The following is a 53,129-nucleotide window of genomic DNA, read 5'->3' on the forward strand; positions in this document are numbered from 1 at the left end:
CATTGTCGGCGATGTGCCAGCGCTGGATGATCGCGAACGGCTTTGCGCCCACGGCGCGCCATTCGATCGTGGTCTCCGACGAATTGAACGGCGCGAACCAGACCTTGGCCGCCGGTTCCTCGGCCGCTTGCTTGCGATTGCGGCCGATCGAGACGATTTCGCGAAGATCGTCCTCGGCAATCAGCACCAGGAGGCCGTCCTTGCCCGAACATGCCCGCGTGGTGCTGCCGTCGAGCTCGCTGGGCTTGCCGATCTGGCGGCAATCCTTTGGCCCGGTCGACGTGTATGTGCTGCCCACGGTTTGGGCGGCGGCGCTGTTCAGGCCGATGCAGATCATCAAGACAGCCAGGCCTATGCAGGTGATGCGGTTCATCATGAGGCTTCGATCGCAGGGAACTCCGCACCATCAGACGTCTTCATTGTGGGCAAGGTTCAAACAGGGGTGGGATAGACCTGACAGCGGCGCGGAATCGTTCTAGAAGAGCGGCTTCGCTTGGGCTCTTCCAGCCTCGTTCGCGTCCTCCTTTACTTGATCATGCCAGCCATCTCCTCGCAAAAAACCTATCGCGTCGGCCGCTCCAAGACCGGGCTCGGCCTCTTCGCCACCAAGCCGATCAAGAAGGGCACCCGGATCATCCGCTATTTCGGACCGATCCTGGATTCGCGGATCCCCGAGCAGGACGACATCGAGAACAAGTACCTGTTCGAGCTCAACGGCCGCTGGACCATCGACGGCTCGGTGCGCAAGAACCTGGCCCGCTACATCAATCATTCCTGCCGGCCCAATGCCGAGTCCGACGTGCGGCCGCGCGAGCGCAAGGTCTTCATCCGCGCCATCAGGAACATCGAGCCGGGTGACGAGATCAATTACGATTACGGCACCGACTATTTCAAAGCCTATCTGAAGCCGATCGGTTGCAAGTGCGAGTCTTGCGAGAAGAAGCGCAAGAAGCTGCGCGCCGAGGCGCGGGCCGAGCGCGCCAAGGTGAAGGCGCGCACGGAAGCAAAGGCCAAGAAGGCGGGCACCAAAAGCACGGCGAAAAAGAAGAAGCTGAACGGCAAGCACTTCGCCGGCAAGGTCGGCCGGGCGAGGGCGTAGCCGAGGGGCGATGGCCGCGAAGGGTGCGCGGCCAAGCCCGGGCCTCAAGCCGCCACCGCACTCCCGCTTCTCCGCAATCCCACATATTGCAGCTCGGCGAACACGCCGGTGGCGATCGCCTGCGCGACGACCATGAGCGCGCCGGCAAGGTTCGGCGACACCGCGCCCGACAACAGCAGCGCAATGCTGCCGACCGTCCAGGCCGCATTGCCGATCACGACCAGCAGCACGAGTGCCTTCGCCACCGAGGCGCGTGACGCCAGCCAGCCGACCAGCGCGGCGTAGGCGATCAGGAACAGGCCGGTCTCGCGCAGCAGCGCTTCCGGCAGGTTGAACAGCGCAGCGAACGCGCTCGCGCCGAAAGTGAAGCCGAGGGCGGCGACGCCGCTGAAGATGCTATCTGCAAGCAGCGCGCGGCGCAGGAAGGTGGAAGCGTCGATCATCAGAGGTCTCCATGGTTGGGGTGGGCTCGGGGTGAAACTCAGTGCCATCCGCGCCACCAGGCGCGAAGCAGGCGGGCGAGGCGGAACGGACAAAGGCTCCTGCCGACGCCGTGCTCGAAGGCTGTGACCTGCGCGAGCACATAGTCGCCGGTCGAATGCACCAGCGGCTCCGGCATGTTGAGGCTGCGCGCCAGCATCCGCGTTGCGAAGGCCATGGCCCAGGGAACAAGGTGGTCTGCGACGGTCCGATAGAGCAGCAGCGCGATCATGGTCATCTCCTGTCGCCACTGAAGATGCGCCGACCCGAGGACCAATTCGATTACCTCGCGGGTAATGGAAGGGCCGAAATCCGCATGATAGGTTTCTGGTCATGAACGCACATGCATCCACGGCACAGGCCGACCGCAGCCAGCCGGTTCACATCGGCGACCATTTGCGCGAATGGCGGCAGCGCCGCCGCATGAGCCAGCTCGATCTCGCGGGCGAAGCCGAAATCTCGGCGCGTCACCTGAGCTTCGTCGAGACCGGCCGCGCCGCGCCCTCGCGCGACATGGTGCTGCGGCTCGCCGAGCGTCTCGACGTGCCCTTGCGCGAACGCAACGTGCTGCTGGTCGCCGCCGGCTATGCGCCGGCATTCCAGCAGCGCCCGCTGGAGGATCCCGCCTTGAAATCAGCCCGCCAGGCGATCGACCTCGTGCTGAGGGCGCACGAGCCCAATCCCGCGCTCGCGGTGGACCGGCACTGGAACCTGGTGTCGGCCAACCGCATGGTGGCGCCGCTGCTCGACGGCATTCCGCAGCGGCTGCTTGGCCAGCCCTTCAACGTGCTGCGGCTCGCCTTTCATCCCGAGGCGCTGGCGCCGCGCACGGTCAATCTCGCGGAGTGGTGTGGCCATCTTCTGGAGCGTCTACACCGGCAATGCGAGGTGACGGCCGATCCTGAGCTGATCAAGCTCTACAACGACCTCAAGAGCTATCCGATCCCGGCGCGGGCGGGGCCGCTGTCGAGCGACAACGTCGCCATCCCCTTCAAGCTGCGCCATGGCGGAGAAATCCTGAGCTTCTTCTCCACCACGATGGTGTTCGGCACGCCCGTGGACATCACGTTGTCCGAGTTGGCGCTGGAGACCTTCTTCCCGGCGGACGAGCGCACCGCCGAGCGGCTGAGGCAGATGGCGGCCGGGCTGCCATAGCGGCGTTTACAGGCAGCAGCGGTCCCCGCATAATCCGCCGATGGACACACGCTCGTTTCGGCGATTGCGGCCGGCCAACCCCGTCGGCGATCTCCTGCGCGCCTGGCGCATGCGCCGAGCGTTGAGCCAGGCGGAGCTGGCGTTCGAGGCCGGCATTTCGGTCAAGCATCTGAGCTATGTCGAGACCGGCAAGGCGGCCGCGAGCCGGGAGATCCTGCTGCAGCTCGCATCCGCCCTCGATCTGTCGCTGCGCGATCGCAACGCGCTGCTCGAGGCCGGCGGCTTCGCCCGGCAATATGGCGAGCGCGACCTCGCCGCGCCCGAGCTTGCCGATGCGCGCCGCGCCATCGATCTGCTACTGCGGCGGCACGAGCCGTTTCCCGCGATCGTTACCGACCGGCGCTGGAACGTGATGCAGGCCAACCGTGCCGCCTCGCGCCTGATGACGATGCTGCTCGGCCCTGAGCGCATGCAGCGGCCGCTCAATCACATGCGCATGTTCCTGGCGCCGAACGAGCTCAAGCCGTTCGTCGAGAACTGGCCCGCGGTGGCCGCGGCTCTGCTGTCTCGTGCGCGCCAAGAGGCAATGGCCGCGCCGCTCGACGAAGCCCTGCAATCGACATGGCGCGAATTGATGCGGCTGCCGGAGCTGCCCACGCTTGGGATCGAGGACGACGCCGTGCCGGGGCCGCTCTGCGAGGTGCGCCTGCGCAAGGGCGATGTCGGCGTCTCACTGATCGGCGCGGTTCTGACTTTGGGCACGCCGCAGGATGTGACGCTGCAGGAGCTTCGCGTCGAGATGTTCATGCCTGTTGATGCCGCCTCCGAGGCGACCCTGGCCGCGCTTGCGGCTCAGGACGCCTGAGCTTGCGCGGCCTCACGCCGCTCGAAGCTCATGGCCTGCATCACCTCCGCAAACGGACCCTTGAGATCGCTGAGTGTCGCCGTGGTGAGGCCGGCGCCATTGGCGCCGACGCGCGTGGCGGCGCGGATCAGGATCCATTCGCCCTCCGGCGGACGGAAGAAGTAGAGGCTGATCTCGGGATTGATGAAGGTCCAGTCGCGCATGTCGACGATCTGCGCGACGCCGCTGGCGAAATCCGCGGCCTGCACCGCCTGGAGCAGCGGCGTGTTCGGCTCGCCCTCGACCAGCGGCGCATCGAGCCGCATCCAGGCCGCCGCCGGGCCCGGCTTCTCCAATGCGCCCTCGATCAGCCGCACCGACACGTTCTGGAAATAGCGGCTCCATTTCTGCGCGAAGGCCGGCGGCGGGCTGCCCGCCTCGGGCGCCTTGTCGACCACCATGGGCCTCGCAAAGGGATCGGCGGGAGATTCCCCGCTCGACGCGGTCAGCAGCGCCGTGCAGCGGCCGATTTCGGCCTCGCCGTCCATCAGCCGCACCTGCATGGTCTTGGCCTTGCGGCCGTCGCGCAGCAATTCGGCAACGGTCCTGAAGGCGCGCAGGCCCGCCGGTCGCCACAGATCAAAGGTCAGGCGTCGCACCGCGAAGCCGGATTTGGTGGCGAGATGCTCGACCTCGCGGGTCATCAGGGCGGTGGTGGCGCTTCCCTGCAGCATGTCCGGAGACCACGGACCGCCGGCGTGCTCCGTGGCTCGGAACTGTTGGCCTTCCGGCCTGAAAATGGCGCTCATCGCGGTCTCCCCTCGGACTTGATTGTGGCCGCAAGTATCGGGGCGGGGTGCAGCGGTCACAATAACCGCAGAGGTGAAGTCGTGAGCCATGCAGGGCCAATGTCTTGCGCCGCTCCCGGTTCGGCTTATGTTCCGGCGAACCCGTGACCCGCCCGAAGGAGGCGCCTGACATGAGCACGCTGAAACCGCTCCAGATCGATGTCGTCTCCGACGTGGTGTGCCCCTGGTGCTATATCGGCAAGCACCGGATCGAAAGTGCGCTGGCGCTCGTGCCGGACGTTCCGGTCAAGCTCAATTTCCGCCCGTTCTTCCTCAATCCCTGGGTACCGCGCGAGGGTATCAGCCGCGAGGCCTATCTCACCCAGAAGTTCGGCTCGGTCGAAGCCTATAAAGGGATCGCGGGGCGCGTCGTTACGGCCGCAAGCGAGGAGGGCCTCGTCTACAAGCCCGAGCTGGTCGCGCGTCAGCCTAACACGACCGACTGCCATCGCCTCATCCTGTGGGCGGAAGCGATCGGCAAGGCGCCCGAGATGAAGCAGCGCCTGATGGAGCTGTATTTCCGCGACGGCGGCGATCTCACCGATGTGAACGTGCTAGTGCAGGCGGCCGCCGATGTCGGCCTCGATGCCGAGGACGTGCGCCGACGCCTTGCCACCGACGAGGACGTCGCGCGCGTCTCGGCCGACGCGCAGGAGGCCGCCGAGAAGGGAATCTCCGGCGTGCCGACCTACGTGTTCGCGCAGAAATACGCCGTCTCCGGTGCGCAGGACCCGAACCTGCTCGCGCGCGCCATCCGCCAGGTCTCGGAGGAGATCAACGCGCAGGCGGCGGAATAGGCTTTCGCTTATTTGCGTAGCCGGCGGACCACGTGTCGCGCGCCCTCGTGCGCGGCATTGAGTCCGGCCAGTGCTGCGTGAATCAGGGCGACGACCGGATCGTGCCGCCGCAGCGGGATCAGCACGTCGCCGACCGCAAAACGCCCGCGCCAGATCGGGTTGATCATGGGGTGATCGGCGCTCGCGGTGGAATCCGCGCTGGCGATGCTGGAATCGGCGCAGAGATGGCGGGTGAGCTCGAGGGTTAGCTGCACGCCCGGCGAATATTTCGCAAAGTGTTCGTCGATGCCCAGCTTGAAGAAGAAGGCGCGATCCTGATGGCGGAGCACGATGCCGGCAGCGACCGGCGTCGTCCCGGCGCGAAGCGTGATGATTTCGCACTGCGCGGTCTCCGCCAGCGCCGGCACCGCGCGGCGAATGAAGGTCGCATCGCCTGCTTGCTGAACCAGCGCGGTGCCGCGCTTGCCTTTCCAGCCGCTGGCTTCGAGTTGCAGGAATGTTTCGAGTGCGGGCCCGATCTCGTCAGGCCGGCGTGCGACGTCGAATGTAACAGGGCCGTGCTCTTCGAGCCGATGGCGTTGTCGGCGCAGCTCCTTGAGCTTTTTGGTGCCGAGTGCGTCGCGCAGTAACGTTTCGTCATCCTGCGTCGCATCGAGGCTGGCGCGGATGTAGGAGGAAAGCACGCGCGGCTTCAGGCCGTCGCGGGTCAGGACCTGCCTGAGCACAGTCATCGCAGCGCCGTCGAGCGCGACGTCGTTGAGCACGAGCGCATGCGCGCCGGCCCCGCGCGCCCGCTGCAACAGTTGCGTGGCCGCCTCGATCGGGGCGTCGCGGTCGATCAGCGGGCTGCACAGGGTGCCGTAGGGATGCGCGCTCACCAGCGCGGGTAGGGGAATCTTCAGGGCGCGCCACAGCGGGATCACCGGCATCAGCCCGATCAGCCGCGACGACGTGCCATCGAACGCGGGCAACGCCGAAGCTTCGGTGCGGCCGCGCGCGGTGGCGCTGACGGCGAGCTCCCAGGCGGGCAGGTAATATCCGTTCGGCTCGATCGCCCGCTGCGCGAGTGCGCGCCATTGGCCGGGATCGATCGCAATGAGCGGGACGCGCGCGGCCATGGCATCCCCGGATGCCGGATGGATCGCTGCCTGCTGCGCGATATCGACCACGTCCCCTCGTCCCATTCACGCGGGCAAATGCCGCGTCATCTGGCCATGCTTAGCGCAAAGATTGGAAAATACCGTTGGGACGCGGCTCCAATTCGAACGGTAATGTTAACGTCTCGTTGAGCATCCGGCGCCGGATGTCCAACGCAGACCCTTACTTGTCTCCGGGCAGGAAGTGATCACGGGCGCTTGCCCGTCCCTCGCTTGCGACGACGGATCGCCGCCTGCGCTTCTCGTAGAGAGGCCCCTCAATGAAGGTGTCGTCGGTCATGCCGCGCTCCCGCGTTAGCGCCAGCGACGTCCTAGGGTGCGCAGAAGAGGCGGTACAGCGTCTCCAGCACAACGCGGACTTCCCGGCTCGCGATGCTGTAGTATATCGTCTGGCCGTCCCGCCTGGGTTTGACCAGGCTCAATGCGCGCATCTTGCGGAGGGTCGAATGATTGCGACGTCTTTCACGCCAATGGCTTCGCTCGTGGGCGGCGCGCTGATCGGCCTGTCCGCCGTTCTGCTGATGTGGGCGAAGGGACGGGTCGCCGGCGTCAGCGGCATCGCGGCCCGGTTGTTTCCGCCCTATGAGGACGGCGAATTCGCCGGACGGCTGGCCTTTGTCGCGGGTCTTGTCGCCGCGCCCGTGCTGGTACGGCTCACCACGGGAAGCCTGCCGCCACAGACGATCGAGGCGGGCACGGCAATCCTGATTGTCGGCGGCCTGCTCACCGGCTTTGGCTCGGTTTGGGGCAGCGGCTGCACATCGGGCCACGGCGTCTGCGGCCTGTCGCGGCTCTCTACGCGTTCGCTGGTCGCGACCGTGACCTTCATGGCAGCCGGCATGGCGACCGTCTTCGTGATGCGGCACTGGAGCTGACGCCGATGGCCATTCTCGTTCAATTCGTGATCGGCCTGATCTTCGGTCTCGGCCTCATCGTCTCCGGCATGTCCGACCCGGCGAAGGTTCTGAACTTCCTCGACGTCGGCGGCATTCCGGCCGGGACATGGGATGCGAGCCTTGCCTTCGTGATGGCCGGCGCGGTGGCGGTGACCTTCATCGGCTTCAAGCGCGTCCTGCGGCGCGCGCGTCCGTTCTTTGCCGAACGATTTTTTCTCCCCACGCGAAGCGATATCGATCTCAGAATCGTCGCAGGTCCGGCGATCTTCGGTATCGGCTGGGGATTGGCCGGTTTCTGTCCGGGGCCGGCGCTGACCGCGCTCGGGTTCGGGTCTTCTTCCGCCTTCATCTTCGTCGCGGCGATGTGTGCCGGCATGGTGCTCGCACGCTTTGTCACCCACCTGCCGTCGCTGACGCGCGTCGTTGCGCCGGCCGATCCGCTCGAAACCTGAAGTCACTGCAGCGAGTAAAATTCATGGACAAGCTGGGGAGCCGCATTCCCGATACCATGAAGGGGTTTTCCGCACTCGCCCAGGCCGCCACGCCGCCGATGCAATCGCAGCCTACGAGCAGTTTCAGCAGCAATCCCGTCGCCGCCTGACGTGGTGATCTGAGTCAAGCACGCGACGGGACCGGGCGAGTTGTCTCGCCCGGTCCCGCCCATGCTGGATCTATCAACTACCAGCGGTCGCCGACACCGACGCCCACGCTGACACCGGGTGTCCGGATGCCGACGCCGGCACGCGGACCATCGTCCCAGTCGCGATAGGTGCGTCGCTCATAATAGCGATCGCGCGGCATGGTCGCGTAGGAGTCGCGCACGATCACGCGCGAGCCGCCGCGGGTACGATAGCAATTGCCGGCGTCGTCGCAGACAAGCCGGACTTCCTGAATGAGATCGGAGTTCGTGTATTCGCTGGTCGAATAGATGTCCGCCGCCTTGGCACCGGTTGCCGCGGCCAGCGCGCCGACACCCGCCAACAGCGCAATCGTAAATGTCTTCATCGTGTCCTCCACCGAAACTGCCCTCGGCGGTAACAAGAAGGGGAGGCGGCGATCGTTCCCGGTGGCGATGCTGGTTTTTCCCGGAACCGGAGCTTTGTTACGCGGATTCGCTGCTAGATCGGCTCGTAGGTTTCCGTTCCACAGATGTCGTCGGCTTCCGCCCGGCGGCGATCGACCACCTTTCCGCCCGATATCGTCACGATGTAGGTCTGGGCGCCGAGCGAGGTGCCGGTCGCGGAGGTGAGCTGGGCGCGGACGCAGGCGGTCCAGCCTGGCCCGCGCACCTCGCGATGGGGCGAAGCGACGTGCACCTCGCGCGGATAGGAGGTGGTGAGGAAGACGGCATCGATCTGCTCGCGCACCACGCGCTTGACGTCGGGGGCGGGTTCAGGCGGCGGCTGCTCGGTTTCCTTCATGCGCATGAATTCCGGCACTGGCGCGCGGCTGTCGGCAACGCCGCAGGCGCCGAGCGCGAGCGCGCCGGCGAGCAGCGCCGCTTGAGCAATGATCCGCAACATCCGTGAAGGTCCCCTGCGGGCCAACAGATAGGCAGGAATGCGATCCGGCGAAGTCCCCGGCGATCAAGTTTTGCTGAAGTCTTTATGGAAGCCTGATGGAAACCTTGGAACTCGCGGATTTCATATTCCGGAATTGCAGGCTAAGTTTGTACCCAGACGAGGGGGATTGCACCAATGAGGATTTTGGTCATAGCGGCTGCGGTCATGGCGCTGACGGTTGCCTCGGCGCAGGCGCAGGGCCGGCGGCCACCCAATGACGGAGCTAAACCGGCGGACAACAAGCCCAAGGTCGACGAGAAAGCCTACAAGGCCGCGCTCGAGCGCATTCCCGAGCCCAAGGACAAGTACGACCCGTGGGGCGGGGCCCGTCCGAGCGAACCCGCCAAGAAGCCGAAATAGGGCGAGGCGAGCGTTGCGGACCGGCCGGCGATTTCCGATCGGGCTCGTTGCGCTGCTGCTGTTTCTCGCGCGGCCAAGCGCGGCCTGGGAGAGTTGGGGCGGCGATGCCGGCGGCTCGCGCTTTTCGCCGCTGCAACTGATCACGCCCGACAATGTCGGCAATCTGGTTCGGGCCTTCGAATTCCGCACCGGCGATCTCGCGGCGCGCCCGCCGGAGGTGATGCGGCGAACCAAATTCCAGGCAACGCCGCTGTTCGTCGAGGACAGCCTGATCTTCTGCTCGCCCTTCAACGAGGTGATTGCCCTCGATCCCGGCACGGGCGCGCAGAAATGGCGCTACGATCCGAAGATCGCGACCAATCAGCGTCCCGCCAATCGTTACGTCTGCCGCGGCGTCACCCACTGGACCGACGATGAGGCGCCCGCGAATGCCGCCTGTCGATCGCGCATCTTCATGGGCACGAACGACGTCCGCCTGATCGCGCTGGACGCGAAGACGGGAATTCCCTGTGCCGGTTTCGGCAATGCCGGCGAGGTGAAGCTCGATATCGGTATTGCCCTGGAATGGCCCGGCGAATTCCAGATCACCTCGCCGCCGGCCGTTGGCCGGGATGTCGTCGTGGTCGGCTCCTCGATCTCCGACAACCGACGCGTCGATGCGCCGAGCGGCGTCGTACGTGCGTTCGACGCGCGCACCGGCCGGGCGCGCTGGAGCTTCGAGCCGCTCAAGCGTGACGGCATCGAAGCCGGGCACGCCAATGTCTGGGCGCCGATGTCGGTCGACGCGGCGCGCGGCCTGGTGTTCCTGCCGACGTCCTCGCCGTCGCCGGATTTCTGGGGCGGCAAGCGGCCGGGCAACAACGAGCATGCCAATTCGGTGGTCGCATTGCGCATCGAGACCGGCGAGCTCGCATGGGCATTCCAGACCGTGCATCACGACGTCTGGGATTACGATCTGGCGGCGCAGCCGACGCTTGCGCGCCTCGATGCCGGTGATGGCCAGCGCGACGTCGTGATCCAGCCGACCAAGCAAGGTTTTATCTTCGTGCTCGACCGCGACAGCGGCAAGCCGGTCTGGCCGGTGGAAGAACGCGCGGTGCCGCAGGGCGGCGCGGAAGGGGAGATGTTGTCGCCGACGCAGCCGTTTCCGACGCATGTGCCGGCGCTGACATCACAGACGATCTCGGCCGACGACGCGCTCTCGCTGTTGCCGGAACTGCGCCCCTCGTCCTGCGAGCGCCTGTTCACGGAGGCGCGCAACGAGGGTCTGTTCACGCCGCCTTCCGTGCAGGGCACGCTGGAGTTTCCTTTCACCGGCGGCGGCGTGAACTGGGGCAGCGCGGCCTTCGATCCGGTCCGGCAGATTCTCTACGCCAACACCGGGCGCGCCGTTCATCTCATCAGGCTGATCCCGCGCACGGAGGCTGCCGGATTCAATCCGCCGCCGGGGCATGATTTCGGCCAGCAGCGCGGCGCGCCGTTTGCGATGTCGCGCGCGGTGGCGATGTCGCCGCTCGGTCTGCTCTGCAACAAGCCGCCCTGGGGCGAGATGGTTGCGGTCGATCTGAAGGCCGGCAAGATCCTCTGGCGTTCGACGGTCGGGACCACCGAAGACTTGGCACCACTCGGCGCGCCGCTGCCCTGGGGCGCGCCTCTCGTCAACGGACTGGCGGTCACGGCGGGCGGTCTCGTCCTCAGCGGCGCGATGGATGCTTATCTGCGCGCCTTCGATGCGCGAAGCGGCAAGGAGCTGTGGCAGGGACGGCTGCCGGTGCCCGGGGTCGCCAATCCCATGACCTATCTGTGGAAGGGCGAGCAATATGTCGCGATCGGCGCCGGCGGCCACTCCGAAGTCGGCACCTCGATCGGCGATAGCGTGGTCGCGTTCCGCCTGGCGCGGCCGGGCGAGGCGCCGACATTGTGGTCGCGCACCATCGATCGTCCCGGTGGACGATTTTTCGGGGCATCCGCGGCGATCGGAATCGCGATCGCCGCGCTCGTGATCGCAAGCCTGCGCTGGCGTCGCCGTCGTCGTATCACGCAATCATAATCGTGTTGTGGATGCGATGCGAACGTTCGTTCACATCGCGCGCGCTATTGCACGAAGGCGAGGCCGACGCGCTTGTCACTGCGCCAAACTGTGCGACAATTCCGCACGAAATCGTCGCGCGCGATCGATAGCGTGAACGATTGCGGCAATGTGACGGGGGTATCGAGGTCGATCGCCGCGCCGCCCGCTGACATGTTTCGCACGGTGCAGGGAATGCCGCTGCTTTCAAAGGTGATCGTTCCACCCTTGAAAACACGGTACCGCTGCGCTGCACGCTTCTCGATCATCCGCGTTGGTCCATCATGATGATTGTGAAGTAGTGCATAGAAATTACGTTGAACTAAACTCAATACTGGCGCTACTTGCACAGCGCTTCAGACTTCGTTTACGACGTTGACGCGGAGAATCTCTCCGCTGACTTTCCCCACACGCTCTTCTTTTTATGGCGCTACGCGCCGATGGAGATACTGATGAAGACCACGCTTTCGATTTTGCTCGCCGCCGCGTTCTCGCTGTCGTCGATGCCCGCCCACGCCGTCAAGTGGGACCTCTCGACCATGAGCTGCAAGCAGTTCCTCGAGAGCGGCGAAGACAATATCCAGGTCGTGCTGACCTGGATGGACGGCTGGTACAAGGGCGACGAGGACAACGCGATCATCGACACCGACGTGTTCATCGAGAACGCCAAGAAGTTCGGTGCCTACTGCGGAAAGAATCCGACCGCCAGCATCGTCACCGCGGCCGACGAAGTGCTCGGAAAATAATCCCGGCAAGTCATGAATCGTGCGACCGAAGCGAGGATGCAATCGCGCTTCGGTCTCTTGCTTCGACACGATCGTGATGGAGAGCCGCGGTGCGCTTTGCGCCCACGCGGCTCTCTTCTTTTGAGATGCTGCTCAGCCCGGCAGCATCGCGAACGCGCTCGATACCATCGCGATCGGTTTGTTGTCGGTCGCCGAGAGCAGCGTGACGCGGCCAAAGCTCATGGTGCGCCCGAGCCGCACCACGCGCGCGTCCGCCAGCACGTCCGACGAGGAAACCGCGCGCATGAAATGCGTGGTCTGGTCGACCGTGGTCATGGGGCGGTAGCCGCGATTGGCCGCGAGGTTCGCGATCACCATCGCGGTGTCGGCGAGCGCCATCAGGGCTTGGCCGCAGACCATGCCGCCGTTCCGGCACAAGCGCTCCGAAAACGGCATGCGCAGGAGTGCGCCGGGCTGCCAGTCCGGCGCATCCGCCGGCTGCACGTGCTCGAGGCGCTCGACCGCGAGATTGAGATCCTGGACCCAGGGCGCAATAATCTCGCCGAGGATGCGTCTGGCGTCGGAGAGGCCGAATTCGGTGTCTGGCTGCATTTGCATTGCTGGCGCGCTCTCCTGTATTGCCGGATGTTTCGACCCATTGTGCGCGCATCGGCGCGGCAAAGTCACCCGGTCTGGCGCCGGTCCCGTCGGCTTGAAAATGCCTGACTTGGCCCGATATGATGGCTTGCTCGGGGTATGGGTGGATGATGTTGCGTCGGTGTGTCCTCGTCTTTTGTATGGCCGCGCTCGGCCTCGCGCTGAGCGGGTGCACCAAATGCGGTCCGATCTGGGACGACTGGCTGCATGCGCCGAAATCGTGCAGATCGGATCGGCTCTAGCGGGCCTCGGCGGTCGCGACCGGCCGCGACAAGGATGACCAGGCACGGGCGAACCGTGCCTCCATGGATGATCAAGGAGTAGACGATGAAGCTTTTCCGTTTGGCCGCGGTGCTGGCCGTGCTGGCGGGACCTGCCTATGCGCAAATGCCCAATCTGAATTTGCTGCAGGACGCCCCGAGCAAGACCCCCGAGGAAAAGGCCGCGGAAGCCGAGCGTGACAAGGCCTACAAGGAAACGCTGAAGAAGATCCCGGATTCCAAGACCTCCAACGATCCCTGGGGCGGCATGCGCGCCGATCCGCCGAAGCAGCCGGCGGCGCCGAAGGCCTCGGCCGCAACGAGCGCGCCGAAGAAGTCCAAGAGTGGCACGGCCGCCAACTGACCGCAGCTCCGTCCGGGGGCAGCACAACGCCTTTCGGACGGGACTCCTCTTCACCCGGCTTGCGCCCTACATTGGGCTGGAGCGTAGCGCGTAGAGGAGGAGGACATGGCCGACCGTCCGCGGGATCTCGCCGAGCGGATGGCGGGCCGGCGCAAGATCGCCGGCAAGCCGGGCCAAACGGTCGGCGACGGCTATCTGCGCGAGACCTTCACGCTGCCGCGCGCGGCGGCGCGGGAAAGGGCGCAGGCCTTCTTCGCCCGCTACCCCAAGGCCGGCTATATGAGCGTTGTCGAGAGCTGGCGCGAGCTGCCCGGCGGCGATATCGAATTCACCATGCGGCGGCTGCCCAGCGCGGATTGAAGCTGCTTGCTAGTCGAGGGTTTCGGCAACGATGCGGATCCGGAACACGGGCTCCTTGGTCTCGTCCAGCAGCTCCATGTGCCATTCGGAATTTTCCTGGAGCTTGCGGGCAATGCCGGCGGTCATGTCGGCGCAAACATTGGTCATCTCTTTCCAGGCCGAATTGCGATCGGCAAATTCCGTCGCCTGATCGGCGCAGCCGGAGTAACTTCCATTCCGGATTCGAAAGAAATACAACGGCATAGCTGGCACCGATCGCGCGCGTGATGGCCTCGTCCCCAGGGCCATGGGCGCGCGCAGTCCAATCCCAAACCACCGCCAGATCAATTCCGGGCGGCTACGGATGATGTTCCGCCGGGACCGCCAGCCCGGCGCAGAAGGCGCCATCCGATGCCGACCTTCATCCGGCCGGTTCAGGCCGCCTCGCCGATCGCTTCAGCTCCCGGTCGATACGCAGCTGCACGCGCCGAATCGCCAACAGATCGATTTTCGTCTCGGTCTTGCCGGTCTTGACCTGCTCGCCAACGCGGAACTGCCACTGCCAGATTCCGGGAATCGCCGTCTTGGCGACGGTGAACTCGACGCCCCTGTGATTCATGGCGACCTCCCACGATTCACTCTCCATGACTGCAAACATGTTGGGCGTCCCAATATTCCAGGACAAGCAAATTTTGTCGGTAAGCCCCGGATAGTTCGGGGATATCTCGAAAGCGCGCCTGCCCCGAAACAGGCGAAGCCAGCTCTCGAAAGACGCCGGTCCGTGAGACAGTGAGGCTGTCGCATACCCGTGGTTCTCCGACCATGAACAAAGTTCCTGGGCTGCACCCGGCTGCGTTGGTACGCCGATCGGCGCGCCGCGGGGGAGCCCGCCGGCTTCCCTGCAAGCGGCGGCATATGCCTTGCTTGGTCTGGCGACGGCAAAAACAGCAAGGGCCCGTCATGCTCGGCATTCCCCGCCGCTACAGTCATTTCGTCTTCGGCATCATCCAGTCCGGACTGACCTCACTGATCGCGGCGGGGATCGCCAGCTTGCCCGCGGGCAGCGCGATGAGCTTCGTCGGGCACTGGATGGTGTCGTGGCTGATCGCATGGGCCGCGATGTTGCCGATCGTGCTGCTGGCTGCGCCCGCGATCCGCGCCTTCTCGCTGCTCCTGACGCAGGAGGAGAGGGATCCGCGAACCGCCCGGCAGGCATGAAAAAGCCCCGTCTGGGGAGAGCCAGACGGGGCAAAAAGTCTATTGGAGGCTGAGGTGCTGGGCTGCAACACCATAGCCGCATCATCCTAGCCGGCTCCGCTTACGGCAGCCTGACAGGCGGCAGATTTCCGGGCCGACCGCCGAGGCCGCAGACTGGCCCCGCACCGGTCCCAATTTCGACATCCGTTCGCACAACTGCGGACACACCCGTCGGCAAGATTCCACAGCGTTCGGCGCAGCCATGGGGGAAACGTGGCACGCCGACCACGGGGTGGCATCATGGATAACGTAGAGCGGTCATTCGCCGCCGCGACAGCGGCTGGCTTCGTGGTGCTGGTGATCGGCCTCGTGCTGCTGGCGCTGCTTTAGGGCAGGCGTGCGGGCGACGGCCGTCCCCTGCGCTGGTGGGACGGGGGCATGCCGCATTCTCAAAACTGGAAAACAACCCCATGCACAGTAGGCGGCATGGAAATTCCGTTGTCCTCTCAGTAACTTAAATTTGGTGTTTAGATGCCGTCATCGCGCGCGATGCGCTCTGTGGGCCGTTCAAATCGACTCGACTGGGGCTGCCGACATCTTGTGGTGATGGGGCGACCGCTTCCGGCCAGCCGTATCGCCGGCGCGCTCTTGTCAGCTTCGGAAGCCGGCCCCGGCCGGGTCTAGTGGATCTTGATTTCGTTCAGGGGAAGGTGGAGCTCGGCGGCGCGCTCCTGGCGGTCCTTCTTGCGGAACTCGTTTTCCGCGCGCTCGAACTTCATCAGCTCCTCATGCGCCGCCTCCAGCAGGGGATTGCGCCTGATCGTATCGCGGTCCGTGTTGTCCGTCATGACTGAGGTCCCCAGAGTTGCGGTCCCATCCTGGAGAAGGCCCGAGACCGCGAAAAGGTTCGGTGCCGCAGGATTGCGGAATTCTGACGGCGGCCGGGCCATGCGTCTTTGATGCGCGTCAGCTTCGGCCGGGGAAGGACGTTAGGGCAGCCCTGTTATTTCGGCGGTTGCAGCCCGGGGGATATGACCCAGTCGTGCAGATGATTTGCGACGTCGGCCTGGCGGGCCTTCTTGAGCAGGGCGTCCCGCTCGGGCCCGGGTGGAAGCCTGGAGGCCTGTTCCTCGATCTGCTTCACCCATGCGGAGAGTCGGTCTTGAAGCGTCAGCTGCTGCTTGAAACGTCGCCGCCTGGACATGGCGCGCTCCTTTCCGTGCGAGGAAGGCGGGAGCGCAATCGGCGTTCTCATCACCGATAGTGGCCACGCTTCGTGCGGTGATGGCCCATTGAGGACCATTAACGGGAGCCGCGTCTGTCCAGTTGTGTGCACAACGCGAATGGGGAGGGGGACGTGGAGATGCTCACGGACAACCCCCAAATCTGCAAAAGAACATATTGCGAACCTAGAACAAATGGGGTACGTTGCTTTTATCGCCGAGCCGCCTCGCCAATCGTTTGTCCCTCACGCGAATCCTCGCCATAAGGAGCACGACCCAATGTCCGCCACTGCCCTGCGTATCGTCGAAGGATCTTCCATGGACAAGAGTAAAGCTCTGGCCGCCGCGCTCTCCCAGATCGAGCGCCAGTTCGGCAAGGGCTCGGTGATGAAGCTCGGCAAGAACGACCGGTCCATGGACATCGAGGCGGTGTCGTCAGGCTCGCTCGGGCTCGATATCGCGCTCGGCATCGGCGGCCTGCCCAAGGGACGCATCGTCGAGATCTACGGGCCGGAATCGTCGGGCAAGACCACGCTGGCGCTGCACACGGTGGCGGAAGCGCAGAAGAAGGGCGGCATCTGCGCCTTCATCGACGCCGAGCACGCGCTCGACCCGGTCTATGCCCGCAAGCTCGGCGTCAACATCGACGAGCTTCTGATCTCGCAGCCCGACACCGGCGAGCAGGCGCTGGAAATCTGCGACACGCTGGTGCGCTCGGGTGCGGTCGACGTCATGGTGATCGATTCGGTCGCCGCGCTGGTGCCGAAGGCCGAGCTCGAGGGCGAGATGGGTGATGCGCTGCCGGGTCTGCAGGCGCGTCTGATGAGCCAGGCGCTGCGCAAGCTGACCGCCTCCATCAACAAGTCCAACACCATGGTGATCTTCATCAACCAGATCCGCATGAAGATCGGCGTGATGTACGGCTCGCCGGAAACCACCACCGGCGGCAACGCGCTGAAGTTCTACGCCTCCGTCCGCCTCGACATCCGCCGCATCGGTGCGATCAAGGAGCGCGACGAAGTGGTCGGCAACACCACCCGCGTCAAGGTGGTGAAGAACAAGCTGGCGCCGCCCTTCAAGCAGGTCGAGTTCGACATCATGTACGGCGAGGGCGTCTCCAAGATGGGTGAGATCCTCGATCTCGGCGTCAAGGCCGGCATCGTCGAGAAGTCTGGCGCCTGGTTCTCCTATGACAGCCAGCGCCTCGGCCAGGGCCGCGAGAACTCGAAAGCGTTCCTGAAGGCCAACCCCGACATCACCGCCAAGATCGAGACCTCGATCCGCCAGAACTCCGGCCTGATCTCCGAGCAGATTTTGGCCGGCACGCCGGAGAGCGACGCCGACGGCGAGGAGCCGGCGGAGGAGTAAAATCTAACGCGAAGAGTTTTCGCGAGGAGCGGGCGCTGAAGACGTTGAGTTGCCGACGTCGTCAGTGCCCGTTTCGTTTTGCGTGAGGGTGGGGGGCGCGCCGACGATGAAACGGATGATTCTGACCAGTTCGTCCGGCGCTGGCCTCACCTATGCCGATCGCGCTGACATGGTCGTCCCGTTGATCTTTCGATTCGTATCTGGGCCCCTGCCTACGTCGCACCACCTCGAAGCGTACCTCAAGGGAGGCCGTCACATCGGCGAAGTGCGGTGGTCCGATCTTGTTGCCCGATCTCCCGAGATGGGCCTCGCGCACAAACAGCTCCCGCTAGATTGGTTCTGCAAGGCCTACGGCTTCGATCTCATCGAACTGTGGTTTGATCCGCGTCCGAACGATCAACTGCAGCTGGTCTGGATTCTCGATTACCTGCGCTCACAATCCTACATGGCCGAGCGACTTAAATTGCGGCTCGTCGATTTCGATCTGCTCGAATCAGACGCTGCGAGGCTGCGCGATCGTGCCGTGCGGGTGTTCGACGTGACGGAGCCCGACTTCGAGGCCGCTCGCATGGCCTGGGAAGCTTATCGGGCCCCCACGCCGGAGCTCTGTTTTGGACTGCTGGGGCGTGAGTTTCCCACGCTGCCCTTCCTGAAGCCGGCGATGGAGCAATTGCTGGCAGAACTACCGTCAACGACGACTGGACTGGGCGCGACGGAATCGCGGCTTCTCGATCTGATTGCGGCGGGCTACAGCCGCACAAAGGAGCTGTTTCAGCCGGGCGGGCTGCTCGAAACGCGCGTGTTTGACCAGTGGGAGCTTGGGCCGTTGCTCGAAGGGCTTGCGTCCGGCCCGATGCCGGCGATCGCAGGTCTCGATCCGAAACTCGATACGCTCCCCCCGCACGATGCGCGAGGTCGAAACGCCGCCTTTCGCCGGAGCCGGCTGTCGCTGACGGAGTTTGGCAAAGCGGTTCTGGAAGGTCGGGAGGATTTCCGCCGGTACAATCCGATTCGGCGCTGGTGGGGCGGTACGTTGCTGACCAACGATCGACTGTGGCGGTGGCAGGAGGAGAGTCGCTCGTTGATCGCGCCTTAGGTCAGGAGCCGTAGGGTGGGCAAAGCCGCGTAAGCGCCGTGCCCACGATCTTTCACGTCATGCAAAGGCGGTGGGCACGCTTCGCTTTGCCCACCCTACGAGACTCCGTCGCGCCTTATTCCGCAGCTTCCGCGTAATCGCTCACCGGCGGGCAGGAGCACACGAGGTTGCGGTCGCCGTAGACGTTGTCGACGCGGCCCACGGGGCACCAATATTTGTCGGTGCGCGAAGTGCCGGCGGGGAAGCAGCCCTCAGCGCGGGTGTAGGCGCGCTTCCAATCATCGTCGGCGATGTCGTGAACGGTGTGCGGAGCGTGGCGCAGCGGTGAGGCCTCGATCTTGAAGCGGCCGGCTTCGACCTCGGCGATTTCTTTCCGGATCGCGATCATGGCATCACAAAAACGATCCAGCTCGGCCTTGGATTCCGATTCGGTCGGCTCGATCATCAGCGTGCCCGGCACCGGGAAGCTCATGGTCGGCGCGTGGAAGCCGTAGTCGATCAGGCGCTTGGCGATGTCGTCGACGGTGACGCCGCTCGTCGTCTTAAGTGGACGGGGATCGACGATGCACTCATGGGCGACGCGGCCCTTGGCGTTCTTGTAGAGCACCGGGAAATGCGGATCGAGGCGCGCGGCGATGTAGTTGGCGTTGAGGATCGCGATCTCGGTGGCGCGCTTCAGGCCTTCACCGCCCATCATGAGGATGTAGATGTAGGAGATGGTGAGGATCGAGGCCGAACCGAACGGCGCGGCCGAGACCGGGCCGACCGGTGCGTCGCCTTGGGTCGCCGGATGACCCGGCAGGAACGGCGCCAGATGCGCCTTCACGCCGATCGGGCCCATGCCGGGGCCGCCGCCGCCATGCGGGATGCAGAAGGTCTTGTGAAGATTGAGATGGCTGACATCGGCGCCGTAATCGCCGGGCCTGGAGAGACCGACCTGCGCATTGAGGTTGGCGCCGTCGAGATACACCTGGCCGCCATGGCCGTGCACGATGTCGCAGATCTCGCGAATGTGCTCCTCGAACACGCCGTGTGTCGAGGGATAGGTGATCATGACCGCAGCGAGATCGTTCGCATGCTTCTCGGCTTTGGCGCGGAGATCATTGACGTCGACGTCGCCGTTCTTCTCGCAGGCGACCACCACCACGTCCATGCCGACCATCGCGGCCGAAGCCGGGTTGGTGCCGTGGGCGGAGGAGGGGATCAGGCAGATCTTGCGATGCGTCTCGCCACGCGCGGCATGGTAGCCCCGGATGGCAAGAAGTCCGGCATATTCGCCCTGCGCGCCCGAATTCGGCTGCAGCGAGATCGCGTCATAGCCGGTGATGTCGCACAGCCATTTTTCCAGCCGCGCGAACAGCGCATGATAGCCGGCCGCCTGCTCGCGCGGGACGAACGGATGCAGCGAGCCGAACTCCGGCCAGGTCAGCGGCATCATCTCGGTGGTCGCGTTCAGCTTCATGGTGCAGGATCCCAGCGGGATCATCGCACGGTCGAGCGCGAGGTCGCGGTCACTGAGCTTGCGCATGTAGCGCAGCATCTCGGTCTCCGAGCGATGCGCGTGGAAGACGGGATGGGTGAGGAAGGAGGTCGCGCGCTTCAGCGCCTCCGGCAGCGCCTCGCGCGTGGTCGCCTCTAACTCGGCATAGGCGAGCTTGCCGCCGAAGGCGCGCCAGACCGCTTCGACCGTCGCGGGCGTCGTGGTCTCGTCGAGCGCGATGCGCAAGCTGGTGGCGCCGACGCCGAGATTGATCTTCTCGGCTGCCGCGCGTGCGACGATTTCGGCGCGCTTGGCGCCGGCATCGACGCTGATCGTGTCGAAGAAGTCTTCGCTATCAGGCGCGAAGCCGAGCTTGCGCAGGCCGCTCGCGAGCACGGCGGCGCGGCGATGCACATTGCGTGCGATCTGGGTCAGGCCTTCGGGGCCGTGATAGACCGCGTACATCGAGGCGATCACGGCCAGCAGCACCTGCGCGGTGCAGATGTTCGAGGTCGCCTTCTCGCGGCGGATGTGCTGCTCGCGGGTCTGCAACGCGAGGCGATAGGCAGGCATCCCGCGGGAATCCACGGAGAGGCCGACGATGCGGCCGGGCAGCGAACGCTTCAGCGCATCGCGCACCGCCATATAGGCCGCGTGCGGTCCGCCATAGCCCATCGGCACGCCAAAACGCTGCGCGGAGCCGATCGCGATGTCGGCGCCGAGCTCGCCGGGCGAGGCGAGCAGCGTCAGGGCCAGCAGATCGGCGGCAACGATCGCGAGCGCGCCCTTGGCCTTCAATGTTGCGATCGCGGGCCTGAGGTCGCGCACTGCGCCCGAAGAGCCCGGATATTGCAGCAGCGCGCCGAGCACGTCACTCCCAGCGAGATCGGTGAGGGGATCGCCGACGATCAGGGTCCAGCCCAGCGGCTCTGCGCGGGTGCGCATCACAGCCAGCGTCTGCGGATGTACATCCTTGTCGACGAAGAAGGCCTGCGCCTTGACCTGCGAGTGCCGCTCCGCGAGCGCCATCGCTTCCGCCGCGGCGGTGGCCTCGTCGAGCAGCGAGGCGTTGGCGACGTCGAGCCCGGTGAGGTCGCAGATCATGGTCTGGAAGTTGAGCAGCGCCTCCAGCCGGCCCTGGCTGATCTCGGGCTGGTAGGGCGTGTAGGCCGTGTACCAGGCCGGGTTCTCCAGGATGTTGCGCTGGATCACCGCGGGCAAAATCGTTCCGGAATAGCCTTGGCCGATCAGCGAGGTGAAGACCTGGTTCTGGGCTGCGAGCTCGCCCATATGCGCGATTGCCTCGGTCTCGCTGAGCGGCTTGCCAAGATCGAGCGGGGCGGCCTGCCGGATCGAGGCCGGCAGCGTCTCCGCCATCAGGGCGTCGACGCTCTTGGCGCTGACGGTTTCGAGCATGGCGGTGACATCGCGCGCCGACGGGCCGATATGGCGGCGAACGAAACTGGCGGCGGCGTCGCCGTTGGTTTTGCGGTGCGCGGTCATCGCTTGCTCCATCGTCCTTAAGCCGTATGTGCCTTGTACGCGGCTTCATCCATCAGGCCGCCGAGTTCGCCCTTGTCGGCCATCTTGATCTTGAAGAACCACGCCTTGCCTTGCGCGTCCGAGTTCACCAGCGCCGGCTCGGCCGCGAGCTCGGCGTTGGTCTCGAGCACTTCGCCGGTCACGGGCGCGTACACGTCCGAGGCCGCCTTGACGGACTCAACCACGGCGGCGGCTTCCGCCTTCTTCAGGGTGCGGCCGACCTTGGGCAGTTCGACGAACACGACGTCGCCGAGCTGCTGCTGGGCGTAGTCGGTGATGCCGACGGTGGCGACGTCGCCCTTGATGGCGAGCCATTCATGGTCGGAGGTGTACAGCGTCGTGGTCATTGTCGAATCCTCAGCGTTTGTAGGTGTTCTTGACGAAGGGCATGGCCGCGACAGCGACCGGCAGACGCTGGCCGCGCACCTCGGCGAAGAGTTGTGTGCCGAGCGCGCTCGATGCGGTGGGCACATAGCCCATCGCGACCGGCGCATTCAGGCTTGGGCCGAAACCACCCGATGTGACTTGTCCGATCGGCTCGCCGCCGGCGCTGTCAGCAAACAGTCGCGCGCCCTCGCGGACCGGCGCGCGTCCCTGGGCAAGCAGGCCGACGCGGCGGCGGGCCGCGCCGTTGTCGAAATGCGCGAGGATTTTTTCGGCGCCGGGAAAGCCGCCGGCACGCGCGCCGCCGCTGCGGCGCGACTTCTGCACCGACCATTCCAGCGCGGCCTCGACCGGCGTGGTCGTGGTGTCGATGTCGTGGCCGTAGAGGCAGAGCCCGGCTTCCAGCCGCAGGCTGTCGCGGGCGCCGAGGCCGATCGGCAGCACGTCGGTGTTTTCGAGCAGCGTTTTGGCGAGACGTTCGGCGTCGGCTGCGGGAACCGAAATTTCAAAACCATCCTCGCCGGTGTAGCCGGAGCGCGAGACGAAACAGTCGAGGCCGGCCACCTTGCGGGGGTCGGAATCCATGAACTTCATGGCGGGCGCCTCTACACACAATTTCGCCAGCGCCGCCTCGGCCTTCGGCCCCTGCAGCGCGATCAGCGCACGGTCTGTGAGGGAATCGATGACGCAGTCGCCAGAGAGATTCGCGCGCAGATGCGCTTCGTCGGCGTCCTTGCAGGCGGCGTTGACGACTAGGAAGAGGTGATCGCCGAAATTGGCGACCATCAGGTCGTCCAGAATTCCGCCATCGGCGTTGGTGAACTGGGCGTAGCGTTGCCGTCCCGGCGCGATCGCCACGATATCCTGCGGCACCAGCCGTTCCAGCGCGCGGGCGGCGTCCTCGACCCTGCCGGATTTCGGCCTGAGCGCGATCTGGCCCATATGGGAGACGTCGAACAGGCCGGCGGACGCTCGGGTATGGAGGTGCTCCTTCAGCACGCCCGCGGGGTATTGCACGGGCATGTCATAGCCCGCGAACGGCACCATCTTGCCGCCCAGGGAGACATGAAGCCCATGAAGGGGCGTACGTTTCAGGGAATCTTGGTCGTCGTGCGCTAGCATCACAGGGGCCCTCGGCGGTTCCCCCGGGACGATTCCCTGAGGACACCGGTCGAAGCCCCATCTGTCGCTGTGCCTGAGAGTATTATCCCGTCGGCGGGTGCCATCCGGGTCTAAACCCGTCGGCGCCTCTTTCCAGATGCTGTCAAAGCCACGCGGTCCTTTTGCCTGAGAGTTTCCGGGGCGGTTGCTCCTTCGGCGCCGGCTGCCTAAAGCCGGTCTCTCCCGACGTGGCCGTACGATACAGATGGGTACAGACCACAGGGCGGCCAAGCCTGTCAACGCGGGCTTTGCGGCTTTCAACGGGATTGCGCGCCTGCGGCAACGCTTTGATCTCTCTGCACAGTTTCTGGACAGCGAAGCTGGCCTTGTCTAAAAGCGCTTTGGCCCGCAGATATCAGCCTTAACGCTCCGGTTTGGATGGCGAGAAGCGGGTCCAAGCACACCCGATTGGATGAACATGAGCGGCGTCAACGAGATCAGGTCGACCTTTCTGAACTTCTTTGCCGAGAACGGCCACGAGATCGTGTCCTCCTCGCCATTGGTGCCGCGCAACGACCCCACGTTGATGTTCACCAATGCCGGCATGGTGCAGTTCAAGAACGTCTTCACCGGCGTCGAGAAGCGGCCCTACCAGCGCGCCACCACCTCGCAGAAATGCGTACGCGCCGGCGGCAAGCACAACGACCTCGACAATGTCGGCTACACCGCGCGCCATCTCACCTTCTTCGAGATGCTCGGCAATTTCTCGTTCGGCGACTATTTCAAGGAGCGCGCGATCGAGCTCGCCTGGACGCTGATCACGAAGGAATTCGGGCTCAAGAAAGACAAGCTGCTCGTCACCGTCTATCACACCGACGACGAGGCGCACGGACTCTGGAAGAAGATCGCCGGCTTCTCCGACGACCGCATCATCCGCATCCCGACCTCGGACAATTTCTGGGCGATGGGCGACACCGGCCCGTGCGGCCCGTGCTCGGAGATCTTCATCGACCGCGGCGATCACATCTGGGGCGGACCTCCGGGCTCGCCGGAAGAGGACGGCGACCGCTTCCTCGAATTCTGGAATCTCGTGTTCATGCAATATGAGCAGGTGACGAAGGAGGAGCGCGTGGATCTGCCGCGTCCCTCGATCGACACCGGCATGGGCCTCGAGCGCATGGCCTGCATCATGCAGGGCGTCGACAGCGTGTTCGAGACCGATCTGTTCCGCCATTTGATCGATGCGACATCGTCCGCGCTCGGCAGCGGGCCGAACGAGCAGACCGTCGCCTCGTTCCGCGTCATCGCCGATCATCTGCGCTCCTCGGCTTTCCTGGTCGCGGACGGCGTGCTGCCCTCGAACGAGGGCCGCGGCTACGTGCTGCGCCGGATCATGCGCCGCGCGATGCGCCATGCGCAGTTGCTAGGTGCGAAAGAGCCGCTGATGCATCGGCTGGTTTGGGCGCTGGTGCGCGAGATGGGCCAGGCCTATCCCGACCTGATGCGCGCGGAGAATCTGATCGAGGAAACGCTGCGGCTGGAAGAGACCCGCTTCCGCAAGACGCTGACCCGCGGCCTTGCCATCCTCGACGAGAAGAGCGCGTCGTTGAAAAAGGGCGACATGTTCGATGGCGACGTCGCCTTCACGCTGTACGACACCTACGGCTTCCCGCTCGACCTGACGCAGGACGCGCTGAAGTCGCGCGGCATCAGCGTCGACCAGGCTTCCTTCTCCGATGCGATGGAGCGGCAGAAGGCCAAGGCGCGCGAGTCCTGGAAAGGGTCCGGGGAAGCTGCGTCCGAGGCGATCTGGTTCCCGCTGCGCGAAAAGCTCGGGGCCACCGAATTCCTGGGCTACGAGACCGAGAGCGCTGAAGGCGTGGTGTCGGCGCTGGTGAAGGACGGTGCAGAGGTCGCCAGCCTGAAGGCCGGCGACACCGGTGCGATCGTGCTGAACCAGACGCCGTTCTACGCGGAATCAGGCGGCCAAGTCGGCGACACCGGCGTGCTCACGGGCGAGGGCGGCATCAAGTTCCGCGTCACCGACACGCAGAAGAAGCTCGGCGATTTCTTCGTGCATGTCGGCACGGTGGAGAGCGGCGAGCTGAAGCTCGGCACCGCGCTGCAGCTCGAGGTCGATCATTCCAGGCGCTCCTCGATCCGCGCGCATCATTCGGCGACGCATCTCATCCACGAGGCGCTGCGCCAGGTGCTGGGCGACCACATCGCCCAGCGCGGCTCGATGGTTGCGCCAGATCGCCTGCGCTTCGACTTCGTGCATCCGAAGCCGATCACGGCGGAGGAGCTGGCCCGCGTCGAGGACATCGCCAACGACGTGGTGCTGGAGAATGACGAGGTCACCACCCGCGTGATGGGCGTGGATGAAGCCCGCGAAGCCGGAGCGCGTGCGCTGTTCGGCGAGAAATACGGTGACGAGGTCCGCGTCGTCTCGATGGGCAGGACCGCGCGCGAGCGCGGCGCCAACGCGCTCGGCTGGTCGGTCGAGCTTTGCGGCGGCACCCATGTGCGGCGCACCGGCGATATCGGGCTGATCACGCTCACCGGCGAGAGCGCGGTTGCTTCGGGCGTGCGCCGCATCGAGGCGCTGACTGGCAATTATGCGCGCCGGCACGCCAACGAGACCATGGCGCTGGCCAAGACTGCGGCGAACGAGCTGCGCACCTCGCTCGACGACGTCCCCGCGCGCATCACCGCGCTGATGGAGGAGCGCAAGAAGCTCGAGCGCGAGCTCTCCGACGCCCGCAAGAAGCTGGCGATGGGCGGTGGCGCTTCGGCCGCCAGCAATGGCGCAGCCAGCGGCGTGCGCGAGGTCGGCAACGTCAAGCTGATGGCGCGCGCGGTCGAGGGCATCGAGATGAAGGATCTCAAGAGCCTCGCCGACGACGGCAAGAAGCAGATCGGCTCCGGCGTCGTCGCCATCGTCGGCGTCACCGAGGACGGCAAGGCCGGCATCGTGGTCGGCGTCACCGCGGACCTCACCTCGCGCTTCAACGCGGTCAACCTCGTGCGTGTCGCCTCCGAGGCGCTCGGCGGTAAGGGCGGCGGTGGCCGGCCGGACATGGCGCAGGCCGGCGGCCCTGATGGCGCAAAGGCGACCGAGGCGCTGAGCGCGATCGAAAAAGCGATGGCGGGCGCGTGAGGCCGTGCGCCCCGTTCCGCGAGGACGTGGCTCAGCCGATCCGAACTTGAGGGATCGCCTCTACGAATTGCTGGAGCACGATCCGCTGGCTTATTCAGCCGGGTCGCGCTTCATCCAGATCATCATCGGCGTCATCGTGCTCAATGTGGCTGCGATGATCCTCGCCTCGGTGCCGGAGCTGGACGCGCAGTTTGGCACGGTGTTCTCGGCCATCACCATCCTGTCCGTGATCGTGTTCGCGCTGGAATATGCCGCACGTCTCTGGACCGTGGCGGGCCACACCCAGCGCAAGGGCTCCGCGCTGTCGGACCGGCTCGGCTACGCCGTCTCGGCGCTCGGCATCATCGACCTCATGGCGTTCCTGCCCGCGGCAATCGTGCTCGTCAACGGCCGGCACGCGACGCTGGCGGCGCTCGGCGTGCTGCCGTTCTTCAAGCTGATACGGTACTCGCCGGCGATGCGCTCGCTGCTCGCCGCCGTGCATGCCGAGCGTCGCGCGCTGATCGGCTGCGTCGTCATCCTGATCGGCGCGGTCTTGACGTTCGCCTCGCTGCTCTACGCCATCGAGCGCGACGTGCAGCCGGACAAGCTCGGCACTATCCCGCAGGCGATGTGGTGGGCGATCGTGACGCTCGGCACCGTCGGCTACGGCGACGTCGTGCCGGTGACGCCGCTCGGCAAGCTGGTCTCCACCTTCGCTATCATCAGCGGCTTCGCCATGATCGCGCTGCCGGTTGCGATCATCTCCACCGCCTTTGCCGAAGAGGTGAAGCGGCGCGACTTCGTCGTCACCTGGGGCATGCTGGCGCGGGTGCCGCTGTTCTCGCATCTGTCGGCCGCGGAGATCGCCGACATCATGCGGCTCTTGCGCGCGCGCACCATCGAGCAGGGCGAGATCCTGGTCCGCCGCGGCGATACGGCCTCGTCGATGTATTTCATCACCGCCGGCGAGGTCGAGATCGCGCTGCCTAGCCAGCATGTGCACCTCACGGACGGCACCTTCTTCGGCGAGATCGCGCTGCTGCATAAAACAAAACGCAGCGGCACGGTGACGGCGACGCGCAAGACGCGCCTCTTGGTGCTCGACGCCCAGGATTTTCACGCCTTGATCGAACGCATGCCGACGCTCGCCGACCACGTCCACACCACCGCCAAGGCGAGACTCGCCGATACCGGCGACCTCGCGCTGGCCGAGCTCGCTCAGGCGGAGAAGGAAAATACCGGCCGCTGAGCGGTCAGGCCTTCTTCAGGAAGACATACTCGGCCGAGTAGGGTGCGCTCCTGAACTCGCCGGCCTTGTCGCACGCGCCGTCGAGCTTGCCGCCATGGGTGTTGATGCGCTGCACGGTGGTAACGGGCGTCAGCACGCCGCTGCCGCGGCGGGCGGTCACTTCCAGCTTCAGCCAGGGGATATCGGCCGCGGTGGTGCCCGGCGCGTTTCCGATCGCCTTACCGACGACGGCGCTGCCGTCGGCGTGCTCCCAGTTCGGTCCGGCATAGTGTCGTCCAACGGTCTTCCCATCGGAGAGCAGCGTTGCGATTGGCTCGCGAAAGGTCCAGGCGAGCTTGCCCTCAGCGCCGGCCTTGCACTCATAGACCTGCGCACCCTCGGCGTGGACGCTGAGCACGACGCTCTCGCCTGATACGGCGATGGCCTCGGGAAGCGGCTCGGCAGCTCCGGCCGGTCCGATCAGGGCTGCGAGCAGCATGGTGGGGCCGGCAAGCTTGATGAACATGGTGGCATCTCCGCGCAAGGTCTCTAAAAGAAACGGGCCGCGCTGTTGCGCGGCCCGTGATGATGTCTGGCCCAGTCGGGCGAAATTGCGGTCGGCTCAGGCCGCCAGCTCCTTGGTGAGGTTTTCCGCGACCTTGTCGAGGAAGCCGGTGGTCGAGAGCCAGCGCTGGTCGGCGCCGACCAGCAGCGCGAGGTCCTTGGTCATGTAGCCGGCCTCGACGGTGTCGACGCAGACCTTCTCCAGCGTGTTGGCAAACTTGGCGAGCTCGGCATTGTTGTCGAGCTTGGCGCGGTGCGACAGGCCGCGGGTCCAGGCGAAGATCGACGCGATCGAGTTGGTCGAGGTCTCCTTGCCCTTCTGATGCTCGCGGTAGTGGCGGGTCACCGTGCCGTGGGCGGCTTCCGCTTCCACGGTCTTGCCGTCGGGGGTGAGGAGGACCGAGGTCATCAGGCCGAGCGAGCCGTAGCCCTGCGCGACCGTGTCGGACTGCACGTCGCCGTCGTAGTTTTTGCAGGCCCAGACATAGCCGCCGGACCATTTCAGCGCCGAGGCCACCATGTCGTCGATCAGGCGGTGCTCGTAGGTCAGGCCCTTGGCCTCGAATTCCTTCTTGAACTCGCGGTCGTAGATGTCCTGGAAGATGTCCTTGAAGCGGCCGTCATAGACCTTCAGAATCGTATTCTTGGTCGAGAGATAGACCGGATAGTTGCGCAGCAGGCCGTAATTGAGCGAGGCGCGGGCGAAGTCGATGATGGAGTCGTCGAGGTTGTACATTCCCATCGCGACGCCGGCGTCGGGAGACTTGAACACTTCCTTCTCGATGACGGTGCCGTCCTCGCCGACGAACTTCATCGACAGGGTGCCCTTGCCGGGGAACTTGAAGTCGGTGGCGCGGTACTGGTCGCCATAGGCATGGCGGCCGATGATGATCGGCTTGGTCCAGCCGGGAACCAGGCGGGGCACGTTCTTGCAGATGATCGGCTCACGGAAGATCACGCCGCCGAGGATGTTGCGGATGGTGCCGTTCGGCGACTTCCACATCTGCTTGAGGTTGAACTCCTTCACCCGGGCCTCGTCAGGGGTGATGGTGGCGCACTTGACACCGACGCCGACCTTCTTGATCGCCTCGGCGGCGTCGATGGTGACCTGATCGTTGGTATGGTCGCGGTACTCCATGCCCAGGTCGAAATACATCAGCTCGACATCCAGGAACGGGGTGATCAGCTTGTCCTTGATGTACTGCCAGATGATCCGGGTCATCTCGTCGCCATCGAGCTCGACGACGGGATTGGATACCTTGATTTTTGCCATGATCGGGGAAGCCTCTTGGGAACGGCGCTTTTGGCGCGCCACGGGAATATCCGCCGCCTCTTAGCACCGCCGCGCGGCGGGCGAAAGCCAAGGGATTATGCACTTTTAGCTCATCCAGCTTCCCCAGACGTGGGGGCAGGGCCGCCCTGCCGCAGGGCCGGATCCGAGGATCCGGAGGAGATTCAAAAGTCGATTCCAACCCGTTATTTCCCTTGAGAATTTCGTCAGGACAGGCAAACGAGGCGGACAGCGCCGGCCGGCCCAAGGACGACTTGGGAAAGGCCGGCTTGAATCAATTCCTGAGAGTGCCCTGGCAAGGCCTTGAGACGAAGAGTGAAAGCGAAACGAGATGTCGGGGACTGACAAGAGCAAGGCGGGTTTGTCCCTCGACGGTCCCATCGTCATCCTGGTCGAGCCGCAGCTGGGCGAAAACATCGGCATGGCCGCGCGCGCCATGGGCAATTTTGCCCTCGGCGCCTTGCGCATCGTCAACCCCAGGGACGGCTGGCCCAACATCGCGGCACAGCGCGCCGCCGCCGGCGCCGACCACATTCTGGAAAAGGTCGAATTGTTCGGCACGGTGGAAGACGCCGTCGCCGATCTCGATCTGCTGTTCGCCACCACCGCGCGCCCCCACGACCAGGCCAAGCCGGTGGTCGGGCCGGAGGAAGCTGCCAGCGAGATCGCGGGTCACGTCGCGACCGGCGGCAAGGCCGGTATTCTGTTCGGCCGCGAGCGCTGGGGCCTGACCAACGAAGAGGTCGGGCTCTCCAACCGCATCATCACCTTCCCGGTCAACCCGGGCTTCGCCTCGCTCAACCTCGCCCAGGCCGTGCTGCTGGTCGGCTATGAATGGTTCAAGCGAGCGACCTCGGGCGAGTTGCCCCACGCCATGCCGGAGCGCTCCGAGCGCGCCTCGCAGCACCAGATGCAGGCGTTCTTCGACAACCTCATCCGCGAGCTCGACAAGGTGGAATTTTTGCGCCCCGCCGAGAAGCGCGACACCATGCTGGTGAACCTGCGCAACATCTTCAGCCGGATGGAGCCGACCAAGCAGGACATGCACACCCTGCACGGGGTGATCATGGCGATCGCGGAAGGGCGCAAGGGCCCGGCCAAGGGCGGCGTGCTCGATGGCGAGCAGGCGACGCGCCTGCGCGCGCTTTTGGCCGAGCACGGGCAGGGCGGCGGCGTGCCCGACAGCGGTTCGACCGTGCGCGGCCTCGCCCGCCTGCTTCGCCGCAACCCGACCGACGCCGAGCGCCTGCTCTGGCAGGCGCTGACACGTGATCGCCGCTTCGCAGGCCAGTTCAAGCGCCAGACCCCGGTTGGCCGCCACATCCCGGACTTCGTCTCGTTCCCGCATCGGATCGCGATCGAGCTGGTCAACCCGGGCGAGGGCGAGGCGATCGCGGCAGACCGTGCGTCGCGGCGGGCCTGGCTGGAGGCGCGGGACTATCGCGTGCTGGAGATTCGCGCGGCGGATGTGGAGCGGGATCTGGAGGCCGAGCTGGCGCGGCTGCAGGAGATGATGGAGCAGAGCGCGTAGATTGCGGCGCGTGACGGTCTCGTAGGGTGGGCAAAGCTTTCGACGTAGCTCGAAGAGCGAAGGCGAAAGCGTGCCCACCATCTCGACCGACGAGGCCGGGACCAGAGTCGTGGGCACGGCGCTGCGCGCCTTTGCCCACCCTCCGAAACTCATGCCGAATTTGAGCCAACCGCACCCCGGCCAATCAGCGCCGGTTCAGCGCTGAAAGACAACCTTGCCGCCGACCAGGGTCAGGTCCACCTTGATGTCCTTGATCTGCTCCTCCGGCACGGCCGTGTAGTCAGCGGAGAGCACCACGATGTCCGCAAGCTTTCCGGGCTCAATGGTCCCTTTACGTGCTTCATCGAACGTGTAGCGCGAGGCCGCGCTGCTGTAGAGCCGCAGGGCCTGCTCGCGCGTAATGGCTTCTGCCGCGCCGTAGATGTTTCCGTTGGGGTCCTTCCTGGTCACCATGATGTACATGTTGAGGAAGGGGTTGATCGGGTTGACGGGAAAGTCCGTCCCGGCACCAAGACTATTGAGCCCCATTTTTTCGATCAACGTCCTGGTCGGTACGGCGCGGTCAGCGGTCGCTTTTCCGAGAAATCGTTCGACGGTCGCTGCCTTATCCCACATGAAAGCGTTCTGGAAATCGACACGGGCTCCCAGCTTCTGCGCACGCTCCATCTGTTCTGGCCGGATCAGGCTGGCGTGAATGAGGACGAAGCGACGGTCTCGGATCGATTTCTCCTTATCCGCGGCCTCGAACGCATCGAGCACCTGGTCAACACCAAGGTCACCCACCACGTGGACACCGACCCGCCAGTCGTAACGGTTGCAGATGGAGATGAGTTGTTTCAATCGCTCAGGTGTCTGCTGCGCAACGCCATGATAGTTGTCATGTGAATCGGGATACACTTCGCGCATGAGCGCTGTCTTCAGCGTCATGCCGCCGTCGTAGAAGATCTTGATTCCCGCGAACTTCAGCCAATCGTCGCCAAAGCCTGAAGAGGCCCCGTTGCCTGCCATGATCGCTTCCCACGCGGTCAGATCGGCCGGGGGCTCCGGTCGAAACATCACGCCGGTGCGCAATGTGGCTTTCCCGGAGGCGACATGCTTCTGCAGCATGCGGATATCGCGTGCCTCTGTCGCGCCTTCGACCGCGCTCGTGATACCGAAGCTGTTCAGCACACCTTCGGCAATCGTGAATTGCCGCATCTCATCGTCTTCTGTCCAGGGCGGCACCGCCTTCTCGACCCGATCGATCGCCGTCTCCACCAGCACGCCGGTCAATTCACCGGCCGCGTCGCGCTCAAACTTTCCCCCGCTCCGAGCCGCGGTGGTCTTGTCGATTCCGATCCGTTGTAGAGCCATGCTGTTCGCCATTGAGAAATGCCCGACGGTGCGAAGATAGACCGGATTGTCTGGAGCAACGCTATCGATCTCCTGCCTGGTCAGATATCGCTTCTCGGCCAGTTGTGAAGGCGGATGCCACGCGCCACCTACAATCCACTCGCCCGGCTTCTTCTTCGCAGCGAATGCCTTGATGGCCTCGAGCGCTTCCGCGACCGTCTTGGCTCGGCCCATGATGACGACATAGTCGCCAAGACCAGCGGCCTTGAAGTGAGCGTGCGTATCGATCAATCCGGGGATGACGGTCTTGCCAGCCACATCGAGCACTCGGGTCCGAGCGCCGGCGAGCGCCCTCATCGAAGCACTGGTTCCGGTTGCGATGATCTTTCCATCCGCGACGGCGACTGCCTCCGTGATCGTCGATCGCTCATCCAGCGTCAGAACCTTTCCGTTGATGAGGACGAGGTCAGGCGCGTTGAGCTCCGGCTGCTGCGCCTCAACATTTGCGACGCCAGCGAACCACATGCCCGCGGCAACGATTGCAAATGCCATTAACTTGCGAACCATCACGTCCCCCTGGATCTTGTTTTTTCTGGACGAAGATTTTCAAGGGTATCTTTGATCAAACACAGGTTCAACGCTTCTCAAGGTTTGGCAGCGTCCACATGGTGGGCAAAGTGGATCGCGCCCCGGGCCAGCCGAGCGGCTGGCAGGCCCGGGCTGGTGCCAGGCGCTCGTGTCGCCCCTACGAAAGACGCCCGAGCTGCACGTCGCGCTCCACCGCAATCCATGTCGTCCGCGCCAACGCCAGCAATCTCCCGGCTTCATCATGAAGCGCGGCGTCGGCCATGCGCTTGCGGCCGTCGCGGCCGGTGGACCAGGCGGTGATGATGCAGCGCTCGCCGGGGCGGGGGCGGACTTCAATGCGGGCTGACATCCGTCCGAGCAGCAGCGGGGTCTTCTCGAAGCTGCCGCGTTGTGGATCGTGGTTGCAGGCAAAGCCGGTCGGGCAGTCGAGCGCGGACCAGAGGAATTCGGGCGCGATGAGGCCATCCTCGGCGGCGAGATTCGGATCGGGTGCCCAGCTCGCGGCGAGAACGGCGTTCCGCGCATGACGGCGGAGCGGGCCGGCGAAGATGCGCAGGCCGTCGCCTTTCGCCCTTGCGGGACCGCAGACGAAACAGTTTGGCAGCGGATGCTCGTGCGGATTGAACAGTGCGAGCAATTCGGCCGCGCGGGCTTCCGGCAAGTTAGCTGTCTCGATCTGCGCAAGCTCGACGCTCACGGCGCGCCCTGTCGCGACCACCTTGTCGCCGTCGCGGAGCTCCCATGTGTCGCCGTCTGTCGCGACCGCAGCGAGTGGCGTGTCCAGAGGAGGCGGTGCGCGTAGCGTCACTTCCGCTGGCCCGGGAATGTGACGGGCAAGCCGGCCGCAGACATAGCCGCCGTTGCCGGAGTTCGGAGGACCGCAATAGCGCTTGTCGATGATGATCGGAGCCATGGCGCACTCTACCTGATCTTGAGCACAATTCGTCCCTGAACCGTGCGATTGGCCACAGCGCGCATGGCGTCGCCTGCCTCCTCCAAGGGAAGGACGCGGTCGATGTGCGGACTGATCTGCCCTTCGGCCAGCAATTGCATCAACGTGTCGTTCATGCGCGCGGCCTCTGCTGCAAATTTCTCCGCCCAGGCGCCGGCAAAGACGCCAATGATGGAATAGTTCTTCAGCAGCGGCAGGTTCATCGGGATGGACGGAATCTCGCCGCCGGTGAAGCCGATCGGCATCAGCCGTCCGCCCCATTTCATCAGCCGGGCCATTTGCTCGAAGATCGTACCGCCGACATTGTCGAAGCCGACGTCGATTCCTTCTCGTGACGTGACCGACTTGATCCGGTCGCGCAGATCCTCGCTGCGATAATTGATGACCTCGCTGGCGCCGTAGCCGCGGACCAGGGCCGCCTTGTCGTCGGAGCCGACGCCGGCGACGACGCGCAGGCCGAGATGGCGGCCGAGGTCGACGGCGGCCAGTCCAACTCCGCCGGCAGCGCCGGTGACGAACAGCGTTTCGCCGCGCTCGGCTCGTGCCCGCTCGACCAGCGCATAATAGGCCGTGCCGTAATTGTGCAGGATGGTTGCCGCCGCCTCGAACGCGACGCCGTCAGGCAGGCGCACGGTCTTCGATTCCTTCGCGATCATTCGTTCGGCGTAGCCGCCGGTCCAGCTGCTGCAGGCCACGCGATCGCCTGGCGCGAACCTTGTCACCCTGTCGCCGATTGCGACGACGGTTCCGGAGGCTTCTGTGCCGGGCACGAAGGGCGTCTGCGGCCGCATCTGGTAGAGACCCGAGACCAGCAACTGGTCCATGAAGCTGACGGAGGCCGCGTGGACGTCGATGAGGATCTCATCGCCGGCAGGCTTGGGCACATCGATCTCACCGAGGCGCAAATCGCCGGGTCCGGTGAACGAGTGGCACAGAATGGCTTTCATCGGGGCGCTCCGATGCTCCGGCCACGTCACGGTCTTTCGTCCGGGTCCGCGCGAAAAGGCGCGGCACCAGCATCGGAACGCGGCGGCGATACTGCCGATAGGTCTCCCCGAACTCCGCGATCAGATCCCGCTCTTCGAACTGCAACGCGGCCAGGATATAGGCGGTGTTCGCGAGCGCGAACAGCAGATGGCCGGCGGTCATCTCGGGCGTGGCCCAGAATGCGAGGAGGAAGCCCAGCATGATCGGATGCCGCACGATCTTGTAGAGCAGCGGCGCCTTGAAGGAGTGACCCTGCGGCTCGGTCCCGCGCAGCGCCGACAAGGCCTGGCGCAGGCCGAACAGGTCGAAATGATCGATCATGTGGGTCGAGGCGAACGCGGTCAGCCAGCCGAGCCAATGGACGCCGGTCAGCAACCACGCCACGATTCCGGTGGTCTGCCAAATCGGCATCGGGATCGGACGCCACTGCCAGAACAGCAGGAGGAGAATGAGGCTGGAGAGCAGCACATAGGTGCTGCGCTCGCAGGCCACGGGAAGAACTTTGGTCCACCAGCGTTTGAAGGCCGGGCGCGCCATGACGCTGTGCTGGATGGCAAACAGGCTCATCAGCAGCAGGTTGACGACGATGGCCTCGGTCAAATCTAAAGAGCTGCCGACGTCGATCGACTGATCGATCGACTTGGGTACGACATAATTGCCGACGAAACCGAGCGCATAGAGGAAGGACGCCGTGAAGACGGCATAGCTCACGATTGCGTAGAGCAGGATTGCGAGGCGCGAGAACATGGTTTTTCCTATTGTGCCTGATCCAGCGGTGCCGCATGCAGAGCTAGAGGCGGTCGCCGGCCAGCGGGCTCGATCTGGGCCAATGGCTACCGCGGCGCCGTCCCCTGTGCGTCCCCTGGGGACGTCCCAAGGGGTGAGAGGGTTTCCATGACAGCTTTCTCGCTGGAGACATTCGGGTTCCCGGAGGTCCATGCTGACGGCGGCCCGATCAAGTTGAACCTGCGCAAGGGTCTTGCGCTGCTCGTCTATCTCGCGGAGGCCAAGGCTGCGGTCGCGCGCGACGTCATCGCCACGCTGCTCTGGCCTGAGACCGATCGCGAGACGGGCCTTGCGCGGTTGCGGCGGCTGCTTCATCGCGTCGAGCTCGCGCTCGGCCAGCCGGCGTTCGAGGCCGACCGCACCAGCGTGCGGTGGTCTCCGGCGGTCGTGCTCAAGGTCGATGCGCATTCATTCGAGAGCGCCTGCGACCGCGGCGACTTTGAAGCGGCCTGCCGGGTCTATCGCGGCGACTTCCTTGCGGGCTTCGCTCTCGACGATTGCCCTGAATTCGACGATTGGGCGTTCTTTCGCCGCGAGGCGCTCAGAGGACGGCTGATGCATGCGCTGGAGCGTCTGGTGCAGGACAAGAATGCCGCCGGCGATCATTTTCCCGCGACCGCGTACGCGGCGCGCCTGGCTGAACTCGATCCGCTCAGCGAGGTCTATGGGCGGCATCTGATCCGCAGCCTGCTGCTGGCCGGCGACCGCAGCGCGGCCGAGCGTCATCACGCGGCCCTGACACAGCGGCTGCGGGATGAGCTCGGGATTGCGCCGGAGGCCGAGACCGAGGCGCTCATGAGTCCCGCAACGGAGCTGCACGCTGTTCCGATCACGAGCTACGTGAAGGGCGCCGGCGTGCATCTGGCATATCAGACCTACGGAAGTGGTCCGCTCGATATCCTGGTGATGCCCGGCTTCGTGTCACATGTGGAGCGGGTCTGGGAGAGCCCTGCAAGCCGGACGTTCCTGGCGTCGTTGATGAAGCTTGGACGGCTGATCGTTTTCGATCGCCGCGGGATCGGGTTGTCCGACCGGGTCGGATCGGCACCTGGGATCGACGTGACTGCGGAGGACATCGGCACCGTGCTGCGGGCAGTGGATTCGCGCCGCGTCGTGCTGTTCGGCGCCTCCGAATGCGGGCCGGCCTGCGTCAAATTTGCCGTCGATGAGCCGCGCCGCGTGGCCGGGCTCATCCTGTTCGGTGCGCTCGCCAAGGGATGTTGGGCGGAGGATTATCCGTACGCGTTGCGCGCCAGCCAGTATGACGCCTGGAGCAGGCAGCTCGTCGCGCAATGGGGCGGCCCGGTCGGGATCGAGACCTTTGCGCCGAGTCTGGCTGGTGATCCCCAGGCGCGCGCCTGGTGGGCCGGGCTATTGCGTGCGGCCTCCAGTCCCGGCGGCATCTCGGCCGTGCTCGAGGCCTTTCGCGATGCCGACGTGCGGCATCTCCTCTCGCAGATCGCGGTGCCGACGCTGGTGCTGCACCGACGCGGCGACCAGGCGGTGCGGATCGCGGCCGGCCGTGATATCGCGAGCCGGATCAGCGGAGCGGAGTTCGTCGAGCTCGATGGCAACGATCACTGGTTCTTTGCGGGTGATCAGCAGCCGGTACTGGGGGCGATCAAGCGGTTTATGGAGGGGATGAGGCCGTAGGGCTCGGTCTCGTAGGGTGGGCAAAGCGAAGCGTACCCACCATTTCTTTCAACATGCGCCGAGGCAGAGATGGTAGGCACGGCGCTTCGCGCCTTTGCCCACCTACGAGATCAGTGCAAGCTCACACCGCCTCCAGCTGATCCGCCGCGCGCTTCTTCTTCGCCTTGGACTGGCCGAGCAGGGGGCCTGCCGTCAGCGCTGCCGTATCTGCCACGCCGGGATCACGCGAGATCATCGCGGCGACGATCGCACCGTCGATCAGGAGGCCGAGCTGATGCGCGAGCACGGCGGGCTCGCCCGAGCCGAGCTCGCCGGCGAGCTTCTCGATATGGCCAAGCACGATCTTCTTGTGCTTCAGCGCGATGTTGCGGAACTGCTTGGAGTCCTTGTCGTGCTCGCCGACCGCGTTGATGAAGGGGCAGCCGTAGAACCGCTCTTCGGCAAACCAGCTCTTCAGAGCCGGGAAGATGCGCGTCAGCTTGGCCTGCGCGTCGCCGCCGCCGTCTTCCATGGCGCCGATGAACCATTCGCGCCATTGCTTGCCTTCGCTCTCCAGCACCGCGTTGACGAGGTTGGTCTTGGAGCCGAACAATTTGTAAAGCGTGGTCTTCGCGGTGCCGGCTTCCTCGATGATCGCATCGATGCCGGTGGCGTTGATCCCGTTCTTGCAAAACAGATGCGAGGCGGCGCTGAGCAGGCGCCCGCGCGCGGATTCGTCATCGCCAGCGCCTGAATGCGGCGCGTTCTTCTTCGACGATATCTTGTTCAGTGAGGGCTTGTTCAGTGAAGGTTTGGCCATGGATTGCAACTTAATCGCAGCCGCGCGGTATCATCAAGCCGCATCTGCTTCGCGCTAAAAAGATTCGCATCGACGATCTCAGCTGCATCGCCTTTGAGCAGAGCGCGGCTGATCAATCCGCAGGTACCCATCGCTAAGCGGCTCCAATGCCTCGCATTTCGTTTTCGGTCTCGTCTGGCACGCTCCATGCAAGGAAACAGACCGTTCGGTATCATGCCGTTTTCCACGGCTGCCAGGGAGAAGATGATGACTGCCGTCGTTCAAAAGACAGTGCTGACGGGGTGCCTTGCGCCCATCGACAAGAATGGCCTCGAGCAACTGATCGCGAGCGGCAAGGCCAATCCGAAGGTCGTTAAGACCTTGAAATGCAAGACGGTCGCGGAAGGCAAATTCCGCCACGCCAACTACATCCGCAATCTGCCGCCCTATATCGTCGACGAGCCGCCGGGGCTGCTCGGCGACGACACCGCGCCCAATCCGTCGGAAGCCTCGCTTGCTGCGCTCGGTTCGTGCCTCGCCGTCGGCCTGCACGCCAACGCCGTGCATCGCGGCTGGATCGTCAACAAGCTCGAGCTCGAGCTCGAAGGCGATCTCAACATCACCGCGGTCTGGGGCACCGGCGATACCTCGGACAAGCCGGTCGGCTTCACCGACGTGCGGGTCAAGGTCGACATGGCGTGCGAGGGCGTCTCGCAGGACGAGATCAACGCGCTGGTCGCCCATGTGAAGAAATGGTCGCCGGTCGCCAACACCTTCACGCGCCCGGTCAATCTCGAGGTCGGCATCTAGCTGTTAGCAACCAGGACAAGGTGCGGGAGACGATCATGGGTTCACTGGCTTTATCGCGGACCGAGGTTTTGGATCAGCCCGCACCGTCCATTGCAGGGGAGGTGGCGCGGATCGCGCGCGAAGATCTCGCGCCGCTTGCCGCCGGCATCGACGACGGCTCGGTCTACCCGGCCGAGGTGCTGCGCAAGTTCGGCGCGGTCGGCGCCTGGGGCAGTCACGTGCCGCACGAAGGTCCCGCAGATCTGCGCTGCGCGATCCAGGCGATGGCTGCTATCGGCGAGGTCTGCGGCGCGACGGCCTTCATGGCCTGGTGCCAGAACACGCTGGTCTGGTACGCGGCCAACTCGACCAATCTGAAGGTCGCCAAGCGCTTCGGCGATGCCTTCTCGACCGGCCGGGTGCTCGGCGGCACCGGGCTCTCCAACCCGATGAAGAGCTTTTTCGGCATCGAGAAACTGAAGCTGAAGGGGCGCAAGGTCGAGGGCGGCTACATCGTGCGCGGCGCGCTGCCCTGGGTCTCCAATCTCGGTCCCGATCATTATTTCGGCACCATCTTCGAGCGCGAAGATGATCAGGGCATCGCAGGCGGCGAACCGGGTACTGTGATGTTCCTGGCCGACTGCTCCGATCCCGCAATCACGCTGACGCCGTGCAAGCCGTTCATGGCGATGGACGGCACCGGCACCTATGGCGTGCAGTTCCGCGATGTCTTCGTGCCGGACGAGCTGATCCTGGCCGATCCCGCCGGCCCCTTTGTCAAGAAGATCCGCGCCGGGTTCATCCTGCTGCAGGCCGGCATGGCGCTGGGCGTGATCCGCGACTGCATCAACATCATGGACGAGGTCGGTGGTCCCCTCGGCCACATCAACCGCTATCTGCCGCAGCAGCCGGTGCACTTCCGCGATCTCGCCGCGGAGCTCGAAGCCGAGACCATGGTGCTGGCGCGCGATCCCTACAACGAGGACGAGACCTACTGGCGCAAGGTGATCGCGCTGCGCCTGCGCGCCGGCGAGGCCAGCGTCGCGGCGGCGCATGCGGCGATGCTGCATTGTGGCGCGCGCGGCTATCTTAGGAGTCACCGCGCGCAGCGACGGCTGCGCGAGGCCTATTTCGTCGCGATCGTCACGCCGGCCACCAAGCAGCTGCGCAAGATGCTCGCCGATTACTGAGCTTCACGAGTCCACCCCAGAAGACCACTTAACCTCAACGGAGAGGCTGCCAATGACGGACGTTCTGATCTCTGCCAGCGAACTTGCCGATCTCTTGAAGCTCGAACCCTGTGTCGTCATCGACACCCGCAATCCCGATGCCTATGGCGCCGGGCACTTGCCGGGCGCCGTGAACGTGCACGAGATTTTCACGTTTCTTGCGACCTCGACGCCGGAAGGCATGAGCGAGCTGAAGACCAAATTCGCCGACGCTTTCGGCGCTGCCGGTCTCTCCGGCAAGGAGACCGCCGTGATCTACGAGCAGTCGATGAATTCCGGCTTCGGCCAGTCCTGCCGCGGCTACTATCTGCTCACGATGCTCGGCTATCCCAAGGTGAAGGTGCTGCATGGCGGCTTCGATGCCTGGTCGGCCGCGGGTCTTCCGGTGACGAAGGATGTCCAGGCGCCGGCGAAGGCCTCGTTCGCGGTCGTGCCGGAAGCCGGCGAGATCCTGATCGATGCGAAGACCATGCTTGCCGCGGTCGGCAAGCCCGGCATCGCCATTCTCGACGTGCGCGATGTCGACGAATGGATCGGCGACAGCTCTTCGCCCTACGGCAAGGATTTCTGCCCCCGCAAGGGCCGCATCCCCGGTGCAGTGTGGCTAGAATGGTACCGCATGATGAAGCCGACCGCGGAAGGGCCACGCTTCAAGTCCAAGGACGAGATCCTGGCCGAATGCGCCACCGTCGGCATCTCGCCGACAACGCCGGTCTATCTCTACTGCTTCAAGGGCGCGCGCGCCTCGAACACCTTCCTGGCGCTGAAGAATGCCGGCGTGAAGGACGTGCGGATGTATTTCGGCTCCTGGAACGAATGGTCGCGTGACCCCTCGCTGCCGATCGAGCAGGGGTTGCCTATTGCTGCCCAGGTAACAGGCAAGGCGGCATAGAACCTGCATGTTTCTCGTGGCCCGGCTGCGCAAGCTGTAGCCGGGCCACGATGGAATTTTGACCTGACGCGGCGGACAACGGCGTCCGCCGCGCAGTGTGACAAAGGGGCGCAGCAGCATGTCCACGTTCGACGATCCGTTTGATGCCGACCGCAATCTCCGGGCGGGCTGCGTTTGCGGCCAGCACTGTTCGGCTCGGGAGCATGAGCAGGCAGCGCTGCGCTGCGAGCCGGTCGAGAGCGAGGAGAAACGCTACGAGGGCGTGGTTGCCTCCGCAGTGATGCGCGCGATGTTTCCGCAGGATGTGGCGCGGCGGGCGTTTCTGAAGTCGGTCGGGGCGTCGACCGCGCTGGCCGCGCTGTCGCAGTTCTTCCCGCTGAAGACGGCGACCGAGGTTTTCGCGCAGGCCGGTACGCCCGAGAAGAAGGACCTCAAGGTCGGCTTCATCCCGATCACCTGCGCCACGCCCATCATCATGGCGGCGCCGATGGGCTTTTACTCCAAGCACGGTCTCAATGTCGAAGTGGTCAAGACTGCCGGCTGGGCCGTGATCCGCGACAAGACCATCAACAAGGAATACGACGCCGCGCACATGCTGGCGCCGATGCCGATCGCGATCTCGCTCGGCCTTGGCGCCAATGCCATTCCGTTTGCGGTCCCGGCGATCGAGAACATCAACGGGCAGGGCATCGTGCTGGCGGCCAAGCACAAGGACAAACGCGACCCGAAGGACTGGAAGGGCCTGAAATTCGCCATTCCCTTCGACTATTCCATGCACAATTACCTGCTGCGTTACTATCTCGCCGAACACGGTCTCGACCCCGATACCGACGTGCAGCTGCGCTCGGTGCCGCCGCCAGAGATGGTCGCCAATCTGCGTGCCGACAACATCGACGGCTTCCTCGCGCCCGACAACATCTGCCAGCGCGCGATCTATGACGGCGTCGGCTTCATGCATCTGTTGTCGAAGGAGATCTGGGACGGTCATCCCTGCTGCAGCTTCGCCGCCAGCCGCGAGTTCATCACGTCAGCGCCAAACAGCTTTGCGGCGCTGACCCGCGCCATCGTCGATGCCACCGCCTATGCCTCGAAGGCGGAGAACCGCAAGCAGATCGCGGAAGCGATCGCGCCGGCCAACTACATCAACGCGCCGGTGACCGTGCTCGAACAGGTCCTGACTGGCACCTATGCCGACGGTCTCGGCGGCGTGAAGACCGATGCGAAGCGCGTCGATTTTGATCCGTTCCCTTGGCAGTCCTTCGCGGTGTGGATGCTGACGCAGATGAAGCGCTGGGGCCAGATCAAGGGCGACGTCGACTACAAGGCGGTGGCCGAGCAGGTGTATCTGGCGACCGACACCAAGAGGCTGATGACCGAGATGGGGCTGACGCCGCCGGCGAGTAGCTACAAGTCGTTTGCGGTGATGGGCAAGACTTTCGATCCGGCCAAGCCGGAGGACTATGTCGCGAGCTTCAAGATCAGGAAGTCGTCGTGAGAAGCCGCGTTCTTTCCCCAGCGTCGTCCCGGCGAACGCCGGGACCCATAACCACAGAGAGACGCTTGGCGAAGGCTCGCTGTTCGGTACGCCCACCGAGTGCGATCGATAGATTTCGCGGTATGGGTCCCGGCGTTCGCCGGGACGACGGGTGGAGAGGCCTTGAGCGATGAGCTCCTCCCTCCGTCTCCGCGCCGGCCTCGTCTCCATCGCGCTGCTCGCCGCCTTCCTCGGCATCTGGCATCTCGCCACGCACTCCACAGGCCCCGTCGCCACGATGAGCCCTGAATACGCCAAGCTGATGGGGCTGACCGCGACGCAGGGCAAATCGGCGATGCCCGGACCGCTCGATGTCGGCGCCAAGCTGTGGGAGCATCTGAGACGGCCGTTCTACGACAACGGGCCCAACGACAAGGGGCTCGGCATCCAACTCGGCTATTCCATCGCGCGCGTCGGCACCGGCTATCTGCTGGCGGTGCTGGTCGCGATCCCTCTCGGATTTCTGATCGGCATGTCGCCGTTGCTCAGCAAGGCGCTCGACCCCTTCATCCAGGTGCTCAAGCCGATCTCGCCGTTGGCCTGGATGCCCCTCGCGCTCTACACCATCAAGGATTCCTCGATCTCGGCGATCTTCGTCATCTTCATCTGCTCGATCTGGCCGATGCTGCTCAACACCGTGTTCGGCGTTGCCAGCGTGCGCAAGGAATGGATCAACGTCGCGCGTACGCTCGAGGTCGGCACCATCAGGCGGGCCTTCACCGTGGTCCTCCCCGCAGCGGCGCCGACGATCCTGACCGGCATGCGCATCTCGATCGGCATCGCCTGGCTCGTGATCGTCGCCGCCGAAATGCTCGTCGGCGGCACCGGCATCGGCTATTTCGTCTGGAACGAGTGGAATAATCTGTCAATCACCAACGTCATCATCGCGATCCTGCTGATCGGGATCGTCGGCATGCTGCTCGACCAGATCCTGGCGCGCTTCACGCGCATGGTCACGTTTCCGGAGTAGGGGCGGTGACCGACAAATTCATCTCCATCGAAGCCATCGCGAAGCGCTATCCGGGCGCCGGCGGCGCCACGACCACCGTGTTCGAGAACCTGTGGCTGTCGATGGCGCGCGGCGAGTTTGCCTGCGTGATCGGGCATTCCGGCTGCGGCAAGACCACGGTGCTCAACATCCTCGCTGGCCTCGATGCGCCGAGCGAGGGCGCCGTCATCGTCGACGGGCAGGCGATTTCGGGCACCAGCCTCGACCGCGCCGTGATCTTCCAGAGCCACGCGCTGTTGCCCTGGCGAACCGTGCTCGGCAACGTCACCTATGCCGCGAGTTCGAAATGGCGCAACTGGGACCGCGCCAAGGTGAAGGCGCACGCGCAGACCTTCATCGACCTCGTTGGTCTCACCGGCTCCGAGCACAAGCGGCCGTCAGAGCTGTCCGGCGGCATGAAGCAGCGCGTCGGCATCGCACGCGCGCTCTCGATCACGCCGAAGATCATGCTGATGGACGAGCCGTTCTCGGCGTTGGACGCGCTGACGCGCGGCACGTTGCAGGACGAGGTGCGGCGCATTTGCCTCGAGACCGGGCAGACCGCGTTCATGATCAGCCATGACGTCGACGAGGCGATCTACCTCGCCGACAAGATCTTCCTGATGACCAACGGGCCCGGCGCGCTGCTCGCGGAGGTCGTCGAAAATCCGCTGCCGAGGGACCGCGGCCGCACCGATCTGCACCGCCATCCGCTCTACTACGCGCTGCGCAACCACATCATCGATTTCCTGGTGACGCGCAGCAAGACGTTTACCGCCGAGACACCCGGTCACGATCCGCGTAATGTGCCGCTGGTGCATATCGGCAAGCCCGGACTGACGATCGCGTCCAGTGGTGACGAGCAACGCCAGACCTGGATTCCCGGGACCAGTCCCGGACTGACTGCCTGAAACGGAGACCTGACATGAAACGCGAAGACCTCACCGAGAAGCTGCTCGACATCAAGCGCGAGAAGGGCTGGAGCTGGAAGCACATCTGCGACAAGATCGGCGGCTATTCCGAGGTCCTCATCGTCGGCGCCATTCTCGGCCAGATGAAATTGACAAAGCCGCAGGCTGCCAATGCCGGCGAGCTGTTCGGCCTGTCGAAGGCGGAGACGGCGATGCTCAACGAGGTGCCGATGCGCGGCACCGGCACGCCGATGCCGCCGACCGATCCCCTGATCTATCGCTTCTACGAGATGGTGATGGTGAACGGCCCGGCCTGGAAGGCGCTGATCGAAGAAGAATTCGGCGACGGCATCATGTCGGCGATCGATTTCGACATGGGAATCGAACGCGTGGCCAACCCGAAGGGCGACCGCGTCAAGATCACCATGAGCGGCAAATTCCTGCCGTACAAATATTACGGCGCCAGCGGCAACGTGCCGGAGTACGGCTTCAAGGAGGAGTGACCGACGCGGTTAACCGCTGGTGAAGCGGCGGCCCGGTGTTTGCGGTCCAGGGTTTGTCCGATGGCAACCTCTGGAGGTTAGGTAACGGGCCTTCGCTTCAACCACAGGTACCCCTAATGAAATTTCGCTCGCGTTTTGTTTTGGCAGGCGTTGGTCTGCTCGTCGTGATTGCTCCCGCCAAGGCCCAGTCCCAGCGCGTCATGGTCGAGCAAGGCGGTGGTCTGCGGCAGGAAGGATCGGTGCGCGTGCAGACTTCGATCAACTTCTTTGTCGCCGGTCCGACCGGGGACAGCGAGGAGGCCCAGAAACTGCGCGACCGCGCGCGCCGCACGGTCTATGAGATGGCGGCGCGCGAATGTGATCTCCTGCGCGAGGTTCTCGCCCGCGATTGCCGGATGGAGTCGGTCAACACCAACATCAACCGGCAGTTCGGACCGCAACAAGCGGAGGGATTCAATATCAGCGGATCGATGGGTTTTCAGATCACGCTGAAATAGAGCCAGAAGGCGGGGCTACTTCCCCGACTTCACCTCGGCGGCCGCCACCGCGAGCAGCTCGCTCATCTTGGCGCGAATCGCCTGCTCGGTGACGGCGACGTCCTTGGCGGTGAAATCGGCCGTGATCTTGCGCAGGACGTCGGCATCGCCGGCCTCCTCGAAATCGGCCGCGACCACCTCCTTGGCATAGGCGGTGGCGGCATCGCCTGACATGCCGAGCTTTTCAGCCGCCCACAGCCCGAGCAGCCGGTTGCGGCGGGCCTCCGCCTTGAATTTCTGCTCCTCGTCGAGGGCGTATTTCTTCTCGAAACCTTCCTGGCGCTTGTCGAACTCGCTCATGCCTTGTTCCAAATCCCCTGCTGAATGGAGCGGGAGCCTTCCGTTGCGGCGACCCGACTGCATGCCTACATAGATAGCACGAATCGGCAAAACAACGGGCCGTTAAGCCGCAGGGCAAGACGGTATAAGTTGGCGCCGGACGGCCGGATCGATTGTGCTCGGTCAGCCAATCGGATAGGTTGCCTGAAGGCATGGTTCCCGTTCTGTTTCCAAGGGTTATGGACGGGGTTCCGGGCTGTTCACGGCAGCTCCGCTGTGGGTCGTAATCCTAGTAACCGGAGCACACCAAATACATGGATTTCAACAAAACACGGTACATCCCCATGAGCCGTCGGCGTCGCATTTATGAAGGCAAGGCAAAGGTTCTGTATGAAGGCCCGGAGCCCGGTACCCTGATCCAGCACTTCAAGGACGACGCGACCGCGTTCAATGCGAAAAAGCATCAGGTGATCGAGGGCAAGGGCGTCCTCAACAACCGGATCTCGGAGTACCTGTTTCAGCACCTCAACGACATCGGGGTGCCGACCCACTTCATCCGCCGTCTCAACATGCGCGAGCAGTTGATTCGCGAGGTCGAGATCGTGCCGCTCGAGGTGGTGGTGCGGAACGTCGCCGCCGGCTCACTGTCGCAGCGCCTCGGCATTGAGGAGGGCACCCAGCTGCCCCGTTCGATCATCGAATTCTACTACAAGAACGACCAGCTCAACGACCCCATGGTGTCGGAAGAGCACATCACGGCCTTCGGCTGGGCGACGCCCCAGGAGATCGACGACATCATGGCGCTCGCCATCCGTGTCAACGACTTCCTCACCGGCCTCTTCCTCGGCATCGGCATCCGCCTCGTCGACTTCAAGATGGAGTGCGGACGCCTGTTCGAGAACGAGATGATGCGCATCATCGTCGCCGACGAGATCTCGCCGGACAGCTGCCGTCTGTGGGACATCAAGTCGAACGAGAAGCTCGACAAGGACCGTTTCCGCAGGGACCTCGGCGGTCTGCTCGAGGCCTATACTGAAGTTGCAAAACGTCTCGGCATCCTCATGGAGAACGAGCGTCCGCAGGGCTCCGGCCCGGTGCTGGTGAAGAGCTGAGGGGATTTTCGACGTGAAGGCACGTGTCACCGTTACCTTGAAGACGGGCATCCTCGATCCGCAAGGCAAGGCCATCGAAGGCGCGCTGAAGTCGCTCGGCGTCGACGGCGTCGCCAGCGTCCGCCAGGGCAAGGTGTTCGACATCGAGCTCGCCGGCGCTGACAAGACCAAGGCGGAAGCCGCACTGAAGGAAGCCGCCGACAAGCTGCTGGCGAATACCGTGATCGAGAATTATGCTATCGAGATGAAGGCATAAAGGTAGGCGAAATGTCCGATGTGACGCCCGAGCTGATGTTCGAGGCGTTGAAATCGATCCAAGCGCGGCTGGCGCAGGTCGATGGCAAGATCGACGAAATGAAGCAGGAAATGCTGGCGTTGCGGACGTCTCAAAACGCGGCTCGCCAGGACGTCACGAGTGTCTTTCAGGAGATTGCAGGTGTTCATGCCACGCTGGTGAGGCATGAAGGGCGGCTCGACCGTATCGAGCGTCGGCTTGAATTCGGCGATGCGCCGGTTCGGTGACGTTGGTCTAAGTCACAACCACCCGACGCGGCGAAACCGCCAGTACAGCGCGGTGCACGCCGTCAGCATCACGCCGAGCAGCATGTAATAGCCGTAGTCCCATTCCAGCTCCGGCATGTGCTTGAAGTTCATGCCGTAGATGCCGGCAAGCGCGGTCGGGATCGCGATGATCGCGAGCCACGAGGCGAGCTTCTTGGACACCGCCGTCTCCTGCGCCTGGCCGACCAGGAGGCTGGCCTCGAAGGCGAAGGCCAGCACCTCGCGCATGGAATCGATGCGCTCCTGGATGTTGCGGACGTGGTCGGTGACGTCGCGGAACAGCGGCTGCATGGCCTGCCGCACCATTGACAGCTCGTCATGCTCGAGACGGCGGCAGACCTCCACCAGCGGCCCTATGGCGTTGCGGAGCCGCAAGAGGTCGCGGCGGAGCATGTACAGACGTTCGATCTGTGCTTTGGTGATCGCGTGCGCGAGCACGTAGTCCTCGATCTCCTCGACCTCTTCGTGAATACTCTCGAGCACGGGCGAGTAATTGTCGACGATGAAATCGAGGATCGCATAGAGGATGTAATCCTCGCCGCGCGCGAGCGCCCGCGGGCAGCTTTCGCAGCGTTCGCGCACCGGCTTGTAGGACGTCGAGGCGCCGTGGCGCACCGAGACCAGATAACCTTCGCCGACGAAGATGTGAGTCTCGCCGAAGACGATGCGGCCCTCGACCAGCTGCGCCGTTCGCGCCACGATGAACAGGGCTTCGCCATATTGCTCGATCTTCGGCCGCTGATGGGCGTGGTTGGCGTCCTCGATCGCGAGCTCGTGCAGGTCGAATTGCTTCTGCACCGCGCCGAGCAGCGCCATGTCGGGCTCGTGCAGACCGATCCAGACGACGTGGCCGGGCTTGGCCCGCCAGCTCGAGGCCTCGCTGATGGCGATATTGGCGATGCGGCGGCCGTCGACATAGGCGCCGGCGGCGACGACGCCCTCGGTGGACACGGGCTCGGAGGGGGATGTGGGCAGAGACGGGACGTTCATGGCTTCAATCCCGGGCAAGATCGTCGGGCAAAAGTGCCTCGGCTATGGCCTGTGTACAAGGCCGTCCGGCAAGGCTAGCACTGGTAAAATCCCCGTCAAATGGCTATGTCTCTTCGCGAGTTGGCCCTTTGGCCAGCCCGATTCCCATCACCGTCGGAACCTGAACATGAAAGCCGCCATCCTCGTCTTTCCCGGAATCAACCGCGAACGCGACATGGCGCGTGCGCTGAGGATGATCTCGGGCAGCGAGCCGGCGATGGTCTGGCACGCCGAGCCGTTGCTGCCTGCGGGCACGGATCTCGTGGTGGTGCCGGGCGGCTTCTCCTACGGCGACTATTTGCGCTGCGGTGCCATCGCGGCACGCGCGCCGGTGATGGACGCGGTGCGGGACTATGCGGCCAAGGGCGGCCTCGTGCTCGGCGTCTGCAACGGTTTTCAGATCCTCTGCGAATCCGGCCTGTTGCCGGGCGTGTTGATGCGCAACGAGCGGCTGAAATTCATTTGCCATGACGTGCATCTGCGCGTCGAGCGGTCCGACACGCCGTTCACCCGCGGCTACAATGCCGGGCAGGTGATCCGCGTGCCGGTCGCCCATGGCGAAGGCAATTACGAGGCGGATGAAGAGACCATCAAGCGGCTCGAAGGCGAGGGACGGGTGCTCTATCGTTACTGCTCCGCTGACGGCGTGGTCGACGATGACAGCAACATCAACGGCGCGGCGCATTCGATCGCCGGCATCGTCAACGACAAGGGCAACGTGCTCGGCATGATGCCGCATCCGGAAAACCACGTCGAAGACATCATGGGCTGCACCGACGGTCGCGGCCTGTTTGCCGGCCTGACCGCGCATCTGGAAAAAGCCGCGTGATTGCGTTCGCGGTGAAGCGGGTACTCGCTGCGATCGCGGCGCTGTCGTTCGCGTCATTTTCGCTCGCAACTGGCGCGTTCGCGCAGGATTATCCCAAGCGTCCTGTTACCATGATCGTGCCGTTCGCGGCCGGCGGCACCTCGGACGTGATCGCGCGCGCGGTGGCCGAGCAGATGGGCATCGCGCTCGGCCAAACTATCGTGATCGAGAACGTCGCTGGGGCCGGCGGCTCGACCGCGCTGGCACGTGCCTCCCGCGCCGAGCCCGACGGCTACACCATCGCGATCGGCAATGCCGGCACCAACGCCGCGACCTATACGATCTATCCCAAGCTGCCGTTCACGCCGGACTCCTTCGTGCCGATCGCCATGGTGGCGAAGACGTTCGGCATCGTCGCGCTGCGCAAGGACTTTCCGGCGAAGGACCTCAAGGAGTTCATCGCCTACGCCAAGGCCAATCCCGGCAAGATCAATCTCGGGCATGCCGGCGTCGGCTCGTCGAACTATCTGATCTGCAAGAGCTTCGTCACCGCCGCCGGCATCGACGCGACGCTGGTCGGCTATCGCGGCGCAGCGCCCGCGCTGACCGACGCGGTCGGCAGCCAGATCGACGGCGTCTGCGATGCGGCGGCCTCGGTCTCGCAGTCGATCAACGAGAAGCTGGTAAAGGGGCTCGTGGTCGGTTCGACCGTGCGGCTCGCCACGCTGCCGGAGCTGCCGACGTCGGCGGAGGCGGGCCTGCCCGAATTCGAGGCACAGGGCTGGAACGGCCTGTTCGCGCCGAAGGGCACGCCGCCGGCGGTGATTGCCAAGCTGAACGCCGCGGCGCGCACCGCCGTTGAGACCGACGCGGTCAAGAAGCGCTTTGCTGACCTCTCAACCGTTGCGCCCGATGCAGGCGAGCATACGCCGGAGCTGCTGCAGCAGCTCGTGACGCGCGACGTCGAAAAATACCGGAAGATGCTGGCGGACGACGCCAAGTAGGCCGCTCCTGCCGGCTCCCTTATTGGCGAGAGACGGCCTTGCGCGACTCAAGGAATCCGCGCGACGACCTTGATCTCGAAGTCGAACCCGGCAAGCCAATTCACGCCAACAGCCGTCCAATTCGGATAGGGCGCGTCGCCAATCTCGGCGCTACGAACAGCCATCACCGTATCGATCTGTTGGGCAGGATCGGTGTGAAACGTGGTGACATCCACCACATCGTCCAGCGTGCATCCGGCAGCTGCGAGCACCGCGCGCAAATTGGCAAACGCACGCCGGACCTGGTCCTCGAACACGGGCTCGGGTGACCCGTCCTCGCGGCTGCCGACCTGTCCCGAGACGAACAGCAAGTCGCCGGACCGGATCGCGGCAGAATACCGATGGGCTTCATAAAGTGCGTGACGGTGAGCGGGGAAGATGGCCTCGCGCTGGAGCATGAGCTGTGCCTTTCGGAAGATCAGGGGGCAGGCGACCGCGAATTGCCTTGCAGCGCTGGCCGAGACATTGTTGATATACGGTTCGTATGTGAACTTATCGCTCACATACGCGGCGTATGTCAATAGAAAATGGGTCGAGCATGATCGAGGGAAAACGTGCCGCAGCCATGGCGGAAAATCGGGCCAAGCTCATCCGCGCTGCGCGCAAGGCCTTCGCCACGCAGGGTTATGCAGAAGCGTCGATGGATGAGCTGACGGCCTCGGTCGGGCTGACGCGGGGCGCGCTCTATCACAATTTCGAAGACAAGAAGGGACTGCTCTGGGCCGTCGTCGCGCAGATCGATGGCGAAATGGCAGAGCGGCTGCGAGCGATCCGGGAGCAGGCGCCAACCTTGTGGCAGGGCCTGCTCGCAGAGGGCAGTGCCTATATCGAAATGGCGCTCGATCCTGAAATTCAGCGCATCATGCTTCTGGATGGACCTGCCGTACTCGGTGATCCATCCAAATGGCCCGGCGAGAACGCCTGCCTGGATATCACCATGCGAACGATCCGGTCACTGATCGACGAGAAGGTGGTGAAGCCTTTGGATGTTGAAGCGGCCGGGCGACTGCTGAACGGCGCCGCGCTCAGTGCCGCATTATGGGTCGCCGCAGCCGACGATCCGAAAGTCGTGCTGAACAAGGCCGTGGACGCGTTTCGAGCGCTGGCAAGCGGATTGTTGCTCAAGCCGGTTTGACTGCGCATGATGCACATGTTCGTGACCCGCCATGCGCAGCTCGCGGCGCCAGACATTAGGCGCGCTACTGCTGTCTCATGAACCTCCATTGCGTTCAAGACGACTGACTCTCGTCGCCATCAAGGCGCATGCGTTCGATATCGTGGATTTTCGCGAGAAGCAGCAACTCAAAGTTGTTTCATCATACGAGTTGCGATATCAGGAAGCCTGCGCCGTCGTTGTGCTTCCGGATGTCACATGCCCGTTGCTCTCGTCGTTCTGTTGCTCGATATCACGCTGATCTATCACGCCTCGCGGACCGGGCGGTTGCAGCCCTGGGCCTTCATCATCCTGATGGTGCCGCTGATCGGCGCGCTCGCCTATATCGCCGTCGAGCTCGTTCCCGAATGGTTTTCCAGCCCCGGCGCGCGTCAGGCGCGGCAGCGCGTCGCCAATCGGCTCGATCCCGAGAAACGCTATCGTGAGCTGTCCGACCACCTGGCTGGCGCCGACACCATCGCCAATCGCGCAGCGCTGGCCGAAGAGTGCGCAAATGTCGGCCGGTTCGGCGAGGCCGAGCAGCATTATGATCACATTCTGAAGCTGCCAATGGGCCACGATCCGGCCTATGCGCTTCGCAAGGCCCAAGCGGAGTTTTCCGCCAAGCGCCCCGCAGATGCGCTCGCGACACTGGACGATCTGCAGAAGCAATGGCCAGCTTTCGACTCCGCCGACGCGCATCTGCTCTACGCCCGCGCGCTCGCGGAGGTCGGCCGGCTCGACGAGGCGCTCGAGGAATATCACGCGCTCGCCGGCTACTTCCCGGGCGCCGAAGCGCAAGTGCGCTACGGCATGCTGCTGCAAACGGTCGGCCGCAGCGCCGAGGCACGCATGGTCTTCAACGAGCTCCTGATTCAGATGCGGCGGGCGCCGAAATACCTGCGCAAGGCGCAGGCCGAATGGCTGTCGATCGCGGAGAAACAGCTTTCGGCTTGAGCGGGGAGCTTACCGCAGCTTCAGCCGCTCCGCCGGCACCGTCATCGCCGCAACACCCGCCATCACCAGCAGCAGGCCGAGCGCCAGGTTCGACGGCACGCTCTCGCCGAGCAGCAACACGGAGAGGCCAACGCCGATCGGGATGCGCAGATAGCCTTGAGCGTTCGTCGTCAGCGTGCCGAGGCGGCCGAGGCAGACGTAGAACAGCATCAGGCCCAGCGCGCTGGAGACGATGCCCATGACGATGGTGGCGACGATCGCCGTCGGCGTCGGCTGCAGCGTCCAGGGCTGGTCGATGAACAGCGATGGCGGCAGCAGGATGAGACCGCCGAACAATAGCGAGCCGGCCGCTACCACCATCGGGTCGTATTCGGAGAGGCGAAGGCCGAAGATCGTGGCGCAGGCGAAGGAGATGGTGGCGAGCAGGATCGCGATCTCCGCCACGATCTCGCTACCAAAACCGCGCAGCGCGTCGAGGCCCACGATGAGAATCGTGCCGGCGAGTCCCAAAATTGCGCCCGCGAGCTTGAGCAGCGTTGCCGGCTCATGCCGTGTGATCAGCGAGGTGATCAGGAAGGCAAAGATCGGTGTCGTCGAGGCCAGCACCACCGTGTTCGATGCCGGCACATATTGCTGCGACCAGGTGATGATCAGGAACGGGAAGGTCGAGTTGATCAATTGCTGGGTCGCGAACAGCTTCCACGCTTTCGCGTCGGTCGGGACTTTGATGCCGCGCATCCACAGGATCGCGAACAGGAAGGCAGCCGCAATCAGCGAGCGTGCCGAGATGAAGGTGATGGGCGGGATGGTGGGAAGCGCCAGCTTGGCCAGCGGATAGGTCGAGCTCCAGCAGCAGGCGAGCGCGAGCAGCAGCGCATAGTCGCGCCAGTTGCGGGCGCCGGTGGCGGCCATGGACGGCAACGGCGATGAAACGGAGGCTGCTGCGCGCCCCGCCTCCGATGTGCTCTGCG

Annotated in this window: 61 protein-coding genes, 1 pseudogene and 1 riboswitch (2 of these 63 running past the window's edge); of the genes and pseudogenes, 34 read left to right on the forward strand and 28 right to left on the reverse strand. The window is 64.6% G+C overall.

The window, feature by feature from the left end:
* Positions 1 to 373 carry the 5' portion of a hypothetical protein gene (locus tag GA0061098_RS32090; protein WP_091965514.1) on the reverse strand. Its footprint begins 233 nt before the window's first position, so 373 of the gene's 606 nt are visible here — the first part of the coding sequence; its start codon is at positions 371 to 373; the stop codon falls past the left edge of the window.
* A 162-nt stretch (positions 374 to 535) separates the two neighbouring features.
* On the opposite strand from GA0061098_RS32090, the gene GA0061098_RS32095 reads away from it, so the two are divergent.
* Positions 536 to 1,099 (forward strand): SET domain-containing protein, encoded by a 564-nt coding sequence (locus tag GA0061098_RS32095; RefSeq protein ID WP_091965515.1) that lies wholly within the window; start codon positions 536 to 538, stop codon positions 1,097 to 1,099.
* A gap of 44 nt (positions 1,100 to 1,143) precedes the next feature.
* On the opposite strand, the gene GA0061098_RS32100 is transcribed toward GA0061098_RS32095, so the two are convergent.
* Entirely contained in the window at positions 1,144 to 1,542 is a 399-nt protein-coding gene (locus GA0061098_RS32100) for a hypothetical protein (protein ID WP_091965463.1), read from the reverse strand.
* 38 nt (positions 1,543 to 1,580) lie between these two features.
* Entirely contained in the window at positions 1,581 to 1,811 is a 231-nt protein-coding gene (locus GA0061098_RS32105; RefSeq protein WP_201759806.1) for a hypothetical protein, read from the reverse strand.
* Between the two features lie 101 nt (positions 1,812 to 1,912).
* On the opposite strand from GA0061098_RS32105, the gene GA0061098_RS32110 reads away from it, so the two are divergent.
* Positions 1,913 to 2,734, forward strand: a complete 822-nt coding sequence (locus GA0061098_RS32110; protein ID WP_091965465.1) for a helix-turn-helix domain-containing protein — start codon at positions 1,913 to 1,915, stop codon at positions 2,732 to 2,734.
* Between the two features lie 40 nt (positions 2,735 to 2,774).
* Entirely contained in the window at positions 2,775 to 3,599 is an 825-nt protein-coding gene (locus tag GA0061098_RS32115; RefSeq protein WP_091965466.1) for a helix-turn-helix domain-containing protein, read from the forward strand.
* On the opposite strand, the gene GA0061098_RS32120 is transcribed toward GA0061098_RS32115, so the two are convergent.
* A complete protein-coding gene (locus GA0061098_RS32120) occupies positions 3,587 to 4,387 on the reverse strand; it encodes a thioesterase family protein (protein WP_091965467.1) in 801 nt (266 codons plus the stop codon). The genes GA0061098_RS32115 and GA0061098_RS32120 overlap by 13 nt on opposite strands.
* A 170-nt stretch (positions 4,388 to 4,557) precedes the next feature.
* On the opposite strand from GA0061098_RS32120, the gene GA0061098_RS32125 reads away from it, so the two are divergent.
* Positions 4,558 to 5,223: a DsbA family oxidoreductase gene (locus GA0061098_RS32125; RefSeq protein WP_091965468.1), complete on the forward strand. Its 666-nt coding sequence runs from the start codon at positions 4,558 to 4,560 to the stop codon at positions 5,221 to 5,223.
* Positions 5,224 to 5,231: 8 nt separating this feature from the next.
* Here the strand turns inward: GA0061098_RS32125 and GA0061098_RS32130 are convergent, their stop codons facing one another.
* Together GA0061098_RS32130 and GA0061098_RS46360 are read right to left on the reverse strand one after the other, a co-directional pair.
* Entirely contained in the window at positions 5,232 to 6,392 is a 1,161-nt protein-coding gene (locus GA0061098_RS32130) for a GNAT family N-acetyltransferase (protein WP_091965469.1), read from the reverse strand.
* 299 nt (positions 6,393 to 6,691) lie between these two features.
* Positions 6,692 to 6,820, reverse strand: a pseudogene (locus tag GA0061098_RS46360) (transcriptional regulator); the annotation flags it as partial.
* 6 nt (positions 6,821 to 6,826) lie between these two features.
* On the opposite strand from GA0061098_RS46360, the gene GA0061098_RS32140 reads away from it, so the two are divergent.
* Genes GA0061098_RS32140 through GA0061098_RS47045 form a run of 3 tightly spaced genes read left to right on the forward strand, consistent with a single transcriptional unit; the run spans position 6,827 to position 7,877 of the window.
* Positions 6,827 to 7,255 (forward strand): YeeE/YedE family protein, encoded by a 429-nt coding sequence (locus GA0061098_RS32140; RefSeq protein WP_091965470.1) that lies wholly within the window; start codon positions 6,827 to 6,829, stop codon positions 7,253 to 7,255.
* 5 nt (positions 7,256 to 7,260) lie between these two features.
* A complete protein-coding gene (locus GA0061098_RS32145) occupies positions 7,261 to 7,728 on the forward strand; it encodes a DUF6691 family protein (protein WP_091965471.1) in 468 nt (155 codons plus the stop codon).
* A gap of 23 nt (positions 7,729 to 7,751) precedes the next feature.
* Positions 7,752 to 7,877, forward strand: coding sequence for a hypothetical protein (locus tag GA0061098_RS47045; RefSeq protein WP_283808017.1), 126 nt, complete (start codon positions 7,752 to 7,754; stop codon positions 7,875 to 7,877).
* Positions 7,878 to 7,954: 77 nt separating this feature from the next.
* On the opposite strand, the gene GA0061098_RS32150 is transcribed toward GA0061098_RS47045, so the two are convergent.
* Together GA0061098_RS32150 and GA0061098_RS32155 are read right to left on the reverse strand one after the other, a co-directional pair.
* Positions 7,955 to 8,281 (reverse strand): hypothetical protein, encoded by a 327-nt coding sequence (locus tag GA0061098_RS32150; protein WP_091965516.1) that lies wholly within the window; start codon positions 8,279 to 8,281, stop codon positions 7,955 to 7,957.
* Positions 8,282 to 8,394: 113 nt separating this feature from the next.
* Entirely contained in the window at positions 8,395 to 8,799 is a 405-nt protein-coding gene (locus GA0061098_RS32155; protein WP_091965472.1) for a hypothetical protein, read from the reverse strand.
* 174 nt (positions 8,800 to 8,973) lie between these two features.
* Between GA0061098_RS32155 and GA0061098_RS32160 the strand changes: the two genes are divergently transcribed.
* Complete coding sequence (locus GA0061098_RS32160; protein WP_028142807.1) at positions 8,974 to 9,198, forward strand: hypothetical protein; 225 nt, start codon at positions 8,974 to 8,976, stop codon at positions 9,196 to 9,198.
* A 13-nt stretch (positions 9,199 to 9,211) separates the two neighbouring features.
* Entirely contained in the window at positions 9,212 to 11,248 is a 2,037-nt protein-coding gene (locus GA0061098_RS32165) for a pyrroloquinoline quinone-dependent dehydrogenase (RefSeq protein WP_245323718.1), read from the forward strand.
* A gap of 44 nt (positions 11,249 to 11,292) precedes the next feature.
* Here GA0061098_RS32165 and GA0061098_RS32170 read toward each other — a convergent pair whose 3' ends face one another.
* Entirely contained in the window at positions 11,293 to 11,535 is a 243-nt protein-coding gene (locus GA0061098_RS32170; protein ID WP_165637733.1) for a PilZ domain-containing protein, read from the reverse strand.
* 183 nt (positions 11,536 to 11,718) lie between these two features.
* Here GA0061098_RS32170 and GA0061098_RS32175 point away from each other — a divergent pair, with 183 nt between their 5' ends.
* Positions 11,719 to 12,012, forward strand: coding sequence for an HdeA family protein (locus GA0061098_RS32175; RefSeq protein ID WP_026201704.1), 294 nt, complete (start codon positions 11,719 to 11,721; stop codon positions 12,010 to 12,012).
* Between the two features lie 132 nt (positions 12,013 to 12,144).
* Here the strand turns inward: GA0061098_RS32175 and GA0061098_RS32180 are convergent, their stop codons facing one another.
* A complete protein-coding gene (locus GA0061098_RS32180) occupies positions 12,145 to 12,609 on the reverse strand; it encodes a PaaI family thioesterase (RefSeq protein WP_091965474.1) in 465 nt (154 codons plus the stop codon).
* A 366-nt stretch (positions 12,610 to 12,975) separates the two neighbouring features.
* On the opposite strand from GA0061098_RS32180, the gene GA0061098_RS32190 reads away from it, so the two are divergent.
* Both GA0061098_RS32190 and GA0061098_RS32195 read left to right on the forward strand, forming a co-directional pair.
* A complete protein-coding gene (locus tag GA0061098_RS32190; RefSeq protein ID WP_091965475.1) occupies positions 12,976 to 13,272 on the forward strand; it encodes a hypothetical protein in 297 nt (98 codons plus the stop codon).
* Positions 13,273 to 13,377: 105 nt separating this feature from the next.
* Positions 13,378 to 13,632: a hypothetical protein gene (locus tag GA0061098_RS32195; RefSeq protein WP_091965476.1), complete on the forward strand. Its 255-nt coding sequence runs from the start codon at positions 13,378 to 13,380 to the stop codon at positions 13,630 to 13,632.
* 9 nt (positions 13,633 to 13,641) lie between these two features.
* Here GA0061098_RS32195 and GA0061098_RS32200 read toward each other — a convergent pair whose 3' ends face one another.
* Together GA0061098_RS32200 and GA0061098_RS32205 are read right to left on the reverse strand one after the other, a co-directional pair.
* Complete coding sequence (locus GA0061098_RS32200) at positions 13,642 to 13,875, reverse strand: DUF6894 family protein (RefSeq protein ID WP_028142812.1); 234 nt, start codon at positions 13,873 to 13,875, stop codon at positions 13,642 to 13,644.
* A gap of 157 nt (positions 13,876 to 14,032) precedes the next feature.
* A complete protein-coding gene (locus GA0061098_RS32205; RefSeq protein WP_091965518.1) occupies positions 14,033 to 14,230 on the reverse strand; it encodes a hypothetical protein in 198 nt (65 codons plus the stop codon).
* Positions 14,231 to 14,571: 341 nt separating this feature from the next.
* Here GA0061098_RS32205 and GA0061098_RS32210 point away from each other — a divergent pair, with 341 nt between their 5' ends.
* Positions 14,572 to 14,829 (forward strand): DUF2798 domain-containing protein, encoded by a 258-nt coding sequence (locus GA0061098_RS32210; RefSeq protein WP_028142814.1) that lies wholly within the window; start codon positions 14,572 to 14,574, stop codon positions 14,827 to 14,829.
* A 659-nt stretch (positions 14,830 to 15,488) separates the two neighbouring features.
* Here GA0061098_RS32210 and GA0061098_RS32215 read toward each other — a convergent pair.
* Complete coding sequence (locus GA0061098_RS32215; RefSeq protein ID WP_165637734.1) at positions 15,489 to 15,656, reverse strand: hypothetical protein; 168 nt, start codon at positions 15,654 to 15,656, stop codon at positions 15,489 to 15,491.
* A gap of 155 nt (positions 15,657 to 15,811) precedes the next feature.
* Entirely contained in the window at positions 15,812 to 16,012 is a 201-nt protein-coding gene (locus tag GA0061098_RS32220; RefSeq protein ID WP_091965477.1) for a hypothetical protein, read from the reverse strand.
* A 298-nt stretch (positions 16,013 to 16,310) separates the two neighbouring features.
* Between GA0061098_RS32220 and recA the strand changes: the two genes are divergently transcribed.
* Positions 16,311 to 17,399: a recombinase RecA gene (recA, locus tag GA0061098_RS32225; protein ID WP_091965478.1), complete on the forward strand. Its 1,089-nt coding sequence runs from the start codon at positions 16,311 to 16,313 to the stop codon at positions 17,397 to 17,399.
* Between the two features lie 115 nt (positions 17,400 to 17,514).
* Entirely contained in the window at positions 17,515 to 18,495 is a 981-nt protein-coding gene (locus GA0061098_RS32230; protein ID WP_347337548.1) for a hypothetical protein, read from the forward strand.
* A gap of 115 nt (positions 18,496 to 18,610) precedes the next feature.
* On the opposite strand, the gene gcvP is transcribed toward GA0061098_RS32230, so the two are convergent.
* From gcvP to gcvT, 3 genes are read right to left on the reverse strand one after another with little or no spacing between them, the layout of a single operon-like run.
* A complete protein-coding gene (gene gcvP, locus GA0061098_RS32235) occupies positions 18,611 to 21,478 on the reverse strand; it encodes an aminomethyl-transferring glycine dehydrogenase (protein WP_091965520.1) in 2,868 nt (955 codons plus the stop codon).
* A gap of 17 nt (positions 21,479 to 21,495) precedes the next feature.
* Complete coding sequence (gene gcvH / locus GA0061098_RS32240; RefSeq protein ID WP_091965480.1) at positions 21,496 to 21,864, reverse strand: glycine cleavage system protein GcvH; 369 nt, start codon at positions 21,862 to 21,864, stop codon at positions 21,496 to 21,498.
* Positions 21,865 to 21,874: 10 nt separating this feature from the next.
* Complete coding sequence (gcvT, locus tag GA0061098_RS32245; RefSeq protein WP_165637735.1) at positions 21,875 to 23,023, reverse strand: glycine cleavage system aminomethyltransferase GcvT; 1,149 nt, start codon at positions 23,021 to 23,023, stop codon at positions 21,875 to 21,877.
* 144 nt (positions 23,024 to 23,167) lie between these two features.
* Positions 23,168 to 23,258, reverse strand: a riboswitch (glycine riboswitch).
* A gap of 222 nt (positions 23,259 to 23,480) precedes the next feature.
* On the opposite strand from gcvT, the gene alaS reads away from it, so the two are divergent.
* Together alaS and GA0061098_RS32255 are read left to right on the forward strand one after the other, a co-directional pair.
* Entirely contained in the window at positions 23,481 to 26,162 is a 2,682-nt protein-coding gene (alaS, locus tag GA0061098_RS32250) for an alanine--tRNA ligase (RefSeq protein ID WP_165637736.1), read from the forward strand.
* Between the two features lie 4 nt (positions 26,163 to 26,166).
* A complete protein-coding gene (locus tag GA0061098_RS32255) occupies positions 26,167 to 27,393 on the forward strand; it encodes a cyclic nucleotide-gated ion channel (RefSeq protein ID WP_091965483.1) in 1,227 nt (408 codons plus the stop codon).
* Between the two features lie 4 nt (positions 27,394 to 27,397).
* On the opposite strand, the gene GA0061098_RS32260 is transcribed toward GA0061098_RS32255, so the two are convergent.
* Together GA0061098_RS32260 and GA0061098_RS32265 are read right to left on the reverse strand one after the other, a co-directional pair.
* On the reverse strand, positions 27,398 to 27,898 hold the full coding sequence (locus tag GA0061098_RS32260; RefSeq protein WP_091965484.1) for a DUF3455 domain-containing protein: 501 nt from the start codon (positions 27,896 to 27,898) through the stop codon (positions 27,398 to 27,400).
* Between the two features lie 96 nt (positions 27,899 to 27,994).
* Positions 27,995 to 29,209, reverse strand: a complete 1,215-nt coding sequence (locus GA0061098_RS32265; protein WP_091965485.1) for an NADP-dependent isocitrate dehydrogenase — start codon at positions 29,207 to 29,209, stop codon at positions 27,995 to 27,997.
* 349 nt (positions 29,210 to 29,558) lie between these two features.
* Between GA0061098_RS32265 and GA0061098_RS32270 the strand changes: the two genes are divergently transcribed.
* Entirely contained in the window at positions 29,559 to 30,758 is a 1,200-nt protein-coding gene (locus tag GA0061098_RS32270; RefSeq protein WP_091965486.1) for a TrmJ/YjtD family RNA methyltransferase, read from the forward strand.
* 195 nt (positions 30,759 to 30,953) lie between these two features.
* Here GA0061098_RS32270 and GA0061098_RS32275 read toward each other — a convergent pair whose 3' ends face one another.
* From GA0061098_RS32275 to mddA, 4 genes are all read right to left on the reverse strand, one after another.
* Positions 30,954 to 32,657: an amidohydrolase gene (locus GA0061098_RS32275; protein ID WP_245323720.1), complete on the reverse strand. Its 1,704-nt coding sequence runs from the start codon at positions 32,655 to 32,657 to the stop codon at positions 30,954 to 30,956.
* 178 nt (positions 32,658 to 32,835) lie between these two features.
* Complete coding sequence (locus tag GA0061098_RS32280; protein ID WP_091965488.1) at positions 32,836 to 33,591, reverse strand: hypothetical protein; 756 nt, start codon at positions 33,589 to 33,591, stop codon at positions 32,836 to 32,838.
* 8 nt (positions 33,592 to 33,599) lie between these two features.
* On the reverse strand, positions 33,600 to 34,577 hold the full coding sequence (locus GA0061098_RS32285) for an NADPH:quinone oxidoreductase family protein (protein WP_091965489.1): 978 nt from the start codon (positions 34,575 to 34,577) through the stop codon (positions 33,600 to 33,602).
* Positions 34,522 to 35,364 (reverse strand): methanethiol S-methyltransferase, encoded by an 843-nt coding sequence (mddA, locus tag GA0061098_RS32290; RefSeq protein WP_165637737.1) that lies wholly within the window; start codon positions 35,362 to 35,364, stop codon positions 34,522 to 34,524. The genes GA0061098_RS32285 and mddA overlap by 56 nt, the downstream gene beginning before the upstream one ends.
* A 147-nt stretch (positions 35,365 to 35,511) precedes the next feature.
* Between mddA and GA0061098_RS32295 the strand changes: the two genes are divergently transcribed.
* Positions 35,512 to 37,056, forward strand: a complete 1,545-nt coding sequence (locus GA0061098_RS32295) for a bifunctional AfsR/SARP family transcriptional regulator/alpha/beta hydrolase (protein ID WP_091965490.1) — start codon at positions 35,512 to 35,514, stop codon at positions 37,054 to 37,056.
* A 121-nt stretch (positions 37,057 to 37,177) separates the two neighbouring features.
* Here the strand turns inward: GA0061098_RS32295 and GA0061098_RS32300 are convergent, their stop codons facing one another.
* On the reverse strand, positions 37,178 to 37,855 hold the full coding sequence (locus GA0061098_RS32300; RefSeq protein WP_165637738.1) for a TetR/AcrR family transcriptional regulator: 678 nt from the start codon (positions 37,853 to 37,855) through the stop codon (positions 37,178 to 37,180).
* A gap of 246 nt (positions 37,856 to 38,101) precedes the next feature.
* Between GA0061098_RS32300 and GA0061098_RS32305 the strand changes: the two genes are divergently transcribed.
* From GA0061098_RS32305 to GA0061098_RS46365, 8 genes are all read left to right on the forward strand, one after another.
* On the forward strand, positions 38,102 to 38,644 hold the full coding sequence (locus tag GA0061098_RS32305; protein WP_091965522.1) for an OsmC family protein: 543 nt from the start codon (positions 38,102 to 38,104) through the stop codon (positions 38,642 to 38,644).
* A gap of 35 nt (positions 38,645 to 38,679) precedes the next feature.
* Positions 38,680 to 39,813 carry an acyl-CoA dehydrogenase family protein gene (locus GA0061098_RS32310; protein WP_165637739.1) on the forward strand — a complete coding sequence of 378 codons (1,134 nt, stop codon included), beginning with the start codon at positions 38,680 to 38,682 and terminating at the stop codon, positions 39,811 to 39,813.
* Positions 39,814 to 39,865: 52 nt separating this feature from the next.
* The gene (locus GA0061098_RS32315) at positions 39,866 to 40,744 is read left to right on the forward strand and encodes a sulfurtransferase (RefSeq protein WP_091965492.1); all 879 of its coding nucleotides are present in this window, start codon (positions 39,866 to 39,868) and stop codon (positions 40,742 to 40,744) included.
* 118 nt (positions 40,745 to 40,862) lie between these two features.
* Positions 40,863 to 42,239 carry a CmpA/NrtA family ABC transporter substrate-binding protein gene (locus GA0061098_RS32320; protein ID WP_091965493.1) on the forward strand — a complete coding sequence of 459 codons (1,377 nt, stop codon included), beginning with the start codon at positions 40,863 to 40,865 and terminating at the stop codon, positions 42,237 to 42,239.
* Between the two features lie 169 nt (positions 42,240 to 42,408).
* Positions 42,409 to 43,248 carry a nitrate ABC transporter permease gene (gene ntrB / locus GA0061098_RS32325; protein ID WP_091965494.1) on the forward strand — a complete coding sequence of 280 codons (840 nt, stop codon included), beginning with the start codon at positions 42,409 to 42,411 and terminating at the stop codon, positions 43,246 to 43,248.
* 5 nt (positions 43,249 to 43,253) lie between these two features.
* Positions 43,254 to 44,177, forward strand: coding sequence for an ABC transporter ATP-binding protein (locus GA0061098_RS32330; RefSeq protein ID WP_091965495.1), 924 nt, complete (start codon positions 43,254 to 43,256; stop codon positions 44,175 to 44,177).
* Between the two features lie 14 nt (positions 44,178 to 44,191).
* Positions 44,192 to 44,680 (forward strand): cyanase, encoded by a 489-nt coding sequence (cynS, locus tag GA0061098_RS32335; RefSeq protein ID WP_091965496.1) that lies wholly within the window; start codon positions 44,192 to 44,194, stop codon positions 44,678 to 44,680.
* 35 nt (positions 44,681 to 44,715) lie between these two features.
* Positions 44,716 to 45,177, forward strand: a complete 462-nt coding sequence (locus tag GA0061098_RS46365; RefSeq protein WP_245323722.1) for a hypothetical protein — start codon at positions 44,716 to 44,718, stop codon at positions 45,175 to 45,177.
* Between the two features lie 15 nt (positions 45,178 to 45,192).
* Here GA0061098_RS46365 and GA0061098_RS32345 read toward each other — a convergent pair whose 3' ends face one another.
* Positions 45,193 to 45,516, reverse strand: coding sequence for a DUF1476 domain-containing protein (locus tag GA0061098_RS32345; protein WP_091965498.1), 324 nt, complete (start codon positions 45,514 to 45,516; stop codon positions 45,193 to 45,195).
* Between the two features lie 323 nt (positions 45,517 to 45,839).
* Here GA0061098_RS32345 and purC point away from each other — a divergent pair, with 323 nt between their 5' ends.
* From purC to GA0061098_RS32360, 3 genes are read left to right on the forward strand one after another with little or no spacing between them, the layout of a single operon-like run.
* On the forward strand, positions 45,840 to 46,607 hold the full coding sequence (purC, locus tag GA0061098_RS32350; RefSeq protein WP_173015815.1) for a phosphoribosylaminoimidazolesuccinocarboxamide synthase: 768 nt from the start codon (positions 45,840 to 45,842) through the stop codon (positions 46,605 to 46,607).
* A gap of 13 nt (positions 46,608 to 46,620) precedes the next feature.
* Positions 46,621 to 46,863 carry a phosphoribosylformylglycinamidine synthase subunit PurS gene (gene purS, locus GA0061098_RS32355; RefSeq protein WP_091965499.1) on the forward strand — a complete coding sequence of 81 codons (243 nt, stop codon included), beginning with the start codon at positions 46,621 to 46,623 and terminating at the stop codon, positions 46,861 to 46,863.
* An 11-nt stretch (positions 46,864 to 46,874) separates the two neighbouring features.
* Positions 46,875 to 47,129: a hypothetical protein gene (locus GA0061098_RS32360; protein ID WP_091965500.1), complete on the forward strand. Its 255-nt coding sequence runs from the start codon at positions 46,875 to 46,877 to the stop codon at positions 47,127 to 47,129.
* Between the two features lie 12 nt (positions 47,130 to 47,141).
* Here the strand turns inward: GA0061098_RS32360 and GA0061098_RS32365 are convergent, their stop codons facing one another.
* Complete coding sequence (locus GA0061098_RS32365; protein ID WP_091965501.1) at positions 47,142 to 48,158, reverse strand: magnesium and cobalt transport protein CorA; 1,017 nt, start codon at positions 48,156 to 48,158, stop codon at positions 47,142 to 47,144.
* Between the two features lie 166 nt (positions 48,159 to 48,324).
* Here GA0061098_RS32365 and purQ point away from each other — a divergent pair, with 166 nt between their 5' ends.
* A complete protein-coding gene (gene purQ / locus GA0061098_RS32370; RefSeq protein ID WP_091965502.1) occupies positions 48,325 to 49,026 on the forward strand; it encodes a phosphoribosylformylglycinamidine synthase subunit PurQ in 702 nt (233 codons plus the stop codon).
* Positions 49,023 to 50,009, forward strand: coding sequence for a tripartite tricarboxylate transporter substrate binding protein BugD (locus GA0061098_RS32375; RefSeq protein WP_091965503.1), 987 nt, complete (start codon positions 49,023 to 49,025; stop codon positions 50,007 to 50,009). The genes purQ and GA0061098_RS32375 overlap by 4 nt, the downstream gene beginning before the upstream one ends.
* 47 nt (positions 50,010 to 50,056) lie before the next feature.
* Here the strand turns inward: GA0061098_RS32375 and GA0061098_RS32380 are convergent, their stop codons facing one another.
* Positions 50,057 to 50,446, reverse strand: coding sequence for a RidA family protein (locus GA0061098_RS32380; RefSeq protein ID WP_091965523.1), 390 nt, complete (start codon positions 50,444 to 50,446; stop codon positions 50,057 to 50,059).
* Between the two features lie 140 nt (positions 50,447 to 50,586).
* Between GA0061098_RS32380 and GA0061098_RS32385 the strand changes: the two genes are divergently transcribed.
* Both GA0061098_RS32385 and GA0061098_RS32390 read left to right on the forward strand, forming a co-directional pair.
* Positions 50,587 to 51,183: a TetR/AcrR family transcriptional regulator gene (locus tag GA0061098_RS32385; RefSeq protein ID WP_091965504.1), complete on the forward strand. Its 597-nt coding sequence runs from the start codon at positions 50,587 to 50,589 to the stop codon at positions 51,181 to 51,183.
* A 237-nt stretch (positions 51,184 to 51,420) separates the two neighbouring features.
* Entirely contained in the window at positions 51,421 to 52,158 is a 738-nt protein-coding gene (locus GA0061098_RS32390) for a tetratricopeptide repeat protein (protein WP_091965505.1), read from the forward strand.
* A 9-nt stretch (positions 52,159 to 52,167) separates the two neighbouring features.
* Here the strand turns inward: GA0061098_RS32390 and GA0061098_RS32395 are convergent, their stop codons facing one another.
* A protein-coding gene (locus GA0061098_RS32395) for a DMT family transporter (protein WP_091965506.1) crosses the window boundary here: on the reverse strand, positions 52,168 to 53,129 show its 3' portion. 4 nt of this gene lie beyond the right edge of the window; 962 of the gene's 966 nt are visible here — the last part of the coding sequence; its start codon lies off the right edge, out of view; its stop codon occupies positions 52,168 to 52,170.

It is taken from the genome of Bradyrhizobium shewense (assembly GCF_900094605.1).
In the GTDB taxonomy this organism is placed as follows: domain Bacteria; phylum Pseudomonadota; class Alphaproteobacteria; order Rhizobiales; family Xanthobacteraceae; genus Bradyrhizobium; species Bradyrhizobium shewense.

Excerpts from the sequence above, each read along its gene's own strand:
- GA0061098_RS32200 (WP_028142812.1), bottom strand. The coding sequence starts at position 13,875 with ATGCCGTTGTATTTCTTTCGAATCCGGAATGGAAGTTACTCCGGCTGC.
- gcvP (WP_091965520.1), bottom strand. The coding sequence starts at position 21,478 with ATGACCGCGCACCGCAAAACCAACGGCGACGCCGCCGCCAGTTTCGTT.
- GA0061098_RS32380 (WP_091965523.1), bottom strand. The coding sequence starts at position 50,446 with ATGCTCCAGCGCGAGGCCATCTTCCCCGCTCACCGTCACGCACTTTAT.
- GA0061098_RS32160 (WP_028142807.1), top strand. The coding sequence starts at position 8,974 with ATGAGGATTTTGGTCATAGCGGCTGCGGTCATGGCGCTGACGGTTGCC.
- GA0061098_RS32305 (WP_091965522.1), top strand. The coding sequence starts at position 38,102 with ATGACTGCCGTCGTTCAAAAGACAGTGCTGACGGGGTGCCTTGCGCCC.
- GA0061098_RS32365 (WP_091965501.1), bottom strand. The coding sequence starts at position 48,158 with ATGAACGTCCCGTCTCTGCCCACATCCCCCTCCGAGCCCGTGTCCACC.
- GA0061098_RS32265 (WP_091965485.1), bottom strand. The coding sequence starts at position 29,209 with ATGGCAAAAATCAAGGTATCCAATCCCGTCGTCGAGCTCGATGGCGAC.
- purQ (WP_091965502.1), top strand. The coding sequence starts at position 48,325 with ATGAAAGCCGCCATCCTCGTCTTTCCCGGAATCAACCGCGAACGCGAC.
- GA0061098_RS32170 (WP_165637733.1), bottom strand. The coding sequence starts at position 11,535 with ATGATCGAGAAGCGTGCAGCGCAGCGGTACCGTGTTTTCAAGGGTGGA.
- GA0061098_RS32230 (WP_347337548.1), top strand. The coding sequence starts at position 17,515 with ATGATTCTGACCAGTTCGTCCGGCGCTGGCCTCACCTATGCCGATCGC.
- cynS (WP_091965496.1), top strand. The coding sequence starts at position 44,192 with ATGAAACGCGAAGACCTCACCGAGAAGCTGCTCGACATCAAGCGCGAG.
- GA0061098_RS32270 (WP_091965486.1), top strand. The coding sequence starts at position 29,559 with ATGTCGGGGACTGACAAGAGCAAGGCGGGTTTGTCCCTCGACGGTCCC.
- GA0061098_RS32145 (WP_091965471.1), top strand. The coding sequence starts at position 7,261 with ATGGCCATTCTCGTTCAATTCGTGATCGGCCTGATCTTCGGTCTCGGC.
- mddA (WP_165637737.1), bottom strand. The coding sequence starts at position 35,364 with ATGTTCTCGCGCCTCGCAATCCTGCTCTACGCAATCGTGAGCTATGCC.
- GA0061098_RS32315 (WP_091965492.1), top strand. The coding sequence starts at position 39,866 with ATGACGGACGTTCTGATCTCTGCCAGCGAACTTGCCGATCTCTTGAAG.
- GA0061098_RS32390 (WP_091965505.1), top strand. The coding sequence starts at position 51,421 with ATGCCCGTTGCTCTCGTCGTTCTGTTGCTCGATATCACGCTGATCTAT.
- ntrB (WP_091965494.1), top strand. The coding sequence starts at position 42,409 with ATGAGCTCCTCCCTCCGTCTCCGCGCCGGCCTCGTCTCCATCGCGCTG.
- GA0061098_RS32150 (WP_091965516.1), bottom strand. The coding sequence starts at position 8,281 with ATGAAGACATTTACGATTGCGCTGTTGGCGGGTGTCGGCGCGCTGGCC.
- GA0061098_RS32275 (WP_245323720.1), bottom strand. The coding sequence starts at position 32,657 with ATGGTTCGCAAGTTAATGGCATTTGCAATCGTTGCCGCGGGCATGTGG.
- GA0061098_RS32125 (WP_091965468.1), top strand. The coding sequence starts at position 4,558 with ATGAGCACGCTGAAACCGCTCCAGATCGATGTCGTCTCCGACGTGGTG.
- GA0061098_RS32285 (WP_091965489.1), bottom strand. The coding sequence starts at position 34,577 with ATGAAAGCCATTCTGTGCCACTCGTTCACCGGACCCGGCGATTTGCGC.
- GA0061098_RS32210 (WP_028142814.1), top strand. The coding sequence starts at position 14,572 with ATGCTCGGCATTCCCCGCCGCTACAGTCATTTCGTCTTCGGCATCATC.
- GA0061098_RS32220 (WP_091965477.1), bottom strand. The coding sequence starts at position 16,012 with ATGTCCAGGCGGCGACGTTTCAAGCAGCAGCTGACGCTTCAAGACCGA.
- recA (WP_091965478.1), top strand. The coding sequence starts at position 16,311 with ATGTCCGCCACTGCCCTGCGTATCGTCGAAGGATCTTCCATGGACAAG.
- GA0061098_RS32115 (WP_091965466.1), top strand. The coding sequence starts at position 2,775 with ATGGACACACGCTCGTTTCGGCGATTGCGGCCGGCCAACCCCGTCGGC.
- gcvH (WP_091965480.1), bottom strand. The coding sequence starts at position 21,864 with ATGACCACGACGCTGTACACCTCCGACCATGAATGGCTCGCCATCAAG.
- GA0061098_RS32180 (WP_091965474.1), bottom strand. The coding sequence starts at position 12,609 with ATGCAAATGCAGCCAGACACCGAATTCGGCCTCTCCGACGCCAGACGC.
- alaS (WP_165637736.1), top strand. The coding sequence starts at position 23,481 with ATGAGCGGCGTCAACGAGATCAGGTCGACCTTTCTGAACTTCTTTGCC.
- GA0061098_RS32120 (WP_091965467.1), bottom strand. The coding sequence starts at position 4,387 with ATGAGCGCCATTTTCAGGCCGGAAGGCCAACAGTTCCGAGCCACGGAG.
- GA0061098_RS32140 (WP_091965470.1), top strand. The coding sequence starts at position 6,827 with ATGATTGCGACGTCTTTCACGCCAATGGCTTCGCTCGTGGGCGGCGCG.
- GA0061098_RS32100 (WP_091965463.1), bottom strand. The coding sequence starts at position 1,542 with ATGATCGACGCTTCCACCTTCCTGCGCCGCGCGCTGCTTGCAGATAGC.
- GA0061098_RS32360 (WP_091965500.1), top strand. The coding sequence starts at position 46,875 with ATGTCCGATGTGACGCCCGAGCTGATGTTCGAGGCGTTGAAATCGATC.
- GA0061098_RS32260 (WP_091965484.1), bottom strand. The coding sequence starts at position 27,898 with ATGTTCATCAAGCTTGCCGGCCCCACCATGCTGCTCGCAGCCCTGATC.
- GA0061098_RS32385 (WP_091965504.1), top strand. The coding sequence starts at position 50,587 with ATGATCGAGGGAAAACGTGCCGCAGCCATGGCGGAAAATCGGGCCAAG.
- GA0061098_RS32155 (WP_091965472.1), bottom strand. The coding sequence starts at position 8,799 with ATGTTGCGGATCATTGCTCAAGCGGCGCTGCTCGCCGGCGCGCTCGCG.
- GA0061098_RS32175 (WP_026201704.1), top strand. The coding sequence starts at position 11,719 with ATGAAGACCACGCTTTCGATTTTGCTCGCCGCCGCGTTCTCGCTGTCG.
- GA0061098_RS32110 (WP_091965465.1), top strand. The coding sequence starts at position 1,913 with ATGAACGCACATGCATCCACGGCACAGGCCGACCGCAGCCAGCCGGTT.
- GA0061098_RS32215 (WP_165637734.1), bottom strand. The coding sequence starts at position 15,656 with ATGACGGACAACACGGACCGCGATACGATCAGGCGCAATCCCCTGCTG.
- GA0061098_RS32345 (WP_091965498.1), bottom strand. The coding sequence starts at position 45,516 with ATGAGCGAGTTCGACAAGCGCCAGGAAGGTTTCGAGAAGAAATACGCC.
- GA0061098_RS32205 (WP_091965518.1), bottom strand. The coding sequence starts at position 14,230 with ATGAATCACAGGGGCGTCGAGTTCACCGTCGCCAAGACGGCGATTCCC.
- GA0061098_RS32310 (WP_165637739.1), top strand. The coding sequence starts at position 38,680 with ATGGGTTCACTGGCTTTATCGCGGACCGAGGTTTTGGATCAGCCCGCA.
- GA0061098_RS32195 (WP_091965476.1), top strand. The coding sequence starts at position 13,378 with ATGGCCGACCGTCCGCGGGATCTCGCCGAGCGGATGGCGGGCCGGCGC.
- GA0061098_RS32280 (WP_091965488.1), bottom strand. The coding sequence starts at position 33,591 with ATGGCTCCGATCATCATCGACAAGCGCTATTGCGGTCCTCCGAACTCC.
- GA0061098_RS32295 (WP_091965490.1), top strand. The coding sequence starts at position 35,512 with ATGACAGCTTTCTCGCTGGAGACATTCGGGTTCCCGGAGGTCCATGCT.
- purC (WP_173015815.1), top strand. The coding sequence starts at position 45,840 with ATGAGCCGTCGGCGTCGCATTTATGAAGGCAAGGCAAAGGTTCTGTAT.
- GA0061098_RS32105 (WP_201759806.1), bottom strand. The coding sequence starts at position 1,811 with ATGATCGCGCTGCTGCTCTATCGGACCGTCGCAGACCACCTTGTTCCC.
- gcvT (WP_165637735.1), bottom strand. The coding sequence starts at position 23,023 with ATGCTAGCGCACGACGACCAAGATTCCCTGAAACGTACGCCCCTTCAT.
- GA0061098_RS32190 (WP_091965475.1), top strand. The coding sequence starts at position 12,976 with ATGAAGCTTTTCCGTTTGGCCGCGGTGCTGGCCGTGCTGGCGGGACCT.
- GA0061098_RS32095 (WP_091965515.1), top strand. The coding sequence starts at position 536 with ATGCCAGCCATCTCCTCGCAAAAAACCTATCGCGTCGGCCGCTCCAAG.
- GA0061098_RS47045 (WP_283808017.1), top strand. The coding sequence starts at position 7,752 with ATGGACAAGCTGGGGAGCCGCATTCCCGATACCATGAAGGGGTTTTCC.
- GA0061098_RS32320 (WP_091965493.1), top strand. The coding sequence starts at position 40,863 with ATGTCCACGTTCGACGATCCGTTTGATGCCGACCGCAATCTCCGGGCG.
- GA0061098_RS32300 (WP_165637738.1), bottom strand. The coding sequence starts at position 37,855 with ATGGCCAAACCTTCACTGAACAAGCCCTCACTGAACAAGATATCGTCG.